Origin of the sequence: Chromohalobacter canadensis, from assembly GCF_029544075.1 — a bacterium.
GTDB lineage: Bacteria > Pseudomonadota > Gammaproteobacteria > Pseudomonadales > Halomonadaceae > Chromohalobacter > Chromohalobacter canadensis_A.
Window position 1 is genome coordinate 1 of the sequence record NZ_JAJQJH010000016.1, and the last position, 57,671, is coordinate 57,671.

The 57,671-nt window shown below is 61.9% G+C and carries 48 protein-coding genes, 3 tRNA genes and 1 riboswitch (1 of these 52 running past the window's edge); of the genes, 28 read left to right on the top strand and 23 right to left on the bottom strand.

What is annotated here, in order from left to right; all coding sequences use genetic code 11:
- Position 1: 1 nt before the first annotated feature.
- The 4 genes from LUN51_RS15225 to LUN51_RS15240 all read right to left on the bottom strand — a co-directional run bounded on the left by LUN51_RS15225 (position 2) and on the right by LUN51_RS15240 (position 1,495).
- A tRNA-Asn gene (locus LUN51_RS15225) sits at positions 2–77 on the bottom strand.
- A 21-nt stretch (positions 78–98) separates the two neighbouring features.
- Positions 99–174, bottom strand: a tRNA-Asn gene (locus LUN51_RS15230).
- A gap of 199 nt (positions 175–373) precedes the next feature.
- A tRNA-Met gene (locus LUN51_RS15235) sits at positions 374–450 on the bottom strand.
- 94 nt (positions 451–544) lie between these two features.
- Complete coding sequence (locus LUN51_RS15240; protein WP_277811917.1) at positions 545–1,495, bottom strand: choline ABC transporter substrate-binding protein; 951 nt, start codon at positions 1,493–1,495, stop codon at positions 545–547.
- A gap of 239 nt (positions 1,496–1,734) precedes the next feature.
- Between LUN51_RS15240 and betI the strand changes: the two genes are divergently transcribed.
- The 7 genes from betI (at position 1,735) to LUN51_RS15275 (ending at position 15,932) form a co-directional block, all read left to right on the top strand.
- The gene (gene betI, locus LUN51_RS15245; RefSeq protein ID WP_277811918.1) at positions 1,735–2,346 is read left to right on the top strand and encodes a transcriptional regulator BetI; all 612 of its coding nucleotides are present in this window, start codon (positions 1,735–1,737) and stop codon (positions 2,344–2,346) included.
- Positions 2,347–2,386: 40 nt separating this feature from the next.
- Positions 2,387–3,871: a betaine-aldehyde dehydrogenase gene (gene betB, locus LUN51_RS15250; RefSeq protein ID WP_277811919.1), complete on the top strand. Its 1,485-nt coding sequence runs from the start codon at positions 2,387–2,389 to the stop codon at positions 3,869–3,871.
- An 84-nt stretch (positions 3,872–3,955) separates the two neighbouring features.
- The gene (betA, locus tag LUN51_RS15255) at positions 3,956–5,638 is read left to right on the top strand and encodes a choline dehydrogenase (RefSeq protein ID WP_277811920.1); all 1,683 of its coding nucleotides are present in this window, start codon (positions 3,956–3,958) and stop codon (positions 5,636–5,638) included.
- A gap of 258 nt (positions 5,639–5,896) precedes the next feature.
- On the top strand, positions 5,897–7,102 hold the full coding sequence (locus tag LUN51_RS15260; protein ID WP_277811921.1) for an efflux RND transporter periplasmic adaptor subunit: 1,206 nt from the start codon (positions 5,897–5,899) through the stop codon (positions 7,100–7,102).
- Positions 7,099–10,221: an efflux RND transporter permease subunit gene (locus tag LUN51_RS15265; RefSeq protein WP_277811922.1), complete on the top strand. Its 3,123-nt coding sequence runs from the start codon at positions 7,099–7,101 to the stop codon at positions 10,219–10,221. The genes LUN51_RS15260 and LUN51_RS15265 overlap by 4 nt, the downstream gene beginning before the upstream one ends.
- Complete coding sequence (locus LUN51_RS15270; RefSeq protein WP_246894837.1) at positions 10,218–13,322, top strand: efflux RND transporter permease subunit; 3,105 nt, start codon at positions 10,218–10,220, stop codon at positions 13,320–13,322. The genes LUN51_RS15265 and LUN51_RS15270 overlap by 4 nt, the downstream gene beginning before the upstream one ends.
- 159 nt (positions 13,323–13,481) lie before the next feature.
- On the top strand, positions 13,482–15,932 hold the full coding sequence (locus tag LUN51_RS15275; protein ID WP_277811923.1) for an acyl-CoA dehydrogenase: 2,451 nt from the start codon (positions 13,482–13,484) through the stop codon (positions 15,930–15,932).
- A 43-nt stretch (positions 15,933–15,975) separates the two neighbouring features.
- Here the strand turns inward: LUN51_RS15275 and LUN51_RS15280 are convergent, their stop codons facing one another.
- The 3 genes from LUN51_RS15280 to LUN51_RS15290 all read right to left on the bottom strand — a co-directional run bounded on the left by LUN51_RS15280 (position 15,976) and on the right by LUN51_RS15290 (position 18,062).
- Complete coding sequence (locus LUN51_RS15280; protein ID WP_052445086.1) at positions 15,976–16,368, bottom strand: septal ring lytic transglycosylase RlpA family protein; 393 nt, start codon at positions 16,366–16,368, stop codon at positions 15,976–15,978.
- Positions 16,368–17,345 carry an NADPH:quinone reductase gene (locus tag LUN51_RS15285; RefSeq protein WP_277811924.1) on the bottom strand — a complete coding sequence of 326 codons (978 nt, stop codon included), beginning with the start codon at positions 17,343–17,345 and terminating at the stop codon, positions 16,368–16,370. The genes LUN51_RS15280 and LUN51_RS15285 overlap by 1 nt, the downstream gene beginning before the upstream one ends.
- A gap of 144 nt (positions 17,346–17,489) precedes the next feature.
- Positions 17,490–18,062, bottom strand: coding sequence for a hypothetical protein (locus tag LUN51_RS15290; protein WP_247639521.1), 573 nt, complete (start codon positions 18,060–18,062; stop codon positions 17,490–17,492).
- Positions 18,063–18,376: 314 nt separating this feature from the next.
- Here LUN51_RS15290 and LUN51_RS15295 point away from each other — a divergent pair, with 314 nt between their 5' ends.
- The 7 genes from LUN51_RS15295 to LUN51_RS15325 all read left to right on the top strand — a co-directional run bounded on the left by LUN51_RS15295 (position 18,377) and on the right by LUN51_RS15325 (position 26,170).
- Positions 18,377–19,129 (top strand): glycerophosphoryl diester phosphodiesterase, encoded by a 753-nt coding sequence (locus tag LUN51_RS15295; protein ID WP_277811962.1) that lies wholly within the window; start codon positions 18,377–18,379, stop codon positions 19,127–19,129.
- A 143-nt stretch (positions 19,130–19,272) separates the two neighbouring features.
- Entirely contained in the window at positions 19,273–20,091 is an 819-nt protein-coding gene (locus LUN51_RS15300; protein WP_277811925.1) for a motility protein A, read from the top strand.
- The gene (locus LUN51_RS15305) at positions 20,088–20,927 is read left to right on the top strand and encodes an OmpA/MotB family protein (protein WP_247639519.1); all 840 of its coding nucleotides are present in this window, start codon (positions 20,088–20,090) and stop codon (positions 20,925–20,927) included. Before LUN51_RS15300 ends, LUN51_RS15305 begins: the two co-directional genes overlap by 4 nt.
- Positions 20,928–21,140: 213 nt before the next feature.
- Entirely contained in the window at positions 21,141–22,385 is a 1,245-nt protein-coding gene (locus tag LUN51_RS15310) for a NupC/NupG family nucleoside CNT transporter (protein ID WP_277811926.1), read from the top strand.
- A 78-nt stretch (positions 22,386–22,463) separates the two neighbouring features.
- A riboswitch (cobalamin riboswitch) is annotated at positions 22,464–22,679 on the top strand.
- Positions 22,680–22,800: 121 nt separating this feature from the next.
- On the top strand, positions 22,801–24,624 hold the full coding sequence (locus LUN51_RS15315; protein WP_277811927.1) for a TonB-dependent receptor domain-containing protein: 1,824 nt from the start codon (positions 22,801–22,803) through the stop codon (positions 24,622–24,624).
- A 96-nt stretch (positions 24,625–24,720) separates the two neighbouring features.
- Positions 24,721–25,020, top strand: a complete 300-nt coding sequence (locus LUN51_RS15320) for a winged helix-turn-helix domain-containing protein (protein WP_277811928.1) — start codon at positions 24,721–24,723, stop codon at positions 25,018–25,020.
- Between the two features lie 73 nt (positions 25,021–25,093).
- On the top strand, positions 25,094–26,170 hold the full coding sequence (locus LUN51_RS15325) for a PA0069 family radical SAM protein (RefSeq protein WP_277811929.1): 1,077 nt from the start codon (positions 25,094–25,096) through the stop codon (positions 26,168–26,170).
- A gap of 28 nt (positions 26,171–26,198) precedes the next feature.
- Here the strand turns inward: LUN51_RS15325 and LUN51_RS15330 are convergent, their stop codons facing one another.
- Genes LUN51_RS15330 through LUN51_RS15340 form a run of 3 tightly spaced genes read right to left on the bottom strand, consistent with a single transcriptional unit; the run spans position 26,199 to position 31,251 of the window.
- Positions 26,199–27,218 carry a sodium:calcium antiporter gene (locus LUN51_RS15330; protein ID WP_277811930.1) on the bottom strand — a complete coding sequence of 340 codons (1,020 nt, stop codon included), beginning with the start codon at positions 27,216–27,218 and terminating at the stop codon, positions 26,199–26,201.
- A 32-nt stretch (positions 27,219–27,250) separates the two neighbouring features.
- Entirely contained in the window at positions 27,251–29,578 is a 2,328-nt protein-coding gene (locus tag LUN51_RS15335; RefSeq protein WP_277811931.1) for a helicase C-terminal domain-containing protein, read from the bottom strand.
- Positions 29,575–31,251 (bottom strand): VRR-NUC domain-containing protein, encoded by a 1,677-nt coding sequence (locus tag LUN51_RS15340; protein WP_277811932.1) that lies wholly within the window; start codon positions 31,249–31,251, stop codon positions 29,575–29,577. Before LUN51_RS15340 ends, LUN51_RS15335 begins: the two co-directional genes overlap by 4 nt.
- Before the next feature lie 147 nt (positions 31,252–31,398).
- On the opposite strand from LUN51_RS15340, the gene LUN51_RS15345 reads away from it, so the two are divergent.
- Entirely contained in the window at positions 31,399–31,716 is a 318-nt protein-coding gene (locus tag LUN51_RS15345) for a hypothetical protein (protein ID WP_277811933.1), read from the top strand.
- Here the strand turns inward: LUN51_RS15345 and LUN51_RS15350 are convergent.
- Complete coding sequence (locus LUN51_RS15350; RefSeq protein WP_277811934.1) at positions 31,670–32,581, bottom strand: oxygenase MpaB family protein; 912 nt, start codon at positions 32,579–32,581, stop codon at positions 31,670–31,672. The two genes, LUN51_RS15345 and LUN51_RS15350, sit on opposite strands and share 47 nt — an antisense overlap.
- A 194-nt stretch (positions 32,582–32,775) precedes the next feature.
- Between LUN51_RS15350 and LUN51_RS15355 the strand changes: the two genes are divergently transcribed.
- Together LUN51_RS15355 and cobO are read left to right on the top strand one after the other, a co-directional pair.
- Positions 32,776–33,507, top strand: a complete 732-nt coding sequence (locus tag LUN51_RS15355; protein WP_277811935.1) for a ParA family protein — start codon at positions 32,776–32,778, stop codon at positions 33,505–33,507.
- Between the two features lie 73 nt (positions 33,508–33,580).
- Complete coding sequence (gene cobO / locus LUN51_RS15360) at positions 33,581–34,180, top strand: cob(I)yrinic acid a,c-diamide adenosyltransferase (RefSeq protein WP_277811936.1); 600 nt, start codon at positions 33,581–33,583, stop codon at positions 34,178–34,180.
- Between the two features lie 9 nt (positions 34,181–34,189).
- On the opposite strand, the gene LUN51_RS15365 is transcribed toward cobO, so the two are convergent.
- Positions 34,190–35,053 carry a cobalamin-binding protein gene (locus tag LUN51_RS15365; RefSeq protein WP_277811937.1) on the bottom strand — a complete coding sequence of 288 codons (864 nt, stop codon included), beginning with the start codon at positions 35,051–35,053 and terminating at the stop codon, positions 34,190–34,192.
- A 120-nt stretch (positions 35,054–35,173) separates the two neighbouring features.
- Between LUN51_RS15365 and LUN51_RS15370 the strand changes: the two genes are divergently transcribed.
- A complete protein-coding gene (locus LUN51_RS15370; RefSeq protein WP_097023172.1) occupies positions 35,174–35,947 on the top strand; it encodes an SIMPL domain-containing protein in 774 nt (257 codons plus the stop codon).
- A 102-nt stretch (positions 35,948–36,049) separates the two neighbouring features.
- On the opposite strand, the gene LUN51_RS15375 is transcribed toward LUN51_RS15370, so the two are convergent.
- Positions 36,050–37,510, bottom strand: a complete 1,461-nt coding sequence (locus LUN51_RS15375; RefSeq protein WP_277811938.1) for a sodium-dependent transporter — start codon at positions 37,508–37,510, stop codon at positions 36,050–36,052.
- 207 nt (positions 37,511–37,717) lie between these two features.
- Here LUN51_RS15375 and LUN51_RS15380 point away from each other — a divergent pair, with 207 nt between their 5' ends.
- From LUN51_RS15380 to LUN51_RS15390, 3 genes are all read left to right on the top strand, one after another.
- The gene (locus LUN51_RS15380; RefSeq protein WP_277811939.1) at positions 37,718–38,374 is read left to right on the top strand and encodes a potassium channel family protein; all 657 of its coding nucleotides are present in this window, start codon (positions 37,718–37,720) and stop codon (positions 38,372–38,374) included.
- Positions 38,375–38,426: 52 nt separating this feature from the next.
- Positions 38,427–39,788: a TrkH family potassium uptake protein gene (locus tag LUN51_RS15385; RefSeq protein ID WP_277811940.1), complete on the top strand. Its 1,362-nt coding sequence runs from the start codon at positions 38,427–38,429 to the stop codon at positions 39,786–39,788.
- A gap of 128 nt (positions 39,789–39,916) precedes the next feature.
- Positions 39,917–41,209 (top strand): arsenic transporter, encoded by a 1,293-nt coding sequence (locus tag LUN51_RS15390; RefSeq protein ID WP_011506786.1) that lies wholly within the window; start codon positions 39,917–39,919, stop codon positions 41,207–41,209.
- Between the two features lie 16 nt (positions 41,210–41,225).
- Here LUN51_RS15390 and LUN51_RS15395 read toward each other — a convergent pair whose 3' ends face one another.
- Positions 41,226–41,552, bottom strand: coding sequence for an ArsR/SmtB family transcription factor (locus LUN51_RS15395; protein WP_277811941.1), 327 nt, complete (start codon positions 41,550–41,552; stop codon positions 41,226–41,228).
- A 55-nt stretch (positions 41,553–41,607) separates the two neighbouring features.
- Between LUN51_RS15395 and arsH the strand changes: the two genes are divergently transcribed.
- From arsH to cfa, 6 genes are all read left to right on the top strand, one after another.
- A complete protein-coding gene (gene arsH, locus LUN51_RS15400; RefSeq protein ID WP_277811942.1) occupies positions 41,608–42,318 on the top strand; it encodes an arsenical resistance protein ArsH in 711 nt (236 codons plus the stop codon).
- A gap of 74 nt (positions 42,319–42,392) precedes the next feature.
- Positions 42,393–42,809 (top strand): arsenate reductase ArsC, encoded by a 417-nt coding sequence (locus LUN51_RS15405; RefSeq protein ID WP_277811943.1) that lies wholly within the window; start codon positions 42,393–42,395, stop codon positions 42,807–42,809.
- A 4-nt stretch (positions 42,810–42,813) separates the two neighbouring features.
- Complete coding sequence (locus tag LUN51_RS15410; protein WP_257467279.1) at positions 42,814–43,221, top strand: metalloregulator ArsR/SmtB family transcription factor; 408 nt, start codon at positions 42,814–42,816, stop codon at positions 43,219–43,221.
- On the top strand, positions 43,218–44,249 hold the full coding sequence (locus LUN51_RS15415; RefSeq protein ID WP_277811944.1) for an ArsJ-associated glyceraldehyde-3-phosphate dehydrogenase: 1,032 nt from the start codon (positions 43,218–43,220) through the stop codon (positions 44,247–44,249). Before LUN51_RS15410 ends, LUN51_RS15415 begins: the two co-directional genes overlap by 4 nt.
- Positions 44,246–45,466 (top strand): organoarsenical effux MFS transporter ArsJ, encoded by a 1,221-nt coding sequence (arsJ, locus tag LUN51_RS15420; protein ID WP_277811945.1) that lies wholly within the window; start codon positions 44,246–44,248, stop codon positions 45,464–45,466. Before LUN51_RS15415 ends, arsJ begins: the two co-directional genes overlap by 4 nt.
- 227 nt (positions 45,467–45,693) lie before the next feature.
- Complete coding sequence (gene cfa / locus LUN51_RS15425; RefSeq protein ID WP_277811946.1) at positions 45,694–46,860, top strand: cyclopropane fatty acyl phospholipid synthase; 1,167 nt, start codon at positions 45,694–45,696, stop codon at positions 46,858–46,860.
- Between the two features lie 107 nt (positions 46,861–46,967).
- Here cfa and pstB read toward each other — a convergent pair whose 3' ends face one another.
- From pstB to LUN51_RS15450, 5 genes are all read right to left on the bottom strand, one after another.
- The gene (pstB, locus tag LUN51_RS15430) at positions 46,968–47,864 is read right to left on the bottom strand and encodes a phosphate ABC transporter ATP-binding protein PstB (protein WP_277811947.1); all 897 of its coding nucleotides are present in this window, start codon (positions 47,862–47,864) and stop codon (positions 46,968–46,970) included.
- A 26-nt stretch (positions 47,865–47,890) separates the two neighbouring features.
- Complete coding sequence (gene pstA / locus LUN51_RS15435; protein ID WP_277811948.1) at positions 47,891–49,057, bottom strand: phosphate ABC transporter permease PstA; 1,167 nt, start codon at positions 49,055–49,057, stop codon at positions 47,891–47,893.
- A 17-nt stretch (positions 49,058–49,074) separates the two neighbouring features.
- Positions 49,075–50,331: a phosphate ABC transporter permease subunit PstC gene (gene pstC, locus LUN51_RS15440; RefSeq protein ID WP_097023159.1), complete on the bottom strand. Its 1,257-nt coding sequence runs from the start codon at positions 50,329–50,331 to the stop codon at positions 49,075–49,077.
- A 115-nt stretch (positions 50,332–50,446) separates the two neighbouring features.
- The gene (locus tag LUN51_RS15445) at positions 50,447–51,472 is read right to left on the bottom strand and encodes a PstS family phosphate ABC transporter substrate-binding protein (RefSeq protein ID WP_097023158.1); all 1,026 of its coding nucleotides are present in this window, start codon (positions 51,470–51,472) and stop codon (positions 50,447–50,449) included.
- 113 nt (positions 51,473–51,585) lie between these two features.
- A complete protein-coding gene (locus tag LUN51_RS15450) occupies positions 51,586–52,800 on the bottom strand; it encodes a Bcr/CflA family multidrug efflux MFS transporter (RefSeq protein ID WP_097023157.1) in 1,215 nt (404 codons plus the stop codon).
- Positions 52,801–53,025: 225 nt separating this feature from the next.
- Between LUN51_RS15450 and LUN51_RS15455 the strand changes: the two genes are divergently transcribed.
- Entirely contained in the window at positions 53,026–54,729 is a 1,704-nt protein-coding gene (locus LUN51_RS15455; protein ID WP_277811949.1) for a methyl-accepting chemotaxis protein, read from the top strand.
- 35 nt (positions 54,730–54,764) lie between these two features.
- Here LUN51_RS15455 and LUN51_RS15460 read toward each other — a convergent pair whose 3' ends face one another.
- The 4 genes in view from LUN51_RS15460 to LUN51_RS15475 are tightly spaced (at most 15 nt apart) and all read right to left on the bottom strand, a layout consistent with a single transcriptional unit that may run on beyond the window.
- Complete coding sequence (locus LUN51_RS15460) at positions 54,765–55,280, bottom strand: STAS domain-containing protein (RefSeq protein ID WP_097023155.1); 516 nt, start codon at positions 55,278–55,280, stop codon at positions 54,765–54,767.
- The gene (locus LUN51_RS15465) at positions 55,273–56,412 is read right to left on the bottom strand and encodes a PP2C family protein-serine/threonine phosphatase (RefSeq protein ID WP_097023154.1); all 1,140 of its coding nucleotides are present in this window, start codon (positions 56,410–56,412) and stop codon (positions 55,273–55,275) included. The genes LUN51_RS15460 and LUN51_RS15465 overlap by 8 nt, the downstream gene beginning before the upstream one ends.
- Positions 56,413–56,427: 15 nt before the next feature.
- Complete coding sequence (locus LUN51_RS15470; RefSeq protein ID WP_097023153.1) at positions 56,428–57,177, bottom strand: MlaA family lipoprotein; 750 nt, start codon at positions 57,175–57,177, stop codon at positions 56,428–56,430.
- Positions 57,177–57,671 carry the 3' portion of a beta-ketoacyl-ACP synthase III gene (locus LUN51_RS15475; RefSeq protein WP_277811950.1) on the bottom strand. It continues 648 nt past the right edge of the window, so only the last 495 of its 1,143 coding nucleotides appear in the window; its start codon lies beyond the right edge, outside the window; the stop codon is at positions 57,177–57,179. The genes LUN51_RS15470 and LUN51_RS15475 overlap by 1 nt, the downstream gene beginning before the upstream one ends.

The window sequence follows — 57,671 nt, forward strand, 5'->3', positions numbered from 1 at the left end:
TTGGCTCCCCGAACAGGACTCGAACCTGTGACCCAATGATTAACAGTCATTTGCTCTACCAACTGAGCTATCGGGGATCGCCGAGCGCGATCCGGTGTTGGCTCCCCGAGCAGGACTCGAACCTGCGACCCAATGATTAACAGTCATTTGCTCTACCAACTGAGCTATCGGGGAACTATGCCGGAGCACGCGGCGTAGTATACGGATTCGATCGCCAACGTCAAGGCTGAAAGTGAATTCGTTCTCATGGAGGATCCAGAGGCATAGAATGTTCTCGCTGTGAAACAAGGGCCTGCGCATGTGTCATGCATGGCGAGGGCCATCGACACGGGTACGGAAAACGGGCTGACGGAAGATGACGCAAGGAAGGAAGTGGTGGCTACGCCCTGACTCGAACAGGGGACCCCATCATTATGAGTGATGTGCTCTAACCAACTGAGCTACGTAGCCACATATCGCATCGCAGGAACGCTTAGCGACGGGGGCGAATTATGCACATGGGCTTGCCGCTTGGCAAGCCCATGGCAGTGACAAGGTGCGACGCTTAGGCGTCGATGTTGAGCTCGCGCTTCACGACATCCAGACCGGGTTCGCCATTGACGGTGGTCACCCCATCGAGCCATTCGTCGAGCACGTCCGGATTGTCCTGCAGCCAGGCACGAGCAGCATCCCGCGGATCTGCGCCGTCATCCATGATCGCGCCCATGATTTCGTTTTCCATGGGCAGGGTAAAGCTCAGGTTGTTGAGCAACTCACCTACGTTACCGCAGGCCTCTGCGTACCCGGCACGGGTGTTGGTGTACACGGTTGCGCCGCCGAGGTTGGGACCGAAGTAGTCATCGGCGCCTTCCAGATAGGCCATGTCATAGTTGGTGTTCATCGGGTGCGGTTCCCAACCGAGGAACACCATCCATTCTTCGCTCTGGGTCCGGGAGTTTAGCTCGGCGAGCATACCCGATTCGGACGAGTCGATCAGGTCCCAGTCACCCAAGCCGAAGGCATCGTCATCGATCATCTGCTGAATGATCTGGTTGCCGTCGTTGCCCGCTTCGATGCCATACAAGCGGCTACCGAACTGGTCCGCATGCTCATCCAGGTCTTCAACCGAGGTGACACCGGCATCATAGACATATTGCGGTACCGCCAAGGTGTACTTGGCGCCCTCGAGGTTCGCGCCCAGCCGATCGACCTGCCCCTTGTCGATGTATTCGTCGCTGATCGACGCCATCGACGGCATCCAGTTGCCCAAGAATACGTCAAAGTCGCCATTCTTCATGCCGGCATAGGCTACGGGTACGGAAACGGTATCGGAGGTGGTTTCATACCCCAACCCTTCGAGTACCTCACGCGTCAATGCGGTGGTGGCGGTGATATCCGTCCAGCCGACTTCGGCGAAACGCACGGGCTGGCATTCCTCCGGCGTGTCGGCCATGGCCAGCGGCGAAAGCAACGTGGCACTACCCAGCAGCGCGATCAATGGAGTCTTGTTAGACATGGAATTCTCCCTTGCGTTGATGTTGATATAGTCATTGAATGACGATTCAATAACGTTTTTTTATGCTAAATGAATTCGGCAATTCTTTTCCACTATGGATTTCATTTACCATGGAAAGATAGCAAATTTTTTATTGATTGAACGTTCAATAAAAACATCCCATAATGAGGTGGACGTTGGGTGGCGTTTGAAGGGCCGAGTGCCAGGTCGCCACACCCGTCAGCAGAGGAGAACGCTCGGTGCCCAAACTCGGTATGCAACCCATTCGCCGCCGCCAACTCATTCAGGCGACGCTGGAAACCATCGATGAAGTCGGTCTAGCGGACGCCACGATCGCCCGAATCGCCAAGCGTGCCGGCGTTTCGGCTGGCATCATCAGCCATTATTTTGGCGGCAAGGATGGGCTACTGGAATCGGCTATGCGCCAGATCCTCTGGGATCTTGGCGACGCCGTTGCTAAGCGCCGAGCACGCGGCGACGTTGAAAGCCCACGTGAGCACATCCGTGCCATTATCGATGGCAACTTCGACCGTAGCCAGGTCAACAAGACCGTCATGAAGACGTGGTTGGCGTTTTGGTCCGTCAGCATGCACCGTACCGATCTACAACGGCTGCAACGCGTCAACGATCGGTGGTTGTATTCAAACCTCTGCCACCATTTTCGGCGCTGCATGCCCAGGCCCGAAGCACAACAGGCGGCACGAGGCCTGGCCGCGATGATCGACGGGCTTTGGCTGCGCGGCGCACTGGCGCCGCAAGGCATTGATGTCGACCGTGCCCGGCAACTGGCCTATGACTATGTAGAAGAGCAGCTCGCTCATTCCACATGGCATACGCCGACGGATGCCTGAGCGGCATCCCATTTTTTACTTTCACGATGCGGGAGGACCCATGGCCACTTTCGAGACTCAAAAGCTCTACATCGGCGGTCGATTCGTCGACGCCACATCCGGCGAGACCTTCGACACGATCAACCCAGTCGATGGCAGCGTGCTGGCCGGCATCCAGCAGGCCGCGCAGGCAGATGTCGATCGCGCCGTCGCGTCGGCCCGCGAGGGACAACGCGTCTGGGCGGCCATGAGCGGCATGGAGCGTAGTCGTATCCTGCATCGCGCCGTCGCACTGCTGCGCGAACGTAACGACGAACTGGCCCACCTGGAAACACTGGATACCGGCAAGCCAATCAGTGAAACGCAAGCCGTTGATATCGTCACCGGCACCGACTCGCTGGAATACTATGCCAACCTGGCGCCTTCCATCGAAGGTACTCAAGTGCCGCTGCGCGAGGATTCGTTCTTCTACACGCGTCGCGAACCGCTGGGCGTCATTGGTGCTATCGGCGCCTGGAACTACCCCATTCAGATCGCCTGCTGGAAATCCGCGCCGGCACTGGCCGCAGGCAACGCCGTGGTGTTCAAGCCCAGTGAGGTCACGCCGCTGACCACCCTGAAACTAGCAGAGATCCTCACTGAAGCGGGCCTGCCGGACGGTGTATTCAACGTGGTTCAGGGCGATGGCCGCGTCGGGCAGATGCTTACCAACCATGCCGACATCGACAAGATTACCTTCACCGGCGAAGCCGGTACCGGCAAGAAGGTCATGTCCGCCGCCGCGGGGTCGACGCTCAAGGAAGTCACCATGGAACTGGGCGGCAAGTCGCCGTTGATCGTCTTCGAGGACGCCGACTTGGAGCGCGCCGCCGATGCTGCGATGCTGGCCAATTTCTATTCTAGCGGTCAGGTCTGCACCAACGGCACGCGCGTCTTCGTGCAGCGTTCGGTGCAGGCGGACTTCGAGGCCAAGATCAAAGAGCGTGTCGAACGCATCAAGGCTGGCGATCCCCTGGATCCGGCGGTCAACTTCGGTCCGCTGGTCAGCTTCGAGCACCTTGAGAAGGTCCAGAGCTATATCGATCTGGGCAGCCAGGAAGGCGCTCGACTGCTGGTGGGCGGCGGCCGCTGGAACCAAGGCAATGCTGAGGGCATCGCCTGGTCCAAGGGTGCGTGGGCCGCGCCGACGGTCTTCACCGATTGCCGCGACGACATGCGCATCGTGCGCGAGGAAATCTTCGGCCCGGTGATGTCGATCCTGGTCTTCGACGATGAGGAAGAAGTGATCCGGCGCTCCAACGATACCGCTTACGGTCTCGCCGCTGGCCTGTTCAGCGAAAGCCTGAACCGCGCGCACCGCGTCATCCATCGCCTGCAGGCCGGTATCTGCTGGATCAATACATGGGGTGATTCCCCGGCAGAAATGCCGGTGGGCGGTTACAAGGAATCGGGCATCGGCCGTGAAAACGGGCTGTCCTCGCTTGATCAGTACACGCAGATCAAGTCGGTCCAGATCGAAATGGGACCCTTCCCCGCCGTGTTCTGATCCAGCGTCCGTGGCCGGCTCCCAGGCCGGCCACGCCGCTTGATCCTGTCATTCGTTCGACCACGTTCAAGGAGGGCCCCGCTCATGACGCAGGCTCGTGAATTCGACTACATCATCATCGGTGCTGGCTCTGCCGGTAACGTACTCGCCACGCGACTCACCGAAGACCCGGACGTCCAGGTCCTGCTGCTCGAGGCCGGTGGTCCCGACTATCGCTTCGACTTTCGCACGCAGATGCCGGCGGCGCTGGCGTATCCGCTGCAGGGCAAGCGCTACAACTGGGCCTTCGAGACCGATCCCGAACCCCACATGAACAATCGCCGCATGGAATGCGGTCGCGGCAAGGGACTCGGCGGGTCGTCGTTGATCAACGGCATGTGCTATCTGCGCGGTAATGCGCTGGATTACGATAACTGGGCCAAGACGCCGGGCCTGGAGGACTGGAACTACCTGCAGTGCCTGCCCTACTTCAAGCGTGCCGAGACACGTGACATCGGGCCCAATGATTACCACGGCGGTGATGGCCCGGTCTCGGTAGCCACGCCCAAGGAAGGCAACAACGAACTCTACGGCGCCTTCATCCGCGCGGGCATCGAGGCCGGCTATCCCGCCACCGAAGATGTCAACGGTTATCAGCAGGAAGGCTTCGGCCCCATGGACCGCACCACCACGCCCAACGGGCGGCGGGCGTCCACGGCGCGCGGTTACCTGGATATCGCCAAGCAGCGCTCCAACCTCACCATCGAAACGCATGCTACGACCGACATCATCGAATTCGAGGGCAAGCGTGCCGTCGGCGTGCGCTACGAACGCAAGGGTCAGATACAGCAAGCCCAGGCGCGCCGCGAAGTCCTGTTGTGCGGAGGCGCCATCGCCTCGCCGCAGATCCTGCTGCGCTCCGGCGTGGGCAACCCCGAGCATCTCAAGGAATTCGACATTCCCGTGGTGCACGAGCTGCCGGGCGTCGGGGAGAACCTCCAGGATCACCTGGAGATGTATATTCAGTACGAGTGCAAAAAGCCCATTTCGCTGTATCCGGCGCTCAAGTGGTACAACCAGCCCAAGATCGGTGCCGAATGGCTGTTCTTCGGCAAGGGTGTCGGTGCCAGCAACCAGTTCGAGGCAGCCGGCTTCATTCGTACCAATGACCAGGAAGAATGGCCCAACCTGCAGTACCACTTCTTGCCGATCGCCATCAGCTACAACGGCAAGAGCGCGGTGCAGGCTCACGGCTTTCAGGCCCACGTCGGCTCCATGCGGTCCATGAGCCGCGGACGTATCCGTCTGACATCGCGCGACCCCAAGGCCGCGCCCAGCATCCTGTTCAACTACATGTCCAAGGAAAAGGACTGGCAGGAATTTCGCGACGCAATTCGTATCACGCGCGAAATCGTCGAACAGCCAACGATGGACGAGTATCGCGGCCGCGAAATCTCGCCAGGACCGAATGTGCAAAGCGACGAGGAACTCGACGACTTCGTGCGCGAGCATGCCGAAACCGCTTATCATCCCGCCGGCACCTGCAAGATGGGTAGTGCCGATGATGACATGGCCGTCGTCGACGGCGCGGGACGCGTGCACGGCCTCGAAGGGCTACGCGTCATCGATGCCTCGATCATGCCCGTGATCGCCACCGGCAATCTCAACGCACCGACGATCATGATCGCCGAGAAAATGGCCGACAAGGTACGCGGATGCGATCCGCTACCGCCCGCCGAGGTCGATTACTATATCGCCCATGACGCACCGGCACGTCGCAAGGCATGACGATGCTTGCGTCGATATGACGTCTGCCTCGAACACCCGATGCATTTGCATCGGGTGTTTTTGCATTATCCTTCCTTAATTCTTGCCCACCATCCCCTTAGACTGTGCGCGATCGCCTTACCGATTCGTCGCTAAGGAACGCTGAATAAAAAGGGAACCTCTCGTTACAATACGCCTCTTAACCCGGTGACTCGTGTCCGCCCCAACACGCGCACGACCACACAGCGGAATGTCTCTGACAAGGATCGATGCCACGTCATGCCCCACTCTCGTCGTCTCTGGATCGCACTACTCATCGTCGTCTTGATCGCCCTTGCCATGTGGTGGATTCCCAACTGGCAAAACGATGATCAGCCAAGCGATGCACCAACCAATGCCAGTGGCGACAGAAGTACGGCCGTGGCTGCCGTCGAGGCCCAACGCGGCGATCTCGAGATCACCGTCGGCGCACTAGGTACCGTGCGCTCGCTATCGAGCATTGACGTGTATCCGCGTGTCGAGGGCGAACTACTCACGGTAAATTTCGAGGAAGGTGAGCATGTCGAGAAAGGACAACTTCTGGCCACCATCGACCCACGTGACTATCAGGCGCAACTCGCCGCCGCCCAGGGGCAACTGGTTCAGGATCAGGCACAACTGGAGTCAGCACGCGAGGACCTCGAGCGCTATGAGACCTTGGCGCAGAGTCAGTCGATCTCCCGTCAGGAACTCGAACAGCAACGCCAGCTAGTCCGCCAGTACGAAGGCGCCGTAGCTAGCGACCGAGCCGATATCGATAGCGCCCAGATTCAGTTGGACTATACCGACATCACCGCGCCCAACGCCGGTATCATCGGCATCCGAAACGTCGACCCTGGCAATCTGGTCAGCAGTGGCGACGACGATCCCATTGCCACGCTCACCCAACTCGATCCGATTTCAGTAGTCTTCTCGTTGCCCAGCCAATACGTACCGACGCTGCGCGAGCAACTTGCATCAGGAGACGCGCCCAGCGTTTCGGCGACGACAGTGGGCGACGAACGCCTCGAAGGCCAACTAACCAGCATCGACAGCCAGATCGACACCGCCACCGGTACCGTGCGGCTACGCGCGCGCTTCGATAACCCGGCGGACCGCCTCTACCCCAGCGCCTTCGTCGACGTGCGCCTGACGGTCAACACACTGCATGATCGCGTCATCGTCCCCGCGCCCGCCGTTCAGACCGGCCAAGACGGCCTTTTCGTGTATGTCGTCGGCGACGACGATACGGTGACTCGACACGATGTCGACGTCAGCGCCAGCGAAGATCATCGTAGCGCCCTGGCCAGCGGCGTCTCGGCAGGCGATCGCGTGGTCGTAGACGGCGTCGATAGTCTGCGTGACGGTGCGAAGGTACGTGTCGTCAGCAACACCCTACCGGGAGAAGCCAGCGCCTCTTCGACGGCTGATGACGCCGACACACAGACGTCGCGAGACGCTTCATGAATCCATCGCGGCTGTTCATCCTACGTCCGGTCGCCACCTCTCTGGTGATGCTGGCCATCCTCATCACGGGCGCGTTTACCTACCGGCTGCTCAGCATTTCATCGTTGCCCGAGGTCGACTTTCCCACCATTCAGGTCACCACGCTGTACCCCGGCGCAGGGCCGGATGTCATGCTTTCCCACGTCACCGCCCCGCTGGAAGACGAGCTGGGGGAAATCGCCGGCCTCGAGGACATGAGTTCGACCAGTACCGGGGGCGCATCGCTGATCACGCTGCGTTTCGGCCTCGATGGCGACCTGGGCGTCGCCGAACAGGAAGTGCAGGCCGCTCTCAACCAGGCAGAGACCCTGCTGCCCAACGACCTACCTCGTCCGCCGAGCTACAGCAAGGTCAACCCCGCCGATACGCCAGTACTGACCCTGGCCGTGACCTCCGACAACTTGCCGTTGACCGAGGTTCATGATCTGGTCGATACCCGCCTGGCGCAAAAACTTGCCCAGATCAGCGGTGTCGGCGAAGTGCGTCTGTCCGGCGGCAATCGCCCTGCGGTGCGAATCGATGTCGACTCGCGCCAGCTCGCCGCACACGGGCTCGATCTTTCCAGCGTGCGCAGCGCCGTGGAAAGCGCCAACGTCAATCAGGCCAAGGGCACCATTTATGGTCCCTACCGCGCCTATAGCATCGAGGCCAACGACCAGTTGACCTCCGCTGCGGGCTATCGCGACCTCATCCTCAAGTACGAGAATGGCGCACCCTTGCGGTTGAGCGATGTGGCCAGCATCGACGACGGCGCGGAAAACGCGCAACTGGGGGCCTGGGCCAATGGCGAAGGGACAATCCTGGTGGATGTCCTGCGCCAGCCCGGCGCCAACGTGGTCGGCGTGGTCGACGATATCGAGCGTCGCTTGCCGGCGTTATCGGAGACCCTTCCAGGCAGCGTCGACGTGGACATCTTGAGTGATCGCACCACCACGATCCGCGCCGCCGTCGAGGATGTGCAATTCGAGCTGGTCCTCGCCATCGCACTGGTGATCATGGTCACCTTCCTGTTCCTGCGTAACCTGCCGGCAACGCTGATCCCTAGTCTCGCCGTGCCGCTGTCACTGGTCGGCACCTTCGGCGCCATGTACCTGGCCGGTTTCAGCCTCAACAACCTCACCTTGATGGCACTGACCATCGCCACCGGTTTCGTCATCGACGACGCCATCGTGGTGCTCGAGAACATCACGCGTTACCTGGAGCGCGGCGAAACGCCCCTGCAGGCAGCGCTCAAGGGATCGCGCCAGATCGCGTTCACCATCCTCTCGCTGACGGTTTCATTACTGGCGGTACTGATCCCGTTGCTCTTCATGGGCGGGGTGGTCGGTGTGCTGTTTCGTGAGTTCGCCATGACACTGGCGATTTCTATCGTCATCTCGGCGTTCGTCTCCCTGACCCTGACACCGATGCTTTGCGCGCGCTGGCTGCGACGTCGCACCGACGAAACCGATGGCGAAACTCACACCCTCGACGACGAAGCCATGGTACGCGGCCGCCAGGGTCTCTTCGGGCGCCTCACACGCGGCTACGAAAGCGCCCTGGATACGGTACTCAAGTATCAGACGACGACACTATGGATAGCGCTGGGCACCTTCGTGCTGACCGCCATACTGTTCTGGATGACGCCCAAGCAGTTGTTCCCGATTCAGGATACCGGCACCTTGCGCGGCATCACCACGGCCACGCAGACGACATCCTATCGTGCCATGTCGGCGCGTCAGCAGGATCTTGCCGAACGTTTGATGAGCGATCCCGCCGTGGCCAATATCGCCTCAAGCATCGGTATCGACGGCACCAACACCACACTCAATAGCGGCCGACTGCAAATCGACCTGGCCGATCTGGACGCGCGCGACGCCGATCTGGACGCCATCGTCTCGCGGCTGCTCGATGCCGCCGCCGATATCCCCGGCATCGACCTGGCACTGACGCCGGTGCAGGATCTGACGCTAGAAGACACCGTCAGCCAGTATCCCTACCAGTTTGCCTTGACTCAGGGCGATCGCGACCAGTTGGCACAAGATGTCTCGGCGATGACCGAGCGTCTCGAGGATGCACCGGCCATCGCGCATATCGCCACCGACCTTCAGAACGCGGGACGCAAGCTCGAGGTCAGTATCGATCGCGATCGCGCCAGTCGACTCGGCATCTCGGTCGCCGACATCGACGACGCCCTCTACGATGCCTATGGCCAACGCCTGATCTCGACGATTTTTACCCAATCCAACCAGTATCGCGTGGTGCTGGGCGCGACGCATGGTGACGATGCCGGCCCCGAGGCCCTTTCCCGGTTGTATGTCAGTGGTAGCGACGACGCCATGGTGCCTCTGTCGAGCCTGGTGAGCATGGAGGAAGCTCCCACCGCATTGTCGCATCAACGCCTCAACCAGTTCCCCTCGGCGTTGATGTCGTTCGCTGCCGCGCCCGGCTATTCGCTGTCGGATGCCTTCGATTCCGTGGAAACGGCCCGCGATAACGTGCTCAGCGCCGATACGCAGCTCGATTTCCGGGGTACCGCGCTGGCGTTCACTACCTCAACGCGCGATACGCTGTGGCTGATCGCCGCCGCCGTCATCACCATGTACATCGTGCTAGGCGTGCTCTACGAGAGCTACATCCATCCGCTGACGATTCTCTCGACCCTGCCATCGGCGGCCATCGGTGCCTTGCTGGCACTGATGCTCAGTAACAACGCCCTGGGCATGGTGGCCATCATCGGCATCATCCTGCTGATCGGCATCGTCAAGAAGAATGCCATCATGATGATCGACTTCGCCCTCGAGGCGCAGCGGGAACAGGGCATGTCGGCGTATCGAGCGATTCACAGTGCCGCGCTGCTTCGCTTTCGGCCGATCATGATGACCACCTTCGCCGCCCTGCTCGGGGCGCTGCCATTGATGCTCGCCAGCGGTTATGGCGCCGAGCTGCGCCGCCCGTTGGGCATGACCATGGTCGGCGGCCTGTTGCTCAGCCAATTGCTGACGCTCTTCACCACGCCGGTGATCTATCTGTTCTTCGACCGACTGGCCGAACGCTGGCGCCGGCGTGGCAATGCGCATGACGCCGAGGTGGACGCGTGAGCGTCTCCAGCCCCTTCGTGCGCCGTCCGGTAGGTACCGCGCTGTTGGCGTTGGGGGTCGTGCTGCTCGGGCTGCTGGCCTACCAGCGCCTGCCCGTGGCACCGCTGCCCAACGTGTCGTTTCCCACCATCGTGGTCAACGCCAACCTGTCCGGCGCCAACCCTGAGACCATGGCCTCCACCGTGGCCACGCCGCTGGAACGCTCGTTGGGGAGCATATCCGGTATCTCCCAGATGACCTCGAGCAGCTCGGACGGCTCGACACGCATCACCGTCCAGTTCGCTCTCGACAAGGATATCGACGACGCCGCACGTGAGGTGCAAGCCGCGATCAACGATGCCCAGCCATTGCTGCCCAGCGCCATGACCAGTCGCCCCAGCTATCGCAAGATGAACCCGGCAGCGGCGCCGATCATGATTCTCTCGGTCACCTCCGACACGCTGCCCACCAGCGAGCTTTACCAGCTCGCCGACGAACGCATCGCACCACCGATCCTGCAAGTGCCCGGGGTCGGCGACGTCAATGTCGGCGGTAGCTCCTCCCCAGCGGTACGCGTGTCACTCGATCCGCGTCGGCTCGAGCATGCGGGCGTATCGCTGACGGCCGTGGCCAGTGCTATCCGCAGCGCCACGACCAGCACGCCCACCGGCTTCGTGGCCTCCCCCACGGCACGCTGGGAAGTCGACACCGACTCGCAGTTGATGCAAGCCGAGGCTTTCGAAGACCTCATCGTGGCGCGTGGCGAGGACGGTGCAGTGATGCACTTGAGCGATGTCGCCGATATCGAAAACGGCGTGGAAGACCGCTACAACGTGGGCTTTCAGAACGAGCAACCGGCCGTGCTGCTGGTCATTAGCGCCAGCAGCGGCGCCAATGTCATCGACACCATCGCCGGCATCCGCGAGCGTATGGCGTCCATCGAAAGCCAGTTGCCACAAAGTGCCGCGCTCAGCGTACAGCTCGACCGTGCCCCTGGCATACGCGCCTCCTTACATGAGACACAGCTCACGCTGATGCTAGCAATCGCGCTGGTGGTGCTGGTGGTATTCCTGTTCCTGCGCAACGCTCGCGCTACGCTGATTCCCAGCCTGGCGATTCCCGTATCACTGATCGGCACCTTCGCGATGATGCACCTCATGGGCTTTTCGCTCGACACGCTGTCATTGATGGCGCTGATCGTATCGATCGGCTTTCTCGTCGACGACGCCATCGTGGTGGTCGAGAACATCGCGCGGCATATCGAGCAAGGCATGCCACCCCGGCAAGCCGCTCTACAGGGCGCGCGCGAAGTGGGCTTCACGGTGACCTCGATGAGCGTATCCCTGGTGGCGGTCTTCCTGCCGCTGCTCTTCATGGGTGGTTTCATCGGACGCATGTTCTTTGAATTTGCGATGACGTTGTCACTCGCGGTGCTAGTCTCGCTGGTGGTCTCGTTGACCCTGACGCCGATGCTCTGTGCACGCTGGTTACGTCCGGGACGCAAGCGCCGCCCACCGCGCTGGGAAGCGGCTCTGCTCGCTTTCGGCCAGAGATGCCAGCGCCTGTATTCGCGCAGCCTGGATATTGCCCTGCGTCACCGGCGCTTGACGCTGCTCTCATTGGTCGGCGTGATCGTGCTCAACGGTTACCTTTACGTCGCCGTCGACAAGGGCTTCATTCCCGAGCAGGACACCGGGCGACTGATCGGTTTCGTGCGTGGGGATCAGAGCCTGTCGTTCGATGCCATGTCGACCAAGTTACGCACCATTCGCGAGCGTCTAGCTCGCGCGCCCGAAGTACATAGTGTGCTGGGTTTCATGGGCGGCCGTGGCGGGGGCGCCTCGGCGACCTTGTTCGTCACTCTCGAGGAAGACCAGCGCGAGGCGGGCACACAAGCCATTGGCAACCGCTTGGGCGCGTCGATGGGCGATATTCCCGGCGTCAACACCTCGATGGTGGCGTTGCAGGACATACGTATCGGTGGCCGAGAGAATACCGGCACGCAATACGAAATCACCCTCAAGAGCGACGATCTCGCGCTGCTCGATACCTGGTCGCAGCGCGTCAGTGACGCCATGCAGGATGTCGACGGGCTGACCGGCGTCGACAGCGATAGCCGGGGCGAGGGCCAGGCCGTGGAGCTCAACGTCGACCGCGATACCGCCAAGCGCCTCGGCGTCGACATGCAAGACGTGGACACGCTGCTCGGTAACGCCTTCGCGCAAAGCAGCATCACCAGCCTTTACGATGCCGACAACCAACGCTACGTCATCCTCGAAGTGGACAGCGAACATCGCAGCACGCCGGAAGCCATTTCACGGCTTCACGTCGTCAACGACGAAGGCGACGCGATTCCCGTCTCGGCGTTCAGTCATCTCGAAGAAACCACCACACCGGTGAGCGTCAATCATCAGGGACAGTTCGCCTCCACCACGGTATCGTTCAATCTCGAAGACGGCGTCACGCTAGGCGATGCCACCCAGCGCATCCGTCGGACGGTGGACGACCTGCGCTTGCCCACCGCCGTGCAGGTGGATTTCGAGGGCAGCGCGGGCGCTTTCCAGAGCGGCATGCAAGCCATGCCGTGGCTGATCCTGGCCGCGCTGGTGACGGTCTATCTGGTGCTGGGGATTCTTTACGAAAGCTACATTCATCCGCTGACGATTCTGTCGACGCTCCCCTCGGCGGGGGTCGGCGCCTTGCTGGCGCTGATGCTACTCGATACGCCGTTCACGCTCATCGCCCTGATCGGCATCATTCTGCTGATCGGCGTGGTCAAGAAAAATGCCATCATGCTGGTCGACTTCGCCGTCAGTGCCGAGCGCGAACGCGGGCTGAGCGCGCTCGAAGCCATACGCGAAGCAGCAGTCGTACGCTTTCGTCCGATCATGATGACCACGCTGGCCGCCATTCTCGGCGCGATTCCGCTGCTGCTGGGCACTGATGAAAACGCCGCATTGCGCGCACCGTTGGGCATCACCATCATCGGCGGCCTGATCCTGAGCCAGCTCTTGACGCTCTACACCACGCCAGTGGTCTATCTCTACCTCGATCGGCTACATCGCCGACTGCGTCCAGGCCGACTCGACAACGCGTCGCAGCGCTCGACATCAACGACCTGACCGCACTTGCCGCCACGTGCGGCGCGGGGGCTCTCACCAATCTTGAATGACGAGCTCCCTCCTGAATGACAGCTTCCACCATGGATGACTAGTCGTGGCGACACGAGTACGCTAGGCTGAATTCAAACAAGCGTTAGAAATCATCCAGGGAGAGTCCACATGTTGGAACTGTTGCTCATCGTCGTGGCGCTGGCAGGCCTAGTCTGGATCATGCGTCGGGAGGCAGGTGCCTTGCCGGCGTTGGGGCTCTTATTGATCCTCGGCGCCCTCGGTATCATCTTCGGCGCAGTGACAGTGGGCGTGCTGCTGTGGCTCGGCGCCCTGGCGGTAGCCGTCTGCGGGCTCCCCACATTGCGGCGGCGCTGGCTGACCCCGCGCCTGTTCGCGGCCTTCAAGAAATCGGCGCCCAAGGTCTCCGAGACCGAGCGTATCGCCCTCGAAGCGGGCAGTGTGGCCTGGGATGGCGAGCTCTTCTCAGGCCGCCCCCAATGGCAGCGGCTCCTGGATTTTGGTACCACGCAACTGAGCGAGGAAGAACAAGCTTTCGTCGACAATCAATGCTCCGTGGCCGCCGGCATGTGCAACGCCTGGGAGATCGCTCGTACGCGTGCCGACCTGCCGCCCGAACTGTGGGACTACCTCAAGCGCGAAGGTTTCTTCGGCATGATCATCCCCAAGCGCTATGGTGGGCTGGAGTTCTCTGCCAAGGCGCAATCGGCCGTGCTGCAAAAACTGGCCGTCAACGAGACGCTGATGGTCACGGTCGGCGTGCCCAATTCTCTGGGCCCCGGCGAACTGCTGCTCAAATACGGTACCGAGGAACAGAAAGACCATTACCTGCCGCGCCTGGCCGATGGCCGCGAAATTCCCTGCTTTGGTCTCACAGGACCGCGTGCGGGTAGCGATGCCACCTCGCTCCCGGATGTCGGTGTCGTCTGCCGAGGCAAACACAACGGTGAGGACGTTCTCGGGCTCAAGCTCACCTTCGAGAAACGCTGGATCACCCTGGCGCCCATCGCCACCGTGGTCGGCTTGGCGTTTCGCATGTTCGACCCCGATGGCCTGCTCGGCGACACCGAAGACCTTGGCATCACCTGCGCGTTGATCCCTCGCAATACACAAGGCATGGAGATCGGACGCCGCCACCACCCCATCGGCAGCCCGTTCATGAACGGCCCGATTCGCGGTCAAGACGTTTTCATCCCCCTCGACTGGATCATCGGCGGCACCGAGATGGCAGGCCAGGGCTGGCGCATGCTGGTCGAATGCCTGTCCGTGGGGCGCTGCATTACCCTGCCCTCTGGTGCCTCCGGCATTGGCCGCTACGCGCTGGGCTGGGCCGGCGGCTATACCCGCATTCGCCGTCAGTTCAATCTGCCCGTCGCCGAGATGGAAGGCGTCCAGGAACCGCTGGCACGTATCGCCGCGCATGCCTACATCGCCCAGGCAGCGGTCATGCAGACCGCCAACACCATCGACCACGGCGTCAAGCCGGCGGTGCCCTCGGCCATCCTCAAGAGCCAGTTGACCGAATTCCAACGCAATATGCTCGCCGATGCCATGGATGTGCACGGCGGCCGCACCGTCACGTTAGGGCCGCGCAACTATCTGGGCATCGCCTATGCCGCCAACCCGGTGTCGATCACCGTGGAAGGCGCCAATATCATGACGCGCAACCTGATGATCTTCGGCCAAGGCGCGATTCGCTGCCATCCCTATGTGCTCGATGAGCTGGCCGCCAAGGACAACGATGACCTCCCGGCGTTTGACAAGGCTATCTTCCGCCATGCCGGCATGGTGTTCGGCAATGCCGCGCGAGCCTTTACCCTGGGCCTGGGTATCGGCAAGCCAAGCGTTCCTTTCGATGAGATCGCCGCCCCTTATGCGCAGGAAGTTGCGCGCCTGTCCGCGGCCTTTGGGCTCTGCGCCGATGCCGCCATGGCGAGTCTCGGCTCAGGCCTCAAGAAACGTGAAATGCTCTCGGCGCGCCTCGGCGACGTACTTTCCAACCTTTATCTAACCTCGATGCTGCTCAAGCAGTGGCACGAGTCGGACAATGTCGAGCATGAGGCAACGCTTTTGCATTACAGCTGCCGCACGCTGCTCCACCGCGCCGAGCAAGCCTTCATCGAATTGTTCGACAACCTGCCCAACAGGGCCCTGGCGACGACTCTGTCGGCCATCGCGATGCCGCTCGGACGGCGTTGCCACAAGCCTCACGACCGCTTCACGCGCGAGATCGCCCACGCCGTCTCCACCGACAGCGCCTTGCGTCGCAAGCTGATTGAAAATACGTGGAATACACAGGAAGCCGGACAGAAGGACAATCCCCTGGCCCGCTACAATGCCTTGCTCGCCGACAGTGAGCGTGCCGAGCCGCTCTATCGGCGCATCGCCAAAGCGTATGGTAAGGGTGAGCTACCCGCCGAGGCACTGCATCCCGAGCAGCGCGTGGAAGCCGCCTGGGAAGCCGGCCTGATCGACGAAGACGACGCCATCTTCATGCGGCGTTTCGAGCGCGAGGTGCTGGAAATGCTAAGCGTCGACGACTTTGCCTTCGATGCCTTCGCGCTCGACAAGGAAAGTGTGGTGTGGCACGACACAGCATGAAGAGCGCGCGACCGCGTCTCGGCACGGTCGCGCGAAATGGCTCTTATGGCAACGGCGTCACGCGTACCGGCGCCGTGCCGGCCTTGATGATGCCAAGACGCCCGGCTGCACGACGCGAAAGATCGATGACTCGCCCCTCAGTAAAGGGGCCTCGGTCGTTGATGCGCACCGTCACGTGGCGCCCGTTATCCAAGTTGGTGACACGCACACGGGTATCGAACGGCAGCTTGCGATGCGCGGCGGTCAACGCCTCAGCATCATAGAGCTCGCCGCTGGCCGTACGCTGCCCCTGATAGCGATCATGATAATAGCTGGCCTGGCCATGCTCCGAGGTCGCGCCAGGCGTTTCGCCACCGTCGGTGGCGCATCCCGCCAACGCCACCACGGCAATCACCCAGCCCGCGACCGCCACCAGCCGAGATACACGACGCCACATCAGGGCAGCAGTACCGTCGAACCAGTGGTCTTGCGCGCCGCCAGGGCTTCCTGTGCCTGGGCAGCGTCACTCAAGGGGTAGCGGTTGGCGACATCGATGGCGACCTTGCCGCTGGCGATCACCTCGAACAGTTCCTCGGCCATGGCCTCGAAGCGCTCACGCGTGTCGGCATAACCGTTGAGGCTGGGGCGCGTCACGAACAAGGCCCCCTTCTGATTGAGGATGCCGATATTGACGCCTTCGACCGGGCCGGAAGCATTGCCGAAGCTCACCATCAGGCCGCGTTTTTGCAGACAATCCAGTGAGATTTCCCAAGTATCCTTGCCCACCGAGTCATACACTACCGGCACCATCTCGCCACCGGTCAGCTCACGCACGCGCTCGACGACGTTTTCCCGGGTATAGTCAATGGTCGCCCAGGCTCCGTTGCGCTTGGCCAACTCGGCCTTCTCGGGCGAACCGACGGTGCCGATCAACTTCACGCCCAGCGCCTTAGCCCATTGGCAGGCGATTGAGCCAACACCGCCCGCGGCGGCATGGAACAGAATCGTCTCGCCTTCTTTTACCCGATACGTCTGACGCAGCAGATATTGCACCGTCAGTCCCTTGAGCATGGCCGCCGCTGCGGTCTCGAAGCTGATAGCCTCGGGTAACGCCACGACCTTCTCAGCCGGCAACACATGCAGCTCAGCATAGGCACCTAACGCCCCTTGGGCATAGGCGACACGATCCCCCGGGGCGAAGCCTTTCACGCCTTCGCCGACCGCGTCGATTTCTCCGGCCCCTTCAGTACCCAAGCCAGACGGCAGGCTCGGTGCGGGATAAAGCCCGGTACGAAAGTAGATGTCAATGAAGTTCAATCCCACCGCGCGATTGCGAACACGCACCTCGCCCGGCCCGGGATCGACGGGAGTAACGTCGACATATTCCAGGACCTCGGGTCCACCGGTACGAGCAAATTGAATACGCTTGGCCATATATCCTTCCTTATGAAGCTAACGAATCTGGGCTTTCATCCAAGCGCCGAACGCTCGTCGGGTCAAGCTGTCTCCCCCCTGGAATGCAGTCGAAGCAGCGTATTGCCACTAAAGTCGCATGGCACCGCCACCCGGCGGGCACCGTCATACTCGACCGTCGAAACGCTCCAGGCCAGCGATGAAACGCGCCTTGTACGACTCGAAGGTCTCGGGCTCGCGCTTGAAGGTCTGCACAACTCCCTCGGCGTTGAAACGCAGCGGTTTCGTCAAGGCATCGGGCGTCACTTTCTCATGACGCGACCCCAGGCCCAGGCGTACGCCATCCGGCATATCCAGCCATTGGGTAATGCCGCAGTCGCGAAAGAAGGCTTCACTGGCCTCATCGGGGGCTTGCACACGCAAGGGCGCACGCGTGGACATTTCCCTGACCAGGCGTTTGACATGCTCTTCGTCGCCCCCAGTTTCCGGGGTCGAGAGTAATGTCACTTCCATACCCTGGCCTTCAATATCCGAGACCAGCAGCAACATGGCGAGAATCGTCTGTTGCTCGTCGGCCAAGACGAAAATGCGTGCCGCGTCCTGCTCGAACAACACCCCCAACGTGCCAGTGAAGGTCACCAGGGGATCGAGCCCGGCTTTTTGGCCATACACATTGGCGCACAGCTGTGCGAGGCACGCCTCGCGGCTTTCCGGGTTCTTAACATGAATGATTTTCATCGGTCTCTCTGCCGGTCGGGGTGCCGCCTGTCGGCCAAAGCGCCAGACGACTGATCTCGAAACAAGGCGCGCAGATTAGCATATTCCCGAACGCCGCCCCATGGCGACACGGTCATGATCCTGTCAAAAAGACGCCTCAATCTAAGGAGGCAATACCGACGTGAGCGGCATGCCTCCAACTACTGAACCAATACCGGTACGACATGCCATAATGCCCATCGGCCATTCGCGAGTTCGTTTACATGCCACTTTCTTCAAGCGGTACTACCTTGCCGCCGACAACCGCCACCCAACGCGCGGCACACGCCTCGCCGATCAGCGAGACAGGCCTCGCGCTACCCCGCGTTATCGCGCATCGCGGGCTTTCCGCGCATGCCCCCGAGAATACCCTGGCCGCAGTACGCGCCGCCCACGCAGTCGGTTGCCACTGGGTGGAACTCGACGTCCAGTTACTCGGCGACGGAACACCCGTGATCTGGCATGACGCCGGTGTACGACGCTGTTCCAACGGACGCGGCAAGTTGCGACATCTCGATCTCGCACAGGCGCACCAATTGGACGTGGGCAGTTGGTTCAGCCCGGCGTTTCGCCACGAGCGTATGGCGACGCTCGACGAGATGCTGGCGCTAATCGTCGAATGTGACATGGGGCTCAATCTCGAACTCAAGATCAGCTACCGGCATAGCCCCGCTGCTCTGACTGAGGCCGTCGTTCCGCGCCTGCTGGCAGCGCTTCCACCTTCGCGCCTGCTGGTGTCCTCGTTCGATCGAGACGCGCTGCGCACTGCACGCGCAATCGAGACCGACCCGCACCGGCTACCCCTGGGGCTGCTCTACGACAAGCTTCCCAAGGACTGGCGCGTGGATGCCGAAACCCTCCTGGCGTATAGCATCCATCTTGACTGGCGCAAGCTGAAACCCTCCAGCGCCAGTGCCGTACGGGACGCTGGCCTGCACCTACTGTGCTATACCGCCAACGATCCGGCGGTTTTTCTGCCCCGTTGGGCATGGGGCGTCGACGCTGTGATCAGTGACGACCCGCCTTGTTTCAAGGACGCCCTAACCTAACCGCCCTCTAGTCGTTGAAAAGCGCACAAAGCACGCGGCAAATACACGCTTTGCATGCCCCAGCCACGCGTATCATGCATCATGGTGGCCGTTGGCCACATCGCTTTATCGCTTTCATGCTGCTCCTGCATCGGACAACGCCCATGAACCCGTCGACTCTGATCGGCATCGCCGCCAGTGTACTGCTGCTCGCCACTGTCGTGCTCTTCACCGCGCAAACGCCCAGCAGTTTTTTCAATTTTCCCGGCCTCGCCATCGTCATCACCGGCACGCTGGCCGCTACGTTCATCAGCTATCCCATGCGCGAAGTGGTGCGCGTCTCGCGTCTGGTGGGCCTCGTCTTCCGTCGCGAAAACAGTCGTATCGACGATGACATCCAGACGCTGGTATCCATGGCCCGGCACTGGTTTCGTGGCAACATTCGCGCGATCGAAGCCGAGCTCGAAGACACGCGCAATCCCTTCCTGCGCACCGGGGTATCGCTGGTTATAGCCAATACCCAGGATGACGAGATTCACGACGTCCTGCGTTGGCGCATCGCGCGCATGCGAGCGCGTGAATACGCCGAGTCACAGATCTTTCGCACCATGGCAACCTATGCCCCAGCGTTCGGCATGCTGGGCACCTTGATCGGCCTGATCAACATGCTCGAAGTGATCGACGGCGGCGACCTGACGATCATCGGCCCGCGTCTCGCCATTGCCCTGATGTCGACGTTTTACGGCATTCTGCTCGCCAACCTGCTCTTCAAACCAATTGCAGTGAAACTGGAACGTCGCACCGAGGAACGTCTGATCGAAATGCATATGGTCATGGAAGGGGTGATGCTGATCGCCAAGCGCCGCTTGCCGTCGTTCGTCGAGGACACGCTGAATTCCTTCATGGCCGAGCACCAGGACGAGATCCGCGAACCGGCACCTCGTACGCCCAAGCAGTCACGTGAGGAGGAAACGGTGGCATGAGCCGTGCGACGCATCGCTACGCCATCGATGCCGGCGACACACTGATCGCCCCCGTAAATCACGCGGGCGATGAGGGCGGCGGCTGGCTGATGAGCTATCTCGACATGCTCACCCTGCTGATCACCTTGTTCGTGCTGCTACTGGCACTCACCGGAAACGACGATAGCACCGCCAGCGACAAGGCAATCGCCTTTCCGGCCCTGGGTGTCCCCACGCTGCAAGCGCCCGCATGGTCACCGAATTTCTACACCCCACCACGTTCGAACAAACGCTACGTTCCGCCGCGTGACACCGCTTTCTATACGCCACCACCGATGGCACCACGGCCTCCACGCATGATCATGGTCAACCCGGATCCCGCCAAGGCCGTTATGACCGGTGTCGAGGCTTCACGCGATACCCGTCGTGTGCGCCAGCTGACGAGTACGCTCAAGCCCTTGATCGATGGTGTGGTAGTGACACAAAGCGCCCAAACACTGAACTTCCGAATCGAGAATCGTTTGCTGTTTTCCAGCAGCCGCGCTGGCCTCACCGACGAAGGACGCGAGGTACTGCGCCAGTTGCTGGACTCGCTACAGCAATACGAGGGCGATATCACCATCGAGGGCCATACGGATAGTCGGCCCATTGCCACCGACCGTTTCCCCTCCAACTGGGAACTCTCGACGGCGCGTGCCACTGCCGTCTTGCGATTCCTGGTCGAGGAAGGGCTCGATAGCGATGAGCTACGCGCGGTGGGATATGCCGACACACACCCGCTGAAAAGCAACGCCACGCCCGAGGGGCGTGCGGCGAATCGTCGTGTCGAGCTGGTTCTGCATGAACCCGAAAGCTAGTGATCGGCTGGGCGATCGCCCCCTAGCATACATTGCCCCTCACATCGGCCAGCGATCCTGATAAAGTACGCACCTTTTGAGGCGGCCCGACGGTCGCCTCAAAAGGTGCCATCCCACCCCAGCGCGCCTTCGCCGCCCCTCGTGAAGGCGGCGGTATCGGCATCATGGCCGCACTTCTCGTAACCCAGACCGCATGTAATTCAGGAGTATTCGATGCAAACCCTCATGGGGCTCGTCGGCGTGGTGGTCGTCCTGCTGATCGCCCTCGCCTTGTCCGAAAACCGTCGGGCCATTCGTCTGCGCACCGTCGCCGGGGCGCTTGCCATCCAAGCCGGTCTTGGCCTGTTCGTGCTCGCCATCCCTTTTGGACAAGACGTCCTGCTGGGGCTCACCAACGCCGTACAGTCGGTCATCGACAGTGCCCAAGCGGGTATGGACTTCGTCTTTGGCGGCCTGGTCAGCGACACCATGTTCGACGTCTTCGGTGACGGCGGTTTCGTCTTCGCCCTGCGCGTATTGCCCATCATCGTGTTCTTTTCTTCACTGGTCGCCGTGCTTTATTACCTGGGCATCATGCGCTGGGTGATCAAGCTGATGGGCGGCGCGCTGCAGAAGCTGCTGGGCACCTCGCGTACCGAATCACTTTCCGCCGCCGCCAATATTTTCGTCGGGCAAACCGAAGCGCCGATGGCCGTGCGCCCCTTCTTGTCGCGAATGACGCGCTCCGAGCTCTTCGCGGTGATGGTCGGTGGCCTCGCCTCGGTGGCCGGAAGCGTGCTCGGCGGTTACGCAGCGATGGGCATCTCCCTGGAATATCTGCTGGCCGCCTCCTTCATGGCGGCACCGGGCGGGCTGCTGATGGCCAAACTCATCGTGCCTGAAACCAAGCCGCCGTCTCAGCCGTTGGAAGACGTCATCGACGGCGAAGACGACGAGGCCCCTGCCAACGTCATCGAGGCGGCGGCCAACGGTGCCGCTTCCGGTGTCCAGCTAGCCCTCAACGTGGGCGGCATGCTGCTGGCCTTCATCGCCCTGATCGCGCTGGGCAACCAGATTCTGGGTGGCATCGGCGGCTGGTTGGGTTACCCGGATCTGACCCTGGAACTGCTACTCGGTTATCTGTTCGCGCCCTTGGCGTTCTTGATCGGCGTCCCCTGGGAAGAGGCGATCCATGCCGGCAGCTTCCTGGGCCAGAAACTGGTACTCAACGAGTTCGTCGCCTTCGCCAACCTCGCCGCCGATCCGCAAGCACTGAGCGCGCATGCTCGGGCCATCGTCACTTTTGCGCTGTGCGGTTTTGCCAATCTCGCCTCCATTGCCATCCTGATGGGCGGTCTCGGCATGATGGCGCCCAGTCGACGCAGCGATATCGCCCGGCTGGGTCTCAAGGCCGTCGCAGCCGGCACACTCTCCAACCTGATGAGCGCGACACTGGCCGGTGTGTTCCTCTCACTCTAACGCACCTGGTCCCAGCACCTCGCCGGTCGCGCCCACCGCGACCGGCGTTTGACTTCCCCGGAACCGCCAAGCAGAATCCCCGCCCGTCGAGACCCAGGTGCTCGGGAAACGGGTGAAAGTCCCGTACTGCCCCCGCAACGGTAATCGCGCCACATCGGAAATCGTCGCTGCCAACCGCATGCGACTGCCACTGCTCTTTCGTCAGTTCGAGTGGGAAGGCGTTTCCGCCCGGTGTCGGATCTTCTCCGCCGCCAGCGCGTCAGTCCGGAGACCGGCCTGGTTCTCAGCACTGGCTGATGCGGAGGGCTTCGCCAGTGGCGACCGTTGCATTCACGTCGTCCAGGCGACGCGGCGGCGTCACCTCTTGTCCTCCTCATCGCGTAACTCGTTTCTTACGCTGATGAGGCGTTTTTATATGTTGCATAAAAAGAATCTGCTGTGGCTGGCCCTCGTAATGGCGGGCAGCGCACAGGCGCAGGGCGATCAACGACTATCCGATCTCCAGGTCACCGCTAACCGGCTTCCCCAGTCGCAGAGCGATGTTCTGGCCAGCACCACCGTCATCGACCGCGATGACATCGAGCGCAGCCAGGCTGGCTCGATCATCGAGCTACTGCAGGGCCGAGCAGGCATCGAAATAGCCCAGAGCGGCTCCCCCGGCACGACATCCAGCCTGTTCATGCGCGGCACCGAATCCGACCACAGCCTGGTGCTGGTCGACGGTGTACGCATCAACTCGGCCACCAGTGGCGGCGCCAGCCTGGAGATGCTGCCGCTCGAGGCCATCGAGCGTGTCGAAATCGTCCGTGGGCCGCGGGCCGCCGCCTATGGTGCCGATGCCATCGGCGGCGTCATTCAGGTCTTCACCCGGCGTGGCACGGCCTCCGGCACGCAAGGCGGGCTCAAAGCGAGCACAGGCAGCGACAACACCCAACGCCAGAGCGCCTGGGTCGCCACCGGCGATGACGACACCCGCTTGAACGCCTCGCTCTTTCACCGCGACGGGGACGGCTTTAACGCCACCCAGGCGGATGACAGCGGCGAACGCGACGGCTTCGAGCGTGAAGGCGCGCAACTGGGGCTCTCACACCGCATCAACGACGACGTCAAGGTGAGCCTCAACGCGCTGCGCCAGAACTTCGAGGGTGAATACGACAATTGCTCCTTCCCCGCCTCTCAGGACTGTGTTACCAAAGGCTATCTGCAGTCCTTCGGCGGCCAGCTCGATGTCCAGCTCCAGCCGGACTGGCAGATGCTGATCACCGCCGGCCATTTCGACGAGCAACGTGAAGAACGCTACTCGGGCGAACGCCAGAGCCTGATCGAGAGTCATCGCGATGAGGTCGGGCTTCAGCACCGCTTTACCCGCGACAACGGCGTCGACGTACTGGGCATCGACTATCGTCACGACAGTGTCGACTTCGATAACCGCGCCGGCGCGAGCTACGCGCGCGACAGTCGCGAGAACATCGGCATCTACGGCATGATGCAGCGCACCTACGGCGCCCACGAGCTTTCCGGTTCCTTGCGCTATGACGACGATTCCCTATTCGGCGACGAGACCACCGGCAGCCTCGGCTACGCCTATCGCCTCACACCCTTTCAGCGCCTCGGCGCCAGCGTCTCCACGGCCTACAAGGCGCCCAACCTGATCGATCTCTATGGGCCCTATGGCACCAATCCCGACCTCGAGGCGGAAACCGCCGAGAACCTCGAAGCGTTCTGGGCCTACGAGCGCGACAACTGGCACACACGAGTTACCGTCTTCGACAATCGCATAGACGACTTGATCGGCTACGATCCCAATACATCCATTCCCTACAACGTCGACGAAGCCCGCATTCGCGGAGTCGAGCTCAGTGGTGGCTGGCAAGCCGGCGGATTGGTACTCAGCGCCAGCCTCACTCACCAGAACCCCGAGGACCGGCAAACCGGAGAGCGCCTACAGCGTCGTGCCCGTACCTTCGGTCGCTTGGACGCTGACTATACCCTGGCTGACTGGTCGTTCGGCGCGACCCTGCGTGCGGCGGGCAATCGTCGCGATACCGACTTCGTCACCTATGGCGACACCACCACCGCCGGCTACGGCGTGGTCGACCTGCGTACCAGCTGGCAGGTCACGTCGATGGTCGAGCTGTCGGCCAAGGTCGAGAACGCCTTCGACAAGGAATACCAATTGGTCGACGGCTACAACACCCAGGATCGCTACTTGGAAGGCGGTGTGACGCTGCGCTTCTGATTCGTCCTTCCTACGCTGCACACCGCATGGCGCCCTGCCCCTTTATGGGGTGGGGCGTTATGCTATCCGCTCCCTTTCCCCGTCCGGAGAACGCCCATGGCACTCAGCAAGACTCAAAGCAGTTTCTATCGTCGCTTATACGTCGCACACCTGATCGCCGGCGGCACGGCCAGCATCCCGGCACTGATCGAGGCCACGGGTATGCCACGCCGAACCGCTCAAGATACCGTCAACGCGCTGATCGAGTTGGATATTCACTGCGAATTCGAACAACAGCCCGGTGCCCGGCATCATATCGGACGTTACGTCATCCGCGACTGGGGGCCCATCGACCCCACCTGGGTCGCCAAGCATGCCGAGCGCTTGCGCGAGGCCCTGGGCTATCCGCCAGGCTGAGACCACGCCGGCCGGGTTGAACCCACCTACATGATGCCTATACTGTTCATATATACAGTAAAGGCATTGCATGATGACGACGCCCAGAGACCGCTCCCTCGCCCGCAAGGGACGAGGCGCAACCTTCGACCCCCACAACCGCTTTTCACCCACGGTCAGCGAAGCCGTCGATGATGGCTGGTGGCAGGAAGAAACGCCCGCACGACTGGCGACGCAAGTGCGTGACGAACCCGCCAAGAGCGCGCTGTCCTGGAACCACTCCCCGGATCTGTCCTTCGATCGCTCGTTGAATCCCTATCGCGGTTGCGAGCACGGCTGCATCTACTGCTACGCACGTCCCAGCCATGCCTACTGGGACATGTCGCCGGGGCTCGACTTCGAAACCAAGCTGATCGCACGCACCGGCATGGTCGAGCGGCTACGCGACGAGCTCGACAAACCCGGCTATGTCTGTCGGCCGATCAACCTGTCGGGCAATACTGATTGCTATCAGCCACTGGAAGCGGAGCGTGGCACGACACGAGCTCTGTTGGAATTGCTGCTGGATACCCGCCATCCCGTCACGCTGGTCACCAAAAGCGCCTTGATCCTGCGCGACAAGGCCTTGCTCGCCGAGATGGCCGAACACCGCCTGGTGCGTGTGTTCGTCAGCCTGACCAGCCTCGACGACGATCTAAAGCGAACGCTGGAACCTCGCACGGCAGCGCCGCGCACACGCCTCAAGGTCATCCGCGAACTCAGCGAGGCGGGTATTCCCGTAGGCACCCTCGTGTCGCCGGTGATTCCAGGACTGACCGATCATGAACTCGAGTCCCTACTGGAGGCCGGACACGACGCCGGCGCGCGCACCGCCGCCTGGATGTTGCTGCGCCTGCCGCATGAGGTCGCGCCACTGTTCGAAACCTGGCTCAACGAACACTACCCGTTGCGCGCCGACAAGGTCATGAGCCTGATCCGCCAGTGCCGTGGCGGTGAGGATTACGATGCCCGCTTTGGCCATCGCATGCGCGGCGAAGGCGTGTTCACGAAACTTCTGGCGCAACGTTTCCGCACCACCTGCCGGCGCCTGGGCATCGGCGATCGTGCCGAGATGGGACTCGACACCAGTGCATTTCGCGCCCCCCATGCCCAGGGCGATCTATTCGACTGAGGCGACCGCCCGCATCGAATCACGCGGTTCAAGTACCCCCTTGGAAAACCATCGCCACCCCGGCGCCGTACAGCAGCACCAACGCCACGCTCTCGAAGCCGATGCGTCCCGGGCCGTGTTTCTCGCGACGCACCAGACCCAGCAGCAATACTGCCGTCATCAGCACCGACAGCGCGATCCACAGCAGTGTCTGATCGGAAACGGCGTGATAGATCGAACCGTCGCGATAGGCGATGTCCGAGGCAGCGGCGAACAACGTATCGAAGGCGTTGCCGCCGATGATCCCGCCCACGGCCAGGGTCAGCGCACCACGACGCACGGCGGCCACGGCGGTCACCAGCTCGGGCAAGGAAGTCGCTACCGAGGTCAACAGTATGCCCACGGCAGTCTGGCTCATGCCTGTCTCGGTCGCCAGAGTCGTCGCCGCTTTCTCCATCACCCAGCCGGACACGCCCAGCAACAGAGCCAGAGCGGCGAACCCGCCCCACAGCCGGGTCAAGGAATAGCGCTGGGCTTCGTCATCCGGCGCATCCTCGCGGGTTTCACGCGTGCGTCGCGGCATCCACATCGGCTGGCTGCGCACTTCATCGATGATGCGCAGCCCATACACATAGCCCAGAAACAGAAGCGGCGTGACCGGGTGAATGCCCCACAACGTCCACTCCGGCGAATAACGCGCCACCAGCAACATGCCCAGCAGACACATCAACAACGTGCCCTGCGCAAGATTGCCGATGGAAGCCGCCGCATGCTCGAGATTGACGCGTCGCAGCGCCACATCGGCGACGGTGAGAAACAGTGTCTGTGCAGCGATCCCGCCTATGGCGTTGCTCATCGCCAGTTCGGGCTGGCCCTTCCAGGCCGCCGTCACCGACAACACGATGCCGGATAGCGAGGTCGCCATACCCATCAGCACCGCCCCGGCAATGGCCTCACCCATGCCGGTACGGTCGGCCAGCGTGTCCACCACGCCGGTCAGGCGCGTCCCGACCACACCGATGACCAGTGCACATCCGGCGAATAGCGCCACACTCAGCATCAAGCTCATACCACTCATCCTTGAGACATGTGCGCCCTACCTTAGCAGCCTGTCGGGCTTAACGCTGATCTGCTGCGAGTCGGTGCTTCAACGTTCTGGGTGACGTGCCACCACGACGGTAATAACGCCTGAATGCGGGGCTCGGCGAAGCGATCGTCGATCAGATGAATCGTGCCCCGGTCCTCGCGGGAGCGAATTACGCGCCCGGCGGCCTGAATCACCTTCTGTATCCCGGGATAGACGTAAGCATAGTCGTAGCCGGCACCGAACATCGCTTGCAGATAGCGTCGACGCTGCTCGTTGACCGGATTGACCTGCGGCAGCCCTAAGGTGGCGATGAAGGCGCCGATCAGTCGCTCACCAGGAAGATCGATGCCCTCGCCGAAGGCCCCGCCGAGTACCGCGAACCCGACCCCGCATCCGTCCGGCGTGAAGCGCGCCAGGAAATCCGTCCGTGCCGTTTCGTCCATGCCCCGCGCCTGTTGCCATTGCGGCACATCGGGATGCGCCTCGCGCAAACGCGCGGCAACATCCTCCAGATAGGCGAAGCTGCTGAAGAAGGCCAGATAATTGCCCGGCCGACGCGCATAGGTCGTGGCGATCAAGTCGGCGATAGGTGCCAACGATACCTCGCGGTCGCGAAAGCGCGTGGAAATGTGCTGAGCGATATGCACGCTGAGCTGTTCCTTGGCAAAGGGCGACGCCACGTCCAGCCACACACTGTCCTCGGGCAACCCCAACAGATCGCGCTGATAACGCTCGGGCGTCAGGGTGGCCGAAAACAACACACTGGCATGTGCGGCCTGGAAACGCGGGGTCAGCAATGGCGCCGGCACGATGTTGCGCAGACTCAGGCGCGCATGGCGCATGCCGCGGTGGCCCGCCCGCATGGCGATGTCGCAAACGAAGTGACGATCGAACAGTTCGGCGATGCGCACCGTCTTCAAGGCATCGAAATAGAAACGCTGCAAGGCCGGTGACAAAGTATAAGGCGGCTCGGCCGCCACTTGCCCGATCGTCCCCACCAGGCGCTGCAACGCGGCCAACCACGCCTCGGGGACGCGTTCGAGCGCGGTATGCTCATTGACACACTCACGGCCCAGCGAATTCCACTCGCGATTGAGCTGCTTGAGCGCAGCGCTAACGCCGGCGGGTTTCTCGCGTATCAGGGCGCGCAAATCGCCTTGATCAAGGCTCGCGCTGTACATGTCACGCGCGCGTTCGACCAGATTGTGTGCCTCGTCGACCAGCACGCCCAGGCGCCAATCGTTGGCCTGAGCCAATAGATGCAACAAGCCGCCGCTGGCGAAGTAATAATGATAATCGCCGACCGTGACATCGCTCCAGCGCGCCATTTCCTGGCCCAGGTAATACGGGCAGACGTCATGCGCCAAGGCGGTATCGCGCAAGTGCGCGCGATCCCAGTCGCCATCGGCGATCAGTGCGCGCCGTGCGCCAGGCAGCTTATCGAAAAAGCCCGCCGCCAACGGGCAGGACTCCCCGTGGCAGGCAAGTTCGGGATGCTCGCAGGCCTTGTCGCGCGCGATCAGCTCCAGCACGCGCAGCGGCGTCGTTTCCACCACGGGTTTCAGCGCATCCAGCGCCAGCTGTCGTCCGGGAGTCTTGGCAGCGAGATAGCACAGGCCATCGAGGCGTTGCGTGGGCATCGCCTTGAGCATCGGAAAGAGTGTGCCCAGAGTCTTGCCGGTGCCCGTTGGCGCCTGGGCCAGCAGCGCGCGCCCGGTACTGGCCGCCTTGTAGACGTTTTCCGCCAGCATGCGCTGCTCGCCCTGCCAGCTCGCATGCGGAAAACGCAGCGTCTCGAGGGCGCTATCGCGTGCCCCACGGTGCGCCGTTTCCTGCAACGCCCAATCGAGGAAAGCGGCGCACTGCGCCTCGAAGAAATGACGCAAGGTTTCGCGGTCCACGCGTTCAACGAGCGGTGTCTCGACCTGGCGGGCAATATCAAAATACACCAACGCCAGCTCGAGTTCGTCGAGGCCTCGCTCCTCGCACAGCAGCCAGCCGTAAAGGCGCAACTGAGCCCAATGCAGATGACGATGGTTCTCCGGCTGACGTGTCAGGTCACCGCGATGGGTCTTGATCTCTTCCAGGCGTCCACGTTGCGGATCGAAACCGTCCGCACGCCCACGCACTCGCAAGCCTTGCCCGGCAGCGCTCCAATAGACACCGCTCAAGGCGACTTCGCATTGGTAATGGGAGGCGCGACGCGAGGCCACCCGAGCATGCCCTTCCATGCCCTCTTCAGCGCTGGGCGATGGCGTGAAACGCAAGTCGAGATCGCCCTGTTTAGCGGTGAAATCACACAGGGTGCGCACCGCCACCGTATAATCCACTGCCTCGCTCATGACGCCCACGTCACATGGCAAACATCGAGAGGCATACCGTGCCGCGCGCAGAACGCCAACCATCGGCGTTGGTTGTCCTGCAGCCGATCGCCCGGCCCTTTGACCTCGATCATCCGGTAGTCGCCCTGCTCGGGGCGAAACTGGATCAAATCCGGCATTCCCGCCCGGTTGGCACGCACATCGCGCAGCAGACGCTCGAACCACAGCCGCAGATGCGCCGCCGGCAGGCACGCCAGCGCCATTTCCAGCAGCGCTTCATCGAGCGCCTCCCACTGCACGAAAGCAGATTCTAGCCCATGCTTGGCGTGATAAGTGCGGCGGATCACGGCGCGATAGCCATGCTCGCCCTCGGGCACCTCGAGCCGCGCCAGGCATCGGGCGAAGAGCGTCTCGCGACGCGATGCGAACTCGGGGCGCAACAGATCCGCAGGAGCACGCTGGAACGGATGAAAGAAGGCTCCGGCAAGCGGAGCGAACACCGCCTCCCAGCACAACAGGCCGAATAGCGCATTGATCAACGCGTTCTCGACGTAGTACACCGGCATCGACTCGCACGACAGATGCTCCACCACGGCGCGTTCTACCGAGGCCGTACGTGGTAACGTCATCTCCAGGCGCGCCGGCACCGGTTCCTCGGTCACGGACGGCGGCGCAAGTGCAAGGCGCCGATGCAGGCGCGGCAAGAGGCGATCCAGCTGCTGACGTTCAGACTCACTTTCCGGCGCCGCTGCGGCGGCGTTTGCCAGCTCCAGGGCCTCGGCATGGAAGGCTTGACGTTCCAACATGCGCAGGCGACGCCCGCGTGCACCGGGGTGAACACTCTGGGCGTAGAGGGCTTCCGCCGCCGCCAGCTCGCCTTCACGCTCACGCGCTCGAGCCAGCAGAAACAACAGCTTGCCGCGCCGGTTTTCCAGCCATGGATTGTCATCCGCCGCCGGCACGTCATGGAGTATGTCGGCAATCGGCTCGCCAGCCTCCAGGCGCTCGCGACAGGCATGCAGGTGTGCGTAGGTGTGGATGTCCTCGCGGCGTTGAAAGGCCCGCGAAGCCGGGCTCAGCGGCACCCGCTCGAAGCGGCGAACGCCAAGGTCGGCAAGCACGAACTCGCTCCAGTCCTGATGCAGGTTGCCGAAGAACATCAAGCGTAGCCGATCGCACAGCGCCATACGCGTCATGCGCACCACGTTGAAGGAAATCTCGGGGCACCACACCGTCAATGGATATTCGCCAAGATCAGCCTCGGCGAGCACCTCGAGCATGTCCGCCTTGCGCGCGCCACGCGTGAGGCCGTGATCGCGCAACAGCCCGTTCAGGTGGCGACCGATCTCTGCCTTGGTCAACAAAAGCCACAACGCCGACACTGACAGCGGCGGATCATCTTGCACCCATCTCCGTTCGATCAACGGCGCCACGGCCGTGGCCGGTATCCCGATTTCCGCATAACCAAGCCGGTCGTCACGGAAGGTATCGCCTTTGCGCATGACCATACGCACCCACAGCGCCTGCGCAGGCTCGGGCAAGGTTTCAAAGCGGGTGAGGAAGTCGCGCTCGTCGTCATCGAACAAATCCACGTAGCATGCCTCGATCCAGCGCAAGGCGCTGCGGAAGTTATGCAAATAATAAAGCGGATCGTCGAGGGACGCGGGGCGCGGCGGGAGCGGCGTAGCGTTCATGAGTGCATGATAGCAACCGCGTCTTGGCGACCCAAGCAGAGCGCGCCTTGCCTGACAATATGTTGGCACGCGACATTGCGCCACCCCGTCTCTTGGCCCTGCTTTGTTATACTCCCAGGATGCACTCAACCGACGAAAGAGCTCGCCGTGAAAGACGTTTCCTCCTCGCGCGACGCGACACCGCGCCGTGCCAACAAGCTGGGCTGCCTGGGCCTGATCGTCGGCGCCATTGCCTTCATCGTGGCGGTGTACGCCATCATCATCTATTTCATCAGCCAGGGCGCGACCCCGGAAGACGAAGCCGGCGAGGAACGCGGCATCGCGCAGTGCTGGCAGTCGATGGCGGCGCCGGAGATGACCGATCGCGCACGACGCACCACCGAAGAACGCTGTCAGGAGATGACCGAGCAGTTCGAGCTCAAGTACGGTCATCCGCCCTCGGTGACTCAGCCGCCGTCGTCGTAGCCCCGGCAACGCGTCGCCGTGCGCGACTCGAGGCGCCATTGCGCACCGACCAACGCATGACCGGCACCAAGCGATGTACACCAGCCCGCACGATATGACGCTGCCAGCGCGGCATATCGCGATGAGCCATCTCAGCCGCCCAGAGCGGCAACAAGTCGACACCGGCACGCATCGCCAGTGCCACCATCGGCCGCGCCAACGGGTGTGGAGCCGGCGCCCCGATCAGCAGTCTAAAGACCTCGGCGGTGCGCGCATCGAAGCACAACTGCGGACGCATCGCCTCGAGATAGGCCTCGGTATCACCGCGCGTGCGCGGCACATCATGCGCGCCCAGCGCTTCGGCGATACGCGCCACCTCGGCATAGTAACGGTCCTGGTCGGCAACGCTCAGGTCAGGGTTGCGATAGCGCAGATGCGCGGCGAGAAAGCGACTGACCTCGGCGACATGCACCCACGTCAGCAAATCCGGATCGTTGGCGGTATAGGGACGACCATCAGGCGCAACGCCTGCGACCTCGTCGTGAATGCGCCGTACCCGGTCGATGAGACGCTCGGCGTCCGCCGTGGAGGCGAACGTGGTAGCGGCGATGAACTGGCTGGTGCGGCGCAACCGACCGAGCATGTCGTCGCGAAAGTTGGAATGATCCCACACGCCAGCCAGCGCCAGCGGATGCAGCATCTGCAACATCAGCGAGCTGATGCCGCCGCACAGCATCGAGGTGAAATCGCTATGCACCCGCCAGCACACACTCTGCAGCCCGAACAGGCCAGGATCGCCCGGCGGTTGGTCATAATCGATGTCCCCCAGCGCCATGCCGGTCACGCCCATGATCTGGCGCTCGATACGCTGTCTCAGTATTTCCATCGCCACCTCCCGGGGCCCACGACTACCCTACGCTTGATGCCTGACGATCATCACACAATGAAGAGGGTCCCATGATACCGCGTTCTGCCATGATGAATCGCTGGCACAATCGTCGCTGAAGCGCTTGGCTGACACATGAATGTCACAACTGGCTGTCACCGTGCCCCACGCGCCACTTGCCGGGAGACGTCTCGATGAAAATGCTAGCCATTTATAGTATCAAGGGTGGCGTGGGCAAGACTGCCTCCGCCGTCAACCTGGCCGCCCTGGCGAGCCAAGCCGGCTATCGCGTGTTGCTCTGGGATCTCGACCCGCAAGCGGCCACGACCTTCTATCTACGTGTTAAACCCAAGGTGCGGGGCGGCGTGGACAAGCTGGTGAAAGGCAAGGCGTCCTTCGACAAGGTCATTCGCACCAGCGAAACGCCCGGGCTCGACCTGTTGCCGGCGTCTTTCGGCTCGCGGGAGCTGGATCACCTGCTGGAGGACCGCAAGCTCAGCCGGCTCCGCAAGATTCTCAAACCCGTGCACGACGATTATGATCTGGTGATCCTCGACTGCCCACCGAGCATTTCCACGCTTTCCGAGCACGTGTTCTCGAGCGCCGACGCCTTGTTGGTACCTGTGGTCCCGACGACGCTTTCGCTGCGCACCCTGGAGCAGTTGCGCGAGCACCTCGACGACGTCGACCATCCTTGCCCCGTGTGGCCTTTTTTCACGCTCGCCGACCGGCGCAAGAAACTTCATCTCGAGGTCATGGCCACGCTGAATCAGGATTGGCCCTTGATGATGACGACGACCATCCCCTACGCCAGCGCCGTCGAGCGCATGGGACTCGAACGCGCCCCCGTCACGCAATTCGCACGCTCGTCCCCTGCGGCGCGTGCCTATCGTAGCCTTTGGCGAGAACTCGAACAGCGTCTGTAAATCACGCATGTCTGCAACGTTGTGGTGCAGGCCCTCATCGCGTTACGTTGCTTCTTTTACCCGGAAATACTTCATGACCGACCGCCAGTCCCGCCATCGCAACGCCATGCGCAATCTCAAGTCGCATGTCGACGAGAAAGTCGCCGCCGCCACTGAGCAGCGCGGTCTGTTGCTCGTTTTCACCGGCAATGGCAAAGGCAAGACCACCGCCGCCTGGGGCACCGTCACCCGCGCTCTGGGCTACGGCTACCGTGCTGGCGTGGTGCAGTTCATCAAGGGCATGTGGGAATGCGGCGAGCGCGAACGCCTCGAGAGTGACCCCAACCTGAGCGTGCATATCATGGCTACCGGCTTCACCTGGGAGACTCAGAACCGTGAGTCGGACACCCAGGCCTGTCAGGCTGTGTGGGCGGATGCGGAGCGCCTGCTGAGCGATCCCGAGGTTTATCTCGTGGTACTCGACGAAATCACCTACATGCTCAAGTTCGGCTATCTCGACATCACCACGGTCCGTGAAGCGCTCGCCAACCGGCCCGCCGATCAGACGGTGATCGTCACCGGGCGCAATGCTCATCGTGAACTGCTCGACATGGCCGATACCGTCACCGAGATGCAGGAAGTACGGCACGCTTTCAATGCCGGGGTCCAGGCACGCCGCGGCATCGACTATTGAGTGTCTCGCTCAAGAAGTTTGGGACGCCCGCTCGAGGGCCTGGCAGACCTGTTCAACGCCCTCGACGAGGCGTGGACCAGGACGGCTGATGGGATCGGGGTCGAGGGTGTATAGGTGGCCATCGCGCACCGCCGGCAACCAGTCTTGGCCTTGCCAGGCGCGCTGCCAATCATCGCTGGGTGCGGCCGACAGAATCACCTCGGGACGCGCCTCGATTAACGCCTCGCGCCCGACCTCGGGCACCAGCACCGAGCGCTCGGCGAACAACGGTTTCCCCCCGCAATGGCGGATCGCCTGGGTGATGATATGCCCATCGCCCAGCGTGGTCAGCGGGTTGTGCCCCAATTGATAGAACACACGCGGCGTCTCGCTCAGCGTTTGCCGCGACGCAGCAAGGCGTAACTCAAATGCTCCGGCCGCGCGTCTCGCCGTCTCCGAGTGGCCTGTCAGACGGCCCAGGTCACGCAGGTCGTCCGCCACATCGTCGAGCCGGCGAGGTTCACTCTCGTAGACCGTCACGCCCAGCGCCTTGAGACGCTCCACCACGCTGCGCGGTGTTCCGCTGCGCCAGGTCACGACGAGATCCGGCTCGCGGGCCATGATGGCCTCCAGCGCGATGCCTCGATAACTGCCCACACGGGATACCTGCTTGGCCGCCTCGGGGTAATCGCTGCCCTGCAACACCCCCACCAGCCGTTCGCCGGCCTCCACCGCATAGAGCATTTCCACGATATGCGGCGCCAGCGCCACGACGCGCTCGGCGGGGGCCTCGAGCGTGACGGTGTTGCCGGCATCGTCGGTTACCTCGAGCGCCGCCAGTGCCGTGCCTGGCGATAACAGCGCGGCTATCGTCAATAGGTATGCAAGAAACAAGCAAATACGGCGCAACCTCACGACTCCCATAGCCACTTTCGGGCACGCAGGATAGCATGCTCGCATGAGTCGCTCGCCTTTGGCGGCGGCTCAGTTTCTCAATACCCAAAGGAGATTGGCATGATGCGCAAGGATATTCGCCTTCCATTCATGGCGACGGCGCTGCTCGGCGCATTGCTGGTGGCCGTGCCTCAAGCCCAGGCCAAGCCCGGACCCAAGACGTCGCATGAACTTCACGTACAGGCACAGTCGAGTCTCGACGTGGCGCCGGACATGGCGCGACTCAACGCACGCTTGTGGGAGCGCACCCCGGCCGTGGCTAGAAGCGAGGAGGCCAGTGACACCCAGGTCCTCGGCGAGGCGCGCGAGCAGCTCGAGTCGCGTACCGGAGAGCTAGTCCGCGCTCTGGAAGACGCCGGCGTGGAGAGCCGCGACATTCAAGCCGGCTCGCTCAATGTTCGCCCCGAGATCATCTCGCGCTCACGGCAGGACGATGACGCGGAAGATCAGGTGCGGACCCAGGTCGAACGTCCCGTCAGTGTCACGATCCGCGACCTCGAGCGTCTACCGCGTATTCTCGATGCGCTGACCGCCGCTGGCGTGGATGCACTGGATGGCGTCGAATACGATCTGAAGGACCGCGACGCGGCCACCGACAAGGCGCTTTCAAAAGCCCTCGAGCGCGCCAGACACAAGGCACAGCTGATGGCCGACACGCTCGAGGTCAAACTCGGCGATGTGATCAATGTCGAGGAAACGCAGTCCCCCACCTACACGCCGCGTACCATGATGATGCGCGCCGAGTCTGCCGACGCCAAATCAGCCACGGAATACCGCGCCGGGGAAATCGCCATCGACGCCGGTGTCAACGTCACCTGGGAAATCGCGGACTGACGCCTCACCCTGGCAATCCATTCGCTTCTCACAACGACGATGCCCGGCCAACCAGGTCGGGCATCGTCATCGTGCGGCAACGATAGGGCGTTCGAGCGGCAATCAGCCGGTGAACTGACGCCGCACGCGCGGGCTCAGCATTTCGCCGAGCACAGTGATCACCACCAGAGCCGCGAGGAACCACGCCCACTGGCTGCCGATATCGATGGTCATCACGCCCAGCGCATCGATGAAGATCAGTACGATTCCTAGCGGACTGACATAACGCACCATCAACAGCCATAAGGCATGCTGCCACCTGGAGAGGCGCAGCTCGTCGCGGAAGATCTCGTCGCGCAGCAGGAAACCCGCCATCAAGCAGAGCCCCAGACCGCCCAGCGGCATCATCCAGCGCGAGGTCAGGTAATCGAGCCAATCGAAGAAGTTCTTTCCGGCGAGCGTCCAATCGGCGCCCAGATTGAAGGACAGCATGGCCAACGTGCTCAGCAACCAGAGCACGATACCACTGCTCCAGGCCGCCGCCTTGCGACTCATGCCCTTGCGCTCGGTCAGCCAGGCCACGGTGGCCTCGATCATCGACACGGCGGAGGTCAGTGCCGCCACGCTGAGCATCACGAAGAAGATCACCTGCAGCACATTGCCCAGCGGCATCTGCTGGAAGGCCAGCGGCAGGCTCATGAAGATCAGCCCCGGCCCGCTGGCCGGATCCATACCATTGGCGAAAATCGCCGGAAAGATCGCCAGACCGGCCATCAATGCAATCAGCGTGTCGCAGATAGCCACGGTGAAGGTGGTACGCGCGATGGATTTGTTATCGGGCAGATAGGCGCCGTAGGCCATGATCGCCCCCGCCGACAGCGACAGCGTGAAGAAGGCATGCCCCATCGCCGCCAGCAGGCCAGCACTCGACAGTTTGCCCACCTCGAAGGAGAACAGGAACGTCACCGCCTCGCCGAAGCCGCCCGAGAACATGGCGTAGACGATCATGGCCAACAGCAACAGCACCATGCCCGGCATCATCCAGCGCATGCTGCGCTCAATGCCTTCCTGCACCCCCTTGCCGACGATGAACATGGTCACCACAGTCACCAGCGTGCTCCACGCCCCCAGCGTCAGCGGGTTGGCGTTGTTGGCGCCGAAGATGGCCGCCATGTCGTCGACACTACCGCCTTGCAAGCCACCACTGATCGCCTTCCACAGGTAGGCAAGCGACCAGCCGGCGACGACCACATAGAAGGACAGGATCATGAACCCGGCGAGCATCGACATCCAGCCGAATCCGGACCAGATCTTGCCGCGACCCGACTCCTGCGCCACGCGCTTGACCGCATCGATGGGACTCCCGCGCCCGCGCCGTCCGAAGGCTATCTCGGTCATCATCGCGGGGATCCCGATGCACAGAATGCAGGCCAGGTAGACGAGCACGAAGGCGCCGCCGCCGTACTCGCCGGTCATGTAGGGAAACTTCCAGATATTGCCAAGGCCCACTGCCGAGCCCGTCGCCGCCAGCACGAAGCCCCAGCGGCCGATCCAAAGATTTTTGGGTTGCTGTCTTGCCGTCATGGTTCACCTGAAGGGTTATTGTTGTGGTTCATGCAGCGCGGCGCGAGCACTTGCCACCGGGCGATTCTACCGTTTTCCACCGACATTTCGCGAACCGCGTCCGCCCGAACCGCGACGGCAAGGCAATCGCTGGAGCCCACTGCAGGGGTATGCGAAGCTGATCCCCGGACCCGGCGCATCACTTGCATCGACAGCCCAGGAGGTCGCATGACACGCCAATTCGCCATTCTCGGACTCGGCTATTTCGGCAGCACGGTCGCTCGCGAGCTCAAGCGCCATAACAATCAGCTACTTGGCGTCGATCGCGACGAGTCTCGTGTCGATGCCATGGCCGAGCATCTCGATCACGCCGTCATCGCCGACGTCACAGACGAAAAGGCGCTCGCCGAGCTGTCGTTGGAGAACTACGACGCCGTGGTCATCGACGTCGACGGCAACCTTGAGGCCAGCGTGATCTGCACCCTGCATGCCAAGGAACTGGGGGCCCGCGAAATCTGGGCCAAGGCCCACTCGGACGCTCACTACAAGCTGCTCGACCGCCTCGGCGCCGACCATATCGTGTATCCCGAGTACGATACCGGCATCCGCGTCGCCGAAAGCCTCAATTATCATGCCATGGTCGATTTCATTCGTCTCGGCGAACGCGAGTTCATCGTCGAGATCGAGGCGACTGAACGCCTCACCGAGCACTGCGCCACCGTCGCGCAGCTCGATATCGACGAGCGCGCCCTGTGTCTGGTGGCCATCAAGCGAGGCGACGAGGTAATCCGCGCGCCCGAGCGCAATACCGAGCTGGCATGCGGCGACCACCTGGTTCTGATGGGGGATCTCGCCGCGCTGCGCGAGCTGGGCAACAAGCTATGACACCACTTCGCTACCGCGCCCCGAGCGCCACACGGCTCCACGGGGCGTGTCCATGAGTTTCTGGCAACGACTGTCACGCCCCTGGCGACATACGCCACACGGCCGCGTACTTAGGCTTTCGCCGCCGGAAACGCTATTGCTGGGCTTTACCCTGCTCTGCCTGATCGGCGGCGGCTTGTTGCGACTGCCCATGGCCGCGACGGTAACGCTCGACTGGCAGGAGGCGCTGTTCACCGCCACCTCGGCGGTGACGGTCACCGGGCTGGCGGTCGTCGATACCAGCGCTTTCACACCGTTCGGCCAGGTCGTGCTGCTGGCCTTGATCCAGATCGGCGGATTGGGGTTCATGACCTTCGGGGCACTGACCCTGCTGCTCATGGGGGCCCGCCTCCCCCTGCAGCAGCAGAACCTGGTGCGAGAAGCCCTCGGTGAAACCTCGTTGGGCGAACTCTCGCAACTCGTGCGCCTGGTGGTGGCCTTCGCCGTCCTGGTCGAGGCAGTGGGGGCGGGACTTCTCGCGCTGCACTGGGTCCCCGAGCTCGGCTGGTCGCGCGGTTTGTGGGCCAGCCTGTTTCATGCGGTATCCGCCTTCAACAATGCCGGCTTCTCGCTGTGGCCCGACAGCCTGACGCGCGACGTCGGTACGCCCCTGGTCACGCTGGTCGTCAGCAGCCTCTTCATCGTCGGCGGTCTGGGTTTCGTGGTGATCAGCGACATTCGCGAAAAGCGTCGCTGGGGACGGTTCTCCATGCAGACCAAGATCGTACTTTGCGCGACCCTGGCCATCAACCTGATCGCCATGGCGGCGATGGCGGCGCTCGAATGGCACAATCCCGCGACACTGGGCGGGCTGGAAAGCCTCGGCGACAAGCTGCAGGCGGCCTGGTTCCAGGCCGTGACACCGCGTACCGCCGGTTTCAACAGCGTCGATACCGCGGCCATGTCCGACGCCTCCTCGCTGCTCACCATGCTGCTAATGTTCATCGGTGGCGGCGCGAGCTCCACCGCCAGCGGCATCAAGCTCACCACTTTCATCGTGCTGCTGTTGGTGGCCCGGGCCTTCCTACGCGGCACGCAGCCCACGGCCTACGGGCGCGCCATCGGCGAACAGACGGTGATGAAGGCCGTCGCCGTGGCACTGGCCGGGGTGGCGCTGGTGTTCGTGACGCTGCTGGTGCTGTGCATCACCGATGGCCGCCTCGCGTTCCTCGATCTGGCCTTCGAGAGCGTCTCCGCCTTCGGCACGGTGGGATTGTCGCGCGGCATCACCAATGAACTGTCGCTGCCCGGCCAATGGATGCTGATGCTCACCATGCTGCTCGGCCGTGTCGGACCGCTGTCGCTGGGGTACTTCCTGGCCACGCGGCGCACGCGGGGAATGCGCTACGCCGAGGGCCACATCCAGATCGGCTGAGATACCGGCTCGTGGTGCCACTGCCGTTGCCCCCACGCGGGCGACGGACAGCAGGCGAACGGTTGCAATATTTCCATGATTGTTCAAATATAGAAGCGTCATTTTTCGATAGTCGCGACGGACGCCTCATGCTGCTTGCCCTGCCCATCTTCATCGCCACGCTCATTCTCGTCATCTGGCAGCCGCGTGGCTTGGGGATCGGCTGGAGTGCAAGCGCGGGCGCGTTGATCGCGCTGCTCACCGGGGTCATCCACCCCGCGGACATTCCCGCCGTGTGGTCGATCGTCTGGAATGCCACCTTCACCTTCATTGCCATCATCATCACCAGCCTGCTGCTCGACGAGGCCGGCTTCTTCGAATGGGCGGCCTTGCATATCGGCCGCTGGGGCAACGGCCGGGGGCGTCGTCTGTTCGTCCTGGTGGTACTGCTCGGTGCCGTGGTCGCGGCGGTCTTCGCCAACGATGGCGCGGCCTTGATCCTCACTCCGATCGTCTTCGAGATGCTCGTCGCCCTGGGCTTCAGCGCCGGTGCAACACTGGCGTTCGTGATGGCCGCCGGCTTCATCGCCGATACCGCCAGCCTACCGCTAGTGATTTCCAACCTGGTCAATATCGTCTCGGCGGACTACTTCGATATCGCCTTCGGCGAATACGCGGGCGTCATGGTGCTCGTGGACATCGTCTCGGTACTTGCCTCGCTCGGCATGCTGTACCTGTTCTTTCGACGTGCGGTGCCCTCGACCTATGCCCTCGGCGACCTGCGCAAGCCACGCGAGGCCATCCGCGATCCGGCGGTCTTCAAGGCCGGCTGGTGGGTGCTGGGGCTCTTGCTGGTGGGCTTCTTCGTGGCCGAACCGCTGGGCGTACCGGTCTGCGTGATCGCCGCCATCGGCGCGTCGATCCTGTTCGTGATCGCCCAGCGCGGTCATCACATCCACACTCGCAAGGTGCTGCGCGACGCCCCCTGGAACATCGTGGTGTTTTCGCTGGGCATGTACCTGGTGGTATATGGCCTGCGCAACGCCGGACTGACCGACATGATCGCCGGCGGTCTGGAATGGCTGGGCGGGCATGGCCCCTGGATCGCCACGCTGGGGACAGGCTTCATCGCCGCCGGGCTTTCCTCGGTGATGAACAACATGCCCACCGTACTGGTGGTCGCCTTGTCGATCGATGCCAGCGACGTCACTGACCTGACCCAGCAGGCAATGGTCTATGCCAACGTCATCGGTAGCGACCTGGGCCCCAAGATCACTCCCATCGGCAGCCTCGCCACCTTGCTGTGGCTGCACGTCCTGGCGCGTAAGGGCATGACCATCGGTTGGGGCTATTATTTCCGCGTGGGCATCGTGCTCACCGTCCCCGTGCTGACGGTCACCCTGCTGGCACTGGCCGCCTGGCTACAGTTTCTCGCGGCATGAAGCGCCAGCCCCGGGATCAGCAGCGGCCGGTGTCGTCCGGCAATCGGCACTGCTCGGGACGATCATCACAGCAGTGCGCGGTCAGGTAATCCACCAGGCCGCGCATCCGGGAGAAATCGGCACGGTAGTGGACATGCCGGCCATGTGCCTCGCCATACACCAGACCGGCGTGCGCGAGCTCCTTGAGATGGAAGGAGAGCGTCGAGGGCGAGACCCCGAGGGCCTCGGCGATATCGCCGGCGAAGGCGCCGTCGGGACCGACCCCCACCAGGTGCCGAAAGATCGCCAGTCGCGTGCGCTGCGCCAGCGCCGACAAGGCCTTGAGAGCGTCATTCGTTTCCATATTTGCACAACGATAGAAGTTACGTTGACCCGACTATCCCACACAGGAGTCGTTCATGCACGACCTTCCCAATCTCGACACCACATCTTTCGCCGTTCCCGATGGCGATACGCTGATGGCGCCCCGACTCAGCACGCATCCGCCGCGCATCCTGCTGCTGCATGGCTCGCTGCGTGAACGCTCGTTCAGTCGTCTGGTCAGCGAGGAAGCCGCGCGTTTGCTCACTGCCATGGGCGCCGAGACACGATGCTTCGATCCGCGCGGCCTGCCCTTGCCGGACAGCGAGGACGCCTCGCACCCCAAGGTTCAGGAGCTCCGCGAGCTGGCGCAGTGGGCGGAAGGCATGGTGTGGTGCTCCCCGGAGCGTCACGGCGCGATGACCGGCATCATGAAGGCACAGATCGACTGGATTCCACTGGCGCTGGGCGGCGTCCGCCCGACCCAGGGCAAGACCCTGGCGGTCATGCAGGTCTGCGGCGGCTCGCAGTCCTTCAATACGGTCAATCAGCTACGCATTCTCGGTCGCTGGATGCGCATGCTGACCATCCCCAACCAGTCATCGGTGCCCAAGGCGTTCCTGGAGTTCGGCGACGACAACCACATGATGCCCTCGCCGCTCTATGACCGTATCGTCGACGTGATGGAAGAGTTGATGAAATTCACCTTGCTGACGCGCGACCGCAGCGATCTGCTCACCGACCGCTACTCCGAACGCAAGGAGAGTGCCGAAGAGGTATCTCGGCGCGTCAATCAACGTGGCATGTAGAGCCCGGCACGTTCATCGAAATGACATGGATCTCGGGCATATTCGTCTAGCCATATATCCCACGAGGCTGACCCATGAGCAAAAAACGCGTTCTCTTTCTCTGCAATGCCAACTCGGCCCGCTCGTTGATGGCCGAAGCCCTGTTGCGTCACATGGCCGGACAGCGCTTCGAGGCCTACAGCGCCGGCGTCGAACCCGATGAGCCGCAGCAGGCGGCACTGCAGGCACTCACAGAGTTGGGCATCGATACCACGGGGCTGGCCAGCAAATCGCTGGAGGCCTATGCCGGCGAGCATTTCGACAGCGTGATCATCCTCTGCGAAAAAGCCCAGCAGCGCTGCCGGGACTGGGCAGGCAACACCGACGAGCTGCTGTTCTGGGATATCCTGGATCCGCGCCTCAATCCGCGTGACGGCGCCTATACCCAGACCCTCGAAGAGATTCGTGGCCGTCTGCGGCTATGGTTGAGCGTTCAGTCCCGGGAGGCCTGAGCCAGTGACCACGGCAGTGCTGACCCCGGCGGCCTTGCACCGCTGTCTCGCCGACGAGACGCGCTTGACGCTGACGCTGCTGCTCTGCACCGAACCCGAGCTGTGCGTCTGCGAAATGACCGAGGCCCTGGCGGCCCCGCAGCCCAGGATATCGCGCCATCTGGCCTACCTGCGTCGTGCCGGCCTGCTACGCGGTCGCCGCCGCGGTGCCTGGATCTTCTATCGCCTCGAGCCGACGCTGCCCGAATGGGTCTCGATCATCCTCGAGGCCTCGCGCGACGCCGCGCCGCCGGAGGTCATCACGGCTCACCGACGACTCGCCGACGCCGGCACCGCCAGCCGACGTCAGGCGGCTTGCCACGCCGAGCCCAGGCCGGCCCCCTTTTCCTCCACTTCAGGAGACATCGCATGACATTACGCATCGGCATCAACGGCTTCGGGCGCATCGGCCGCCTTGCCCTGCGCGTCCTGTGGGCGTCGCGCGCGACGCACTCCCTGGAGATCGTTCGTATCAACGATCCCGGCGGCGACGCGGCAACCTTCGCCCATCTGCTGGAATTCGATTCGGTACACGGCCACTGGTCCCCCGGCACGGGCATTCGCGCCGAGGCGGATTCGCTCGTCATTGACGACACCTCGATCATCTTCAGTACCCATCGCGATCTCGCCGACAGCGACTGGTCCCGATGCGACGTGGTGATCGAAGCCTCGGGCGCCATGACCAAGGCCGCCAAACTGCAGCCCTACCTCGATCAAGGCGTGCCGCGCGTCGTGGTCTCCGCGCCGGTCAAGGACCCCGAGGTGCTCAACGTGGTGATGGGCGTCAACGATGGCGATTTCGCTCCGGAGCGACACCGCATCGTCACCGCGGCCAGTTGCACCACCAACTGCCTGGCACCGGTGGTAAAGGTGATTCACGAAACCTTCGGCATCCGCCATGGCTCGATGACCACGGTGCACGACATCACCAATACCCAGACGATCCTCGATGCGCCGCATAAGGATCTACGCCGTGCTCGCGCCTGTGGCATGAGTCTGATCCCCACCACGACCGGCTCGGCCAAGGCGATCACGGCGATCTTTCCCGAGTTGGAAGGCAAACTCAACGGTCTCGCCGTGCGCGTGCCGCTGGCCAACGCCTCGCTTACCGACATGGTCTTCGAAGTCGAACGTGCCACCCACGTCGACGAGGTCAATACTGCCCTGGAACAAGCCGCGAATGGCGAGCTGGCCGGCATCTTGGGCTACGAGAAGCGTCCGCTGGTTTCCATCGACTATCGCACCGATCCGCGCAGCGCGATCGTCGATGCCCCATCGACGATGGTGATCAACGAGACCCAGGTAAAACTCTATGCGTGGTACGACAATGAGTGGGGCTATGCCAATCGTACCGCCGAACTGGCCTTGAAAGTCGGCAACGCCCGGGAACCAGCACAATGACTACCCTGCAACGCCTGCGCGCCCTGCCCTTCGAAATACGCCAGTATCTGCTGGTCACGGGCAATTATTGGGCCTTCACGCTGACCGACGGCGCCTTGCGCATGCTGGTGGTGCTGCATTTCCATCAGCTTGGCTATTCGCCGCTGGAAATCGCCCTGCTGTTTCTGTTCTACGAGGCGTTCGGTGTGGTCACCAACTTCGTCGGTGGCTGGCTCGGTGCCCGCCTGGGTCTCAACCGCACCATGAACCTCGGTCTGGGGCTGCAACTGGTCGCCCTGGGCATGCTGCTGGTGCCGGCATCGGCCTTGACGGTGCCCTGGGTCATGGCCGCCCAGGCGCTCTCAGGGGTCGCCAAGGACCTCAACAAGATGAGCGCCAAGAGCGCGGTCAAGGTGCTGGTCCCAAAGGACAGCAGCAATGCCCAGGGCGCGCTGTATCGCTGGGTGGCCATCCTCACGGGGTCCAAGAATGCCCTCAAGGGGGCCGGCTTCTTCGCCGGCGGCTTGTTGCTGACGCTGATCGGTTTCCAAGGCGCGATACTCGCCATGTGGGTGATGCTGGCCGTGGTGCTGGGGCTGTCGCTATGGCGTTTGCGTGCCGACCTAGGCCGCCAGAAAGCCAAGCCCAAGTTCCGCGAGGTCTTCTCCACGTCGCGCGCGGTCAACGTTCTCGCGGCGGCACGCCTATGCCTGTTCGCCTCACGCGACATCTGGTTCGTGGTGGCATTGCCGGTGTTTCTCTACGACCAGCACGGCTGGAACTTCTGGAGCGTCGGCATCCTGATGGCCGTCTGGGTGATCGGCTACGGCGGCGTTCAGACCCAGGCACCGCGCATCACGCGACATCTGCACGGCGATACACGCAGCATCACCGTGGTTCTGGCCGCGGCACTCGCCCTGCTCCCCGCCCTACTCGCCTTCACGCCGCTGGCAACCACCGTCACCTGGCTGATCGTGGGGCTGCTGGCCTTCGGCGTACTCTTCGCCATCAATTCGAGCTGGCACAGCTATCTGATCGTGCGCTTCGCACGCGCCGAGGGCGTCTCCATGGACGTGGGGTTCTACTACATGGCCAATGCCATGGGACGTCTCGTTGGCACGGTCCTCTCCGGCTGGGTCTACCAGGCCCATGGCTTAGCACCCTGTCTGGCAGTGTCCGCGGTGCTGGTCGCCGCCAGTGCCATCATGGCGATGGGCTTGCCCCGCCAGACGCAATGAGCCCAATCCAGGGACTAGGAGGATGCATATACCAGTGGCGGGTCTGACAGAGCATGCAGCGCTCTACCTATAGATTGCTCATGGGTTGCACAATCTATAAAAACTATCAACTCGGTAGCGTGCAAACGGTGTCAATGCCGTATAATGTTCGACTAGCCTAATAGCAGAGCGAAAAGCCAAAATAAGCTTCCACCCCACTGGAGGCATGAGCAAGAGGAAACATTGCAGTGAATGCTCCACTCAAGGAAACCAGCACTACCGCCAAAGCCATCGAGCAGCACAAGAGCTATCGTTTCGTCGTCGATCTCTTGGCTCGCGCCGACATCCAGATCAACGGAACGCGCCCGTGGGACATGCAGGTCCATTCCACGGATGTCTTTGATCGTGCGCTCGCCGAAGGCAATCTCGGGCTCGGCGAGACGTACATGGCCGGTCAATGGGACGCTGAACGCCTCGACGAGTTTTTCTTCCGGCTGCTATGCGCCGATATCGACAAAACCGTTCAGCCTTCGAAGCTGGTCTTTCACGCCTTGCGCGCCAAGCTCACGAACCTGCAGAGCGTCAAACGTGCATGGAAAGTCGGTGAAGCGCATTACGACTTGGGTAACGACTTCTACGCAACCATGCTCGACCAGCGTATGACCTATACCTGCGGGTACTGGCATGACGCCGATAACCTGGATGCCGCTCAGGAGGCCAAGCTCGATCTGATCTGCCGTAAGCTGGATCTCAAGCCCGGCATGCGCATTCTGGATATTGGCTGCGGCTGGGGCAGTTTTATGGCCTACGCCGCCGAGCACTATGGGGTGGAATGCGTTGGACTCACCATCTCGCGCGAGCAGGCCGACTACGGGAAATCCTTGATGAAGAAGGGACTTCCCGTGGAATTTCGGCTTCAGGACTATCGCGAGATCGACGAGCAGTTCGACGCCATCATCAGCATCGGCATGTTCGAGCACGTGGGTCGCAAGAATCACCGCGAGTATATGGAAGTCGCCCATCGTTGCCTCAAGGAAGGCGGCCTCTTCATGCTGCACACCATTGGCAAGAACGTCCGCGAGAGCACACCGGACCCGTGGATCGACAAGTACATCTTCCCCAACGGAGACCTGCCTTCCATCGGCCAGATCGGCGATGCGGCCGGCGGGTTGTTCGTCACCGAGGACCTCCACAACTTCGGCGCCGATTACGACAAGACGCTGATGGCCTGGTGGGAGAATTTCGAAGCGCATTGGCCGAAATTCAAGGAACGCTACGGCAACGAGTTCTACCGCATGTGGCGCTACTACCTGCTATCCTGCGCAGCGGCCTTCCGTGCCCGTGACATTCAATTGTGGCAGTGGGTACTTGCCAAGCCGGGGGTCGTCGGTGGCTATCAACGCATCACGTCGTAAGCACGACTTGCCATATATCCAGTGTTTGGCAAGCACCGGAAGCCAGGCGGCAACACGCAAAAAAAAGGCGCCGAAGCGCCCTTGAAATCATTCGCGGTGTCAGACCATTAGCCGTAACGTCCGGTAATGTAGTCCTCCGCCTTCTTGGTATGCGGGTTGGCGAACATCTGCTTGGTCGCGTTGTATTCGATCATTTCACCAAGGTGGAAAAAGGCTGTGTAATCCGCCACGCGCGCTGCCTGCTGCATGTTGTGGGTAACGGTGACGATGGTGAAGTCCTTCTTCAGCTTGTCCATCAGGTCTTCGATGGTCGCCGTGGAGATGGGGTCGAGCGCCGAGGTTGGCTCATCCATTAGGATCACGTCGGGACGCACTGCGATCGCACGCGCGATGCACAAGCGCTGCTGCTGACCGCCAGATAGCGAAGTGCCCGGCTCGTGCAGCTTGTCCTTGACCTCGTTCCACAGCCCCGCATCGCGCAACGCGCGCTCCACCAGCTCGTCCTGGTCGGCCTTTCGGCTAACCATGTCATGCATGCGCGGCGCATACGCGACGTTTTCATAGATCGACTTGGGAAACGGATTCGGCTTCTGGAACACCATGCCCACGCGGCGACGCAGGGCCACTTCGTCCATGCCGCGGGCATTAACGTCGTGGCCATCCATTTCCACCAATCCCTTGATGCTCACGCTGCTGATCAAATCGTTCATGCGATTGAGGCAACGCAGAAAGGTGGACTTGCCGCAGCCCGACGGACCGATCAAAGCAGTGACGGTATTGGCAAATATATCGATGCTGATGTCATCCAGCGCCTGGTGCTCGCCATACCACAGGCTGAGATCGCGTACGCGTACGCTCAGGTTTTCTTCGACGCTTTCGTTGCGTGTTACCGGCTGTCCCTTGTTAGGTGTCGGCGCCTCATTGTATGAAGTACGCACGGCGCTTTCGGATGCCGTGGGCGAATCTTGCTGCGTTTGAAAGTTTTGCAGGGTCGTGTCGTTCATGGCGATGGTGTCCTGTCGGAAGTCGCTTACCAGCGGCGTTCGAATTTGTTGCGTAGCCAGACGGCGAGAGCGTTGAGGAAGATCAGCACCGCCAAAAGCACCAGGATGCCGCCCGCCGTTTTCTCGGCAAAGGCGCTATTCGGCTCGCTGGCCCAAGTGAATATCTGCGCCGGCATGACCGTCGAGGCGCCCGTGATCGATATCGAGGCATCGGGTATGAAGGCCACCATACCTACGATGATCAGCGGTGCGGTCTCCCCCATGGCTTGCGCTAGGCCAATGATCGAACCGGTCAGAATGCCCGGCAGCGAGACCGGCAGTACGTGATCGCGTACCACCTGCCAGCGCGAGCAACCCACGCCGAATGCCGCGTGACGAATGCTGTCCGGCACACTGCGCAAGGCCGCGCGCGTCGAGATGATGATTACCGGCAACGTCATCAACGCCAAGGTTAGCCCGCCCACCAACGGCGAGGAACGCGGCACCCCGAAGAAACTGATGTAGATCGCCAGCCCCAGCAGGCCGAACAGGATGGAGGGGACGGCCGCCAGGTTGTTGATATTGATTTCGATGATCTGAGTCAGCTTGTTGTCGGGGGCGAACTCCTCGAGATAGACGGCCGTCATCACGCCGATCGGAAAGCATACCGCCATGGTGACCAGCATGGTCATTACCGTGCCGATAGCCGCCGAAGCAATCCCCGCCAGTTCCGGCATCTTGGAATCACCGGTAGTGAAGAAGGTGGTATTAAACTTCAGCTCCGCGCGCCCCTCTTCGACTAATGCCTGGAGCGTTTCCTTGTCGGCGGGGCGCAGCCGATCCTCGTTCCCTTTGAGATACTGATCGACACGACTATCGGCGATGACCCATTGGGTCTGCGTCGTGCCCATCAACGCTGGATTGTTTTCCATTCTTCGCGGCAAGGGCCGGAAAAAGCCGCGCGAAATCAGCGGCCGGACGTCTTCATCGACAGCCGCGAGTGGTAACTTCTGGGACTGTTCGTTATAGCTGACCTCGGTCTGTATTTGCGCTTGCTGGAAAGCGGGCCATCCGCGCACCACCATGTCGGAAATGAAGACCACCAGAAACGCCGCCGATAGAATCAAGGCGCCCATGGTCATCCATTTCATGCGCGCCGAACGCCGATGGCGCTTCTTGAGCTGCGCGGAAATTTCTTCGAACGATTGGCTCATGGTCTCGACCTATCGGATTACAGGTTGTTGACGCGATACTTCTCGCGGAAGCGGCGAATCATGAATACCGACACCACATTCAGCGTCAGCGTCACGATAAACAGCACCAGCCCCAGGGCAAAGGCCGAGAGTGTCTGGGCGCTTTCGAATTCCTGGTCGCCGGTCAGCGCCGCAACGATACTCACCGTCACGGTGGTCATGTCTTCCAGCGGATTAGCGGTCAGGTTGGGACGCATGCCGGCCGCCATGACCACGATCATGGTTTCCCCCAAGGCGCGGGAGATAGCCAGTAATGAGGCCGAGATAATCCCCGGCGCGGCGGCGGGCACGACCACGTTGCGCACCATTTCCGCCTTGGTGATACCCAGTGCCAAGGCCCCTTCCCGCAGGCTATTGGGGACCGAGTTGATGACATCGTCAGAGAGCGAGGAGATGAACGGAATGATCATGATGCCCATCACCAAGCCCGGTGCCAGGGCATTGGAGTAAGACGCATCGAGCCCGAACAGCCCTGCGATATCCACCACCAGTGGGGCCACGGTCAAGGCCGCGAAGACGCCATATACCACGGTAGGGATCCCCGCCAGCACCTCGATCACCGGCTTGGCCGCCTTGCGAATGCGCATGGGCGCAAACTCCACCATGTAGATGGCGGCGCCCAGACCGAAGGGAATAGCCACCAGCATGGCGATCAGAGTGATCATGAACGTGCCGGCGAAGAGCGGGATCGACCCGAACTGTGCGGCACTGCCGCCCTCGTCGCCACGTCCGGCGGCGTCGAGGAAGCTCGCTCCCGGATTCCAGGTAGTGCCGGACACGAAGTCCCAGAAGCTATGCATCTGGAAGAAACGCAGGGCCTCGGTGACGATCGACAGTAAAATGCCCAGCGTGGTGAGAATAGAGATCATCGCCGCGGCTGCTAGCAGCTTGCGAATGACCCCTTCGATGGCGCGTCGCGCATGGAAATCGGGGCGCACTTGATTCAGCCCCATGACCAAGCCGATCGCCGCAATGATCAGGCTCGCCGTCAACAGATAGAGCGTGGGGATCTCCGCCCCCATCAGCAACAGGGCAAACGCCCCCAGGGCGCTGACCAGAAGCGCTGGCCCAGCGGTGGCGAGGACCGTGAACCAGGCGTATTGATCCGGCTGTGCGTGCATCGCCGTGCCCGTGGCACGAACGCGCGAGGCCTTGGCGCGGCTCAGGGTAAAGGCGACTCCCCCAAGCACCAAGAGTACCGCGCAGAACAGCAGGAAGACGGTATTCGTCGTCATGTCGGTCTCTCAGGATAACGTTGCTCCCGGTGGGAGCCATCAACCCCGTAGGGCTCGTCACGCAAATGGGCCGGCAGCAAAAGCCGCCGGCCACTTCATCGGTCCGCGTACGACCTTACTTCAGATCGCTGAGTTCGAGACTCTCGCGATTTTCGACATCGCTGCGCGCCTGCTCACGTGCGTCCTCGGGCAGCGGGATCAGACCCAGGCCCTTGAGGTAGCCCATCGGGCTGATCATCTGCTCGCTCATGAACAGGTCGACGTAGGGATACATGGCCGGCACGCTATCGGCATGCTGGTTCTTAACGTAGAAGAAAAGTGAGCGCGACACCGGATATTCACCGGAGCTGATGGCTTCGGGCTCGGGTGCCACACCATCGATGCTTGCGGCAGTCAGGGCGTCGGCGTTCTCTTCAAGAAAGGAATACCCGAAGATACCGAACGAGGTGGTGTTTTCCTGGAGACGCTGAACGATGAGGTTGTCGTTCTCGCCGGCGTCAACGTAGGGGCCGTCCTGACGGATGTCGGTATAGCCTTCACCGCCATAGGCGTCCATGTCTTCGGAAGCGGCTTCCATCACCAGCTCCTCGAAGGCATCACGCGTGCCGGAGGTAGTCGGCGGGCCGTATACCATGATCTCGCGATCCGGCAACGAGGAGTCGATATCGCTCCACTTGGTATAGGGGTTGTCGACCAACTCGCCGTCCTGGGGCACCTTGGCGGCCAACGCAAGGAACAGCTGCTCACGCGTGAAGTTGACCGGCTCGTTGACGTTGGACTCGGCGAACGCGATACCGTCGTAACCGATCTTGGCTTCGGTGATGTCGGTTACGCCGTTTTCCTGACAACGCTCGAACTCGGACGGCTTCATGCGGCGCGAGGCGTTGGTGATGTCCGGCGTATCCAGCCCGACCCCGTTACAGAACAAGCGCAGACCGCCACCAGAACCCGTGGATTCGATGACGGGCGTCGGGTAATCGGTGGTCGCGCCGAATTCCTCGACAACGTAGCTGGCGAACGGATAGACGGTGCTGGAACCGACGATGCGTAGCTGCTCACGTGTGTCGTCCTGAGCCTGGGCAACGCCTGCGACGCTCATCACGGCAGCGGCCAACGCGGTAGTCTTGAGGATACGGTTCATGCGGGTAACTCCTGTCGATGAGAGTGTTCAACCTTCGCGACACCTAAGATGCCCAATGAAGATGACAGCTTCATGACAAAAGATGACGAATGTCACTCCGAGTCACGCCTCGTCTACCGCTCGGCCACTGCGCCTTCCTCCTGAGCCCCCAAGGCCCGGCCGGCCAGTACCCGCACGCCGATATTGCCCAACACGGAAGCGCCCAGCATCGTCAGCACCGTCGGCCAGGCACTGGCGATCTCGAAGGCCCCCACCAGCATGCCGGCGAAGGCCCCGCTGGAAAATTGCAGACATCCCTGTAGGGCCGTCGCCGTCGCGCTCATCTTGGGGAAGTGATCGAGCATGGAGGACATCGCGTTCGGCGCGATCAGCCCCTGCATACCCACGAACACCACCATCAGCGGCGCCACGCTGTAGATCGAGTCCATACCCGACAGGATCAACGCTACCAAGGCCACCCCGGCACATAACTGGATGCCCAGCCCCACCACGAGATTTTGCTGCGGCGTGCGTTTCTTCAACAGATAGATATTGAGTCGGTTGGAAGAGGCCATGACCAAGATGTTGGCCCCGAACACGAACGGATAGACCGCCGCCGAAATGCCGTAATGCTCCATGTACAGGTACGGCGAGCCGGTGATGAAGGCAAACATGCCCGCAAACGACATCGACACCGCACAGATGTACCCCATCGCCTCGCGATGACGAATCACGCTGGCATAATTGCCCAGCACTTGGCGTGGCGACGGCGCATCGGGATCGCGCCCATGGGTCTCGGGCAGTCGTGTGCCCAGGAAGAACAACAGGAATGCGGCATACAAGGCCAGGAACAGGAAAATCGACTGCCAGTTGAAGATCCCTAGTAGCACGCTCCCCACCGTCGGCGCCACGAGCGGCGCCAACATCAGGATCATTGCCATGGTCGACATCACCTTGGCAGCCTCGCGCCCACTGAAACAGTCGCGCACGATGGCCGCCGAGTTGACCACGCAGGCCCCACCGCCCAGGGCCTGGACGAAGCGCAGTCCCCAGAGCGTTTCCAGCGACGACACCTGCATGATGCCCAGACTGGCGAACAAGAACACGACCAGACCGCTCAACAGCACCGGGCGCCGGCCCAAGCGATCCGATAGTGGCCCACATAACAGCTGCCCGATAGCAAACCCGAACAGGAACACACTCAGCGACAGTTCGGTGTGATGCACGCTGGCATTCACCGCCTCGGCGAGCGTCGGCATGGCGGGTAGATAAGCATCGATGGCAAAAGGCGCCAGGGCGGTGTTGGCCGCCACCAAAAAAGCCAATCGCCGCGCATTGAGTTGAGTCACGAAATCTCCCGAAAAACGTACGTCTAAGCGCCGACGCCCTAGAAGCTCGGCACTCGATCATGAAGAAGGCTAAAAGCTAGTGCGCTCATCATAGCCGATTACGGTCACGCTAGGGACCGAGCATCGCCCTTGTGTCCATAAATCGAAACAATCCCGCGGCATTATGTCAGCCGCATCGCAAGCCCAATTTTCGTCGCCATCAAAAAAAGACACAGGGAATGACACATGCGCGTTTCTTTGCCTCGCCGTTTACCACCGCTGACAATCCGAGCCATCAGCATGCTGGTGCTGGGGGCATTCAGCTTGATAGTGATCGCCGTCGGTTTATTAGGAGGATATGCGTTGCATGTCGGTCAACATGCCTTCGACACGCTCGATCGCCTCAACGTCGAGCGCACCACCATTCTCGATGACGTCTATGTCGACACATTGCGTGCCCAACTGGCCATGAACCGTGCCGCATCGCTACTCGAGCGCCCGTCGTTCGATCCGCCGGGGCCAGTCATCGATGAGGCCGAGGCCTTGATGACCCGAGCGCAGGAAGCCTTCGAACGACTCGAGCCCGCCGCCGCCTCCCCGGCACTCGAGACGCTGAGCCAACGCTTTCATTCGCTGGTCAATACCGGCATGTCACTGCAGTTGATGCAACTACAGGAAGCCAACGAGCGCCTCGCCGCCGGCGACAGCACGGCGCGCGACCTGAGCGGTTACCGCTCCGGGCAGTCGCGCTTGCACGACATGAATGCCGCTTTCATGGAGAGCGCCGATGCCTTCATGACCACCAGCCAACAGCAAAGCGCAACCCTGGTCGACGACTTCGGTGTCATGGCCGACACGCTCCGATTCTTGATCGGCGCCGCCATTGTCGCCTCGCTGATCGCCATTGCCTTCGTCATGTGGGGCATGACGCGACGCGTGGTAGCGCCGCTCAATGGCCTAATCGAGCATTTCGAGCGCATTGCCGAGGGGCGCCTGGATAGCCCAGTCACTGCTCGGGGACAACGCGACGTTCGCCGCCTGTTCGAAGCGCTCGATGGTATGCGCCAGCGCCTCGCTGCCAATGTCGGCGAGGTGCGTACCAGCAGTCAGACAATTCATCGTGATACCCAGCGTATTGCCGAAGATAGCCACGCCTTGTCCGCGCGAACCGAGCGGCAAGCCGCCGCCCTGGAAGAGACGGCCGCCAGCATGGCACAACTGACCGCCACCGTGGGGCGCAACGCCGAGCACGCCGAGCGTGCCTTCACCTTGGCAGCCACTGCCTCGCATTCAGCCGAGCGGGGGCAGGAAGCCGTATCGCAGGTCACCACGACGATAGACAACATCCATACCGACTCGCGTCGGGTCGAAGATAGCGTCGCCATGATCGACTCACTGGCATTCCAGACCAACCTTCTCGCGCTCAATGCATCGGTCGAAGCGGCGCGTGCCGGCCAGCATGGCAGAGGATTTTCGGTCGTCGCCACCGAAGTCAGGCGCCTCGCCAGCCAAAGCGCCGACGCCGCACGCGATATCCGCTCGCTCACCGACAACGCCAGACGCAACGTTGAAGCCGGTCGCCAACGCGTCAAGGAAACCGGTGCCACCATTGGCGAACTCGTCGCTTCCGTAGAAAAGACCGCTCAGCTCATGCGTGAGATTGCCGACGCCAACCAAGAACAGCATCAAGGTATTGAGCAGATCGACCGCGCAGTCGAGCAGTTGGAGCAACTAACGCAGGGCAATGCCGCCATGGCCACTCAGGCCACACACGCCGCTACCACATTAGGGGAAGAAACCACACGCCTGCATGCCTCGGTAAGCGAGTTCGTGCTCGAGGAAACCGACGCCAGGCCCACTGCCTCGTCATCGCACGACATGTCGCCGGCCCCACGAGACAAGGACACCCCGATGGAGACGCAACCGCCGGCACTGACCGCCGCTTTATGACGCAAGGCTCGCGCCTCGGGTGAATGGCCCGAGGCTCAACGATGCGTCTTGGAACACTCCTCGTCGGATTTCTGCTCTTCGAGCAGGTCAACCAGCGGTTGGAACTCATCGCGATTGTGTTCGCTCATTCGCATGAGGATACGATGTGCTTCGAGGATGCGTTGCTGCATGTCATGCTCATCGGCACTTACCTGCGGCAACTCATCAAGGCTCGCCGGTTCGGTTAAAGGAGCCTCTAGCAAGGTGAAGTAACGCGAAAATCCCATGACGTCGAGCATACGGCGTACGTCGGGATGCTCGGCCACGATGGTTGGCGGCTGCTCGAGACGCCCCTGGACAGCCATCGCCACTTTAGCCAGAAAGCCCAGCGCCGTGGAGTCGACATTCGTCGCCTCGCGCAGGTCGATCATCACCGCGACAAGGCCCGGGCTCTCGGCCACACGCTGCGCCTGCTGATCGAGCGTCGCGCACAACGTCAGACGCACGTCACCACTGAGCTTGAGCACGAACACACCGGCGTCGAACGCCGCCTGAATACGCCCTTCATGCATGGTCGAATCCACTCAAAGTCATCACGGTGAGATCATCCGGCAATTCATCGCCCAGAACGAGCCCGTCTTTCAACGCGTCCACCGACGCACAAGAGGCAATCCGGTGTTTCAGTGCCTTGAGACGCTGATCGAGGGTATCGCCGCCCAAGCACTCCAGTATGCCATCGGAGCAAAGCCAAAGGCGGAATCGTTCCGGCAATGTACAGCCATAGGTGGGGAACTCGACATGGGGAAACAACCCCACCGGCGGCCCCTCGCCCTCAAGCACGCTGACTTCGCGATCCACTTGCAAAAAGGGCATCGGCATCTGCGCGCCGAGCGAATAGTGGAGATAGCGTTGCTCGTGGTCAAGCACTCCGGCAAACACCGTGGCATGTTTGCCGATACCCGTCTCCAACAGCTCTCGATTGAGCTCCGTCAGGCAGCGTGCGGGGAAGGTCTCCGCCGCCTGTTGCCGCCACTGCGTCAGCCAGCGATTGCTGAGGTACTTGAGCAGCACAGTCACAAAAGCCGACGACGCTCCATGCCCCGAGACATCGACGAAATAAAAGAAACTGTAGCGTGCATCGCAACGTTGAAAGTCCAGAAAGTCGCCCGACAGATAAAGAGATGGCGCTAGCCAGTAATCGGCCCTCACGCCATGCAGCGTTATCGGGCTGGCAGGCAGCAACTTGCGCTGGATCTGCCAACCGGCCTGCTGGTCGAGACGCAGCATGGCCAGGTGGGTTTCCAGGCTTTCGTTGAGCTCGGCCAGGCGTTGACGGTCGCGAGCGTGCTCTTGGGTCAACCGATGATGTTCGATGGAGCGATCGATCAAGCGACGCAAGATGTCGCCATGACATTCAGGTTCGACCAGATAATCGACCAACCCGGCGTCCACGGCCTGCAGCAGATCGCCATCGAGGCGTGTCTCGCTAATGACGATTGTCGGCCAGCGCGCGGCCAACGAGGCCCAGTCATCCCGTGCGACCGCACGCACATGGGCGACTACCAAGGCCACGTCGTCGGGTAACGCGTCTACGGACGTCGTCGCCAATACGGCAAACTGCCCGCTTCCAATGAGACGTGCCAGCGCATCTCGCGATGCGCCGGGCGTGTCGAGAAGACCGATCAGAGTACGTGCGTTGGCCATGCAGGGGCCTCGGGATCAATCGGCGAAGGCGTCTTCGTCGTATTCGAAATCGTCGCCGAAATCACCGCTGGCGAAGGGATCTTTTCCCGTTTCACCGTCGTTGACCTCAAAGCGCCGGTTCTGGAGATACGCATCACGAATGAAGCTGTAACGATCGCCGCTAATCAGCTCTTCGCGATCAAGGAGTCCCGCTCGGGTATCGATGAGATCGACGAAGCGCAAACCATAGCGCACCGAATCTTCTTCGACATAGGTCACCGGGTCGGTATACCAATCCACGGGCAATCCCGAGGTATGACGCAGCGTGCGTCCGCCCAGCACTGGCAACACCACGTAAGGACCTTCAGCGACGCCCCAAGTGGCCAACGTCTGGCCGAAATCTTCTTCGCGTTCGACGAGCCCCATGCGCGTGGCAGGGTCAAGAATGCCACCGATCCCCAGAATGGAATTGACCACGAAACGCCCGGACGCAACGCCGGCATTGGCCCACTTCCACTGCAATACGCTATTGATTGTGGTGCCAATCTCCCCCAGGTTGCTGAAGAAATTGCCGACTCCAGACTGGACCGGCTCGGGGGTTACATAATCATACCCTTGAGCGACAGGTTTCAACGCATAACGATCCAGTGTGTCGTTGAAAGCGAACACCTTACGATTATACCCCTCCCAGGGGTCGTCAGGATTAGCATCCATCTGGCCTTGCGTCGCGCAGCCGCTTACCGCCGCCACCATGCATGCCGCGGCCAGCCACTTGGTCATTTTCATCAAGCCTTCACCTTCCGCAATAATATATTGCCCGCACTGTAGCCGGCTCCGAACGAACAGACCACCCCAACATCCCCCACGGCCAGGTTGTCACGATGCAGATGAAAGGCGATGATCGAACCGGCTGAACTGGTGTTGGCATAGCGGTCGAGAATCACTGGTGCCTCGCTTTCCTCAGGAGCACGCCCCAGCACGCGTCGGGCGATCAGATCATTCATATGACGATTGGCCTGATGCAGCCACAACCGCTTGAGATCACAAGGTGCCACATTCTGCTCCTCGAGGTGAGCGCCAATCAACTCGGCCACCAGCGGACACACCTCCTTGAAGACCCGACGACCTTCCTGCACGAATAACTTATCGGCGACGAACGCCGGTTCGGCATCGATCCTATGCTCCGTCACCCGGTCGAGAAAGCCGAAATTGTTGCGAATCGCGTTCGAGAAACGCGTCACCAAGCGCGTGCTCATGACCTCGAAGCGCTCCTCCGCTCG

What these genes read in the sequence shown, in the direction of transcription:
- LUN51_RS15240 (WP_277811917.1), bottom strand. Translation starts at nt 1,495, where the DNA reads ATGTCTAACAAGACTCCATTGATCGCGCTGCTGGGTAGTGCCACGTTG.
- betB (WP_277811919.1), top strand. Translation starts at nt 2,387, where the DNA reads ATGGCCACTTTCGAGACTCAAAAGCTCTACATCGGCGGTCGATTCGTC.
- betA (WP_277811920.1), top strand. Translation starts at nt 3,956, where the DNA reads ATGACGCAGGCTCGTGAATTCGACTACATCATCATCGGTGCTGGCTCT.
- LUN51_RS15260 (WP_277811921.1), top strand. Translation starts at nt 5,897, where the DNA reads ATGCCCCACTCTCGTCGTCTCTGGATCGCACTACTCATCGTCGTCTTG.
- LUN51_RS15265 (WP_277811922.1), top strand. Translation starts at nt 7,099, where the DNA reads ATGAATCCATCGCGGCTGTTCATCCTACGTCCGGTCGCCACCTCTCTG.
- LUN51_RS15275 (WP_277811923.1), top strand. Translation starts at nt 13,482, where the DNA reads ATGTTGGAACTGTTGCTCATCGTCGTGGCGCTGGCAGGCCTAGTCTGG.
- LUN51_RS15280 (WP_052445086.1), bottom strand. Translation starts at nt 16,368, where the DNA reads ATGTGGCGTCGTGTATCTCGGCTGGTGGCGGTCGCGGGCTGGGTGATT.
- LUN51_RS15285 (WP_277811924.1), bottom strand. Translation starts at nt 17,345, where the DNA reads ATGGCCAAGCGTATTCAATTTGCTCGTACCGGTGGACCCGAGGTCCTG.
- LUN51_RS15290 (WP_247639521.1), bottom strand. Translation starts at nt 18,062, where the DNA reads ATGAAAATCATTCATGTTAAGAACCCGGAAAGCCGCGAGGCGTGCCTC.
- LUN51_RS15300 (WP_277811925.1), top strand. Translation starts at nt 19,273, where the DNA reads ATGAACCCGTCGACTCTGATCGGCATCGCCGCCAGTGTACTGCTGCTC.
- LUN51_RS15305 (WP_247639519.1), top strand. Translation starts at nt 20,088, where the DNA reads ATGAGCCGTGCGACGCATCGCTACGCCATCGATGCCGGCGACACACTG.
- LUN51_RS15310 (WP_277811926.1), top strand. Translation starts at nt 21,141, where the DNA reads ATGCAAACCCTCATGGGGCTCGTCGGCGTGGTGGTCGTCCTGCTGATC.
- LUN51_RS15315 (WP_277811927.1), top strand. Translation starts at nt 22,801, where the DNA reads ATGTTGCATAAAAAGAATCTGCTGTGGCTGGCCCTCGTAATGGCGGGC.
- LUN51_RS15320 (WP_277811928.1), top strand. Translation starts at nt 24,721, where the DNA reads ATGGCACTCAGCAAGACTCAAAGCAGTTTCTATCGTCGCTTATACGTC.
- LUN51_RS15325 (WP_277811929.1), top strand. Translation starts at nt 25,094, where the DNA reads ATGACGACGCCCAGAGACCGCTCCCTCGCCCGCAAGGGACGAGGCGCA.
- LUN51_RS15330 (WP_277811930.1), bottom strand. Translation starts at nt 27,218, where the DNA reads ATGAGCTTGATGCTGAGTGTGGCGCTATTCGCCGGATGTGCACTGGTC.
- LUN51_RS15335 (WP_277811931.1), bottom strand. Translation starts at nt 29,578, where the DNA reads ATGAGCGAGGCAGTGGATTATACGGTGGCGGTGCGCACCCTGTGTGAT.
- LUN51_RS15340 (WP_277811932.1), bottom strand. Translation starts at nt 31,251, where the DNA reads ATGAACGCTACGCCGCTCCCGCCGCGCCCCGCGTCCCTCGACGATCCG.
- LUN51_RS15350 (WP_277811934.1), bottom strand. Translation starts at nt 32,581, where the DNA reads ATGGAAATACTGAGACAGCGTATCGAGCGCCAGATCATGGGCGTGACC.
- LUN51_RS15355 (WP_277811935.1), top strand. Translation starts at nt 32,776, where the DNA reads ATGAAAATGCTAGCCATTTATAGTATCAAGGGTGGCGTGGGCAAGACT.
- cobO (WP_277811936.1), top strand. Translation starts at nt 33,581, where the DNA reads ATGACCGACCGCCAGTCCCGCCATCGCAACGCCATGCGCAATCTCAAG.
- LUN51_RS15370 (WP_097023172.1), top strand. Translation starts at nt 35,174, where the DNA reads ATGATGCGCAAGGATATTCGCCTTCCATTCATGGCGACGGCGCTGCTC.
- LUN51_RS15375 (WP_277811938.1), bottom strand. Translation starts at nt 37,510, where the DNA reads ATGACGGCAAGACAGCAACCCAAAAATCTTTGGATCGGCCGCTGGGGC.
- LUN51_RS15380 (WP_277811939.1), top strand. Translation starts at nt 37,718, where the DNA reads ATGACACGCCAATTCGCCATTCTCGGACTCGGCTATTTCGGCAGCACG.
- LUN51_RS15385 (WP_277811940.1), top strand. Translation starts at nt 38,427, where the DNA reads ATGAGTTTCTGGCAACGACTGTCACGCCCCTGGCGACATACGCCACAC.
- LUN51_RS15390 (WP_011506786.1), top strand. Translation starts at nt 39,917, where the DNA reads ATGCTGCTTGCCCTGCCCATCTTCATCGCCACGCTCATTCTCGTCATC.
- LUN51_RS15395 (WP_277811941.1), bottom strand. Translation starts at nt 41,552, where the DNA reads ATGGAAACGAATGACGCTCTCAAGGCCTTGTCGGCGCTGGCGCAGCGC.
- arsH (WP_277811942.1), top strand. Translation starts at nt 41,608, where the DNA reads ATGCACGACCTTCCCAATCTCGACACCACATCTTTCGCCGTTCCCGAT.
- LUN51_RS15405 (WP_277811943.1), top strand. Translation starts at nt 42,393, where the DNA reads ATGAGCAAAAAACGCGTTCTCTTTCTCTGCAATGCCAACTCGGCCCGC.
- LUN51_RS15415 (WP_277811944.1), top strand. Translation starts at nt 43,218, where the DNA reads ATGACATTACGCATCGGCATCAACGGCTTCGGGCGCATCGGCCGCCTT.
- arsJ (WP_277811945.1), top strand. Translation starts at nt 44,246, where the DNA reads ATGACTACCCTGCAACGCCTGCGCGCCCTGCCCTTCGAAATACGCCAG.
- pstB (WP_277811947.1), bottom strand. Translation starts at nt 47,864, where the DNA reads ATGAACGACACGACCCTGCAAAACTTTCAAACGCAGCAAGATTCGCCC.
- pstA (WP_277811948.1), bottom strand. Translation starts at nt 49,057, where the DNA reads ATGAGCCAATCGTTCGAAGAAATTTCCGCGCAGCTCAAGAAGCGCCAT.
- pstC (WP_097023159.1), bottom strand. Translation starts at nt 50,331, where the DNA reads ATGACGACGAATACCGTCTTCCTGCTGTTCTGCGCGGTACTCTTGGTG.
- LUN51_RS15445 (WP_097023158.1), bottom strand. Translation starts at nt 51,472, where the DNA reads ATGAACCGTATCCTCAAGACTACCGCGTTGGCCGCTGCCGTGATGAGC.
- LUN51_RS15455 (WP_277811949.1), top strand. Translation starts at nt 53,026, where the DNA reads ATGCGCGTTTCTTTGCCTCGCCGTTTACCACCGCTGACAATCCGAGCC.
- LUN51_RS15460 (WP_097023155.1), bottom strand. Translation starts at nt 55,280, where the DNA reads ATGCATGAAGGGCGTATTCAGGCGGCGTTCGACGCCGGTGTGTTCGTG.
- LUN51_RS15465 (WP_097023154.1), bottom strand. Translation starts at nt 56,412, where the DNA reads ATGGCCAACGCACGTACTCTGATCGGTCTTCTCGACACGCCCGGCGCA.
- LUN51_RS15470 (WP_097023153.1), bottom strand. Translation starts at nt 57,177, where the DNA reads ATGAAAATGACCAAGTGGCTGGCCGCGGCATGCATGGTGGCGGCGGTA.